General features: G+C 52.9%; 42 protein-coding genes (1 of these 42 cut by a window edge). 22 read left to right on the top strand and 20 right to left on the bottom strand.

Features of this window, described 5'->3' with window-relative positions:
- Positions 1-1,335 carry the 3' portion of an extracellular solute-binding protein gene (locus RSX24_RS19530; RefSeq protein WP_343261573.1) on the top strand. 354 nt of this gene lie to the left of the window's left edge, so the window shows 1,335 of its 1,689 coding nt (coding positions 355-1,689); its start codon lies beyond the left edge, outside the window; it ends in the stop codon at positions 1,333-1,335.
- A 12-nt stretch (positions 1,336-1,347) separates the two neighbouring features.
- The gene (locus RSX24_RS19525) at positions 1,348-2,871 is read left to right on the top strand and encodes a glycoside hydrolase family 43 protein (RefSeq protein WP_343261572.1); all 1,524 of its coding nucleotides are present in this window, start codon (positions 1,348-1,350) and stop codon (positions 2,869-2,871) included.
- Positions 2,872-2,975: 104 nt separating this feature from the next.
- Here RSX24_RS19525 and RSX24_RS19520 read toward each other — a convergent pair whose 3' ends face one another.
- Complete coding sequence (locus tag RSX24_RS19520; protein ID WP_343261571.1) at positions 2,976-3,896, bottom strand: S-layer homology domain-containing protein; 921 nt, start codon at positions 3,894-3,896, stop codon at positions 2,976-2,978.
- 382 nt (positions 3,897-4,278) lie between these two features.
- On the opposite strand from RSX24_RS19520, the gene RSX24_RS19515 reads away from it, so the two are divergent.
- The gene (locus RSX24_RS19515; protein WP_343261570.1) at positions 4,279-6,030 is read left to right on the top strand and encodes an ABC transporter ATP-binding protein; all 1,752 of its coding nucleotides are present in this window, start codon (positions 4,279-4,281) and stop codon (positions 6,028-6,030) included.
- On the top strand, positions 6,014-7,879 hold the full coding sequence (locus RSX24_RS19510; protein WP_438286857.1) for an ABC transporter ATP-binding protein: 1,866 nt from the start codon (positions 6,014-6,016) through the stop codon (positions 7,877-7,879). The genes RSX24_RS19515 and RSX24_RS19510 overlap by 17 nt, the downstream gene beginning before the upstream one ends.
- Positions 7,880-8,090: 211 nt before the next feature.
- Here RSX24_RS19510 and arfA read toward each other — a convergent pair whose 3' ends face one another.
- Positions 8,091-9,599 carry an arabinosylfuranosidase ArfA gene (gene arfA, locus RSX24_RS19505; RefSeq protein WP_290371442.1) on the bottom strand — a complete coding sequence of 503 codons (1,509 nt, stop codon included), beginning with the start codon at positions 9,597-9,599 and terminating at the stop codon, positions 8,091-8,093.
- A gap of 178 nt (positions 9,600-9,777) precedes the next feature.
- On the opposite strand from arfA, the gene RSX24_RS19500 reads away from it, so the two are divergent.
- Complete coding sequence (locus RSX24_RS19500) at positions 9,778-10,683, top strand: ArsR/SmtB family transcription factor (RefSeq protein ID WP_438286862.1); 906 nt, start codon at positions 9,778-9,780, stop codon at positions 10,681-10,683.
- 180 nt (positions 10,684-10,863) lie between these two features.
- Here RSX24_RS19500 and RSX24_RS19495 read toward each other — a convergent pair whose 3' ends face one another.
- The 5 genes from RSX24_RS19495 to RSX24_RS19475 all read right to left on the bottom strand — a co-directional run bounded on the left by RSX24_RS19495 (position 10,864) and on the right by RSX24_RS19475 (position 21,387).
- On the bottom strand, positions 10,864-11,667 hold the full coding sequence (locus RSX24_RS19495) for a C40 family peptidase (RefSeq protein ID WP_343261568.1): 804 nt from the start codon (positions 11,665-11,667) through the stop codon (positions 10,864-10,866).
- Between the two features lie 646 nt (positions 11,668-12,313).
- Positions 12,314-15,583: a glycoside hydrolase family 48 protein gene (locus tag RSX24_RS19490; protein WP_343261567.1), complete on the bottom strand. Its 3,270-nt coding sequence runs from the start codon at positions 15,581-15,583 to the stop codon at positions 12,314-12,316.
- A gap of 75 nt (positions 15,584-15,658) precedes the next feature.
- Positions 15,659-18,580 carry a glycoside hydrolase family 9 protein gene (locus RSX24_RS19485; protein ID WP_343261566.1) on the bottom strand — a complete coding sequence of 974 codons (2,922 nt, stop codon included), beginning with the start codon at positions 18,578-18,580 and terminating at the stop codon, positions 15,659-15,661.
- Between the two features lie 318 nt (positions 18,581-18,898).
- A complete protein-coding gene (locus RSX24_RS19480) occupies positions 18,899-20,635 on the bottom strand; it encodes a methyl-accepting chemotaxis protein (RefSeq protein WP_343261565.1) in 1,737 nt (578 codons plus the stop codon).
- 200 nt (positions 20,636-20,835) lie between these two features.
- The gene (locus RSX24_RS19475) at positions 20,836-21,387 is read right to left on the bottom strand and encodes an undecaprenyl-diphosphatase (protein WP_343261564.1); all 552 of its coding nucleotides are present in this window, start codon (positions 21,385-21,387) and stop codon (positions 20,836-20,838) included.
- 184 nt (positions 21,388-21,571) lie between these two features.
- Between RSX24_RS19475 and RSX24_RS19470 the strand changes: the two genes are divergently transcribed.
- Positions 21,572-22,591, top strand: a complete 1,020-nt coding sequence (locus tag RSX24_RS19470; protein ID WP_236420119.1) for an LCP family protein — start codon at positions 21,572-21,574, stop codon at positions 22,589-22,591.
- A 120-nt stretch (positions 22,592-22,711) separates the two neighbouring features.
- Complete coding sequence (locus RSX24_RS19465; RefSeq protein WP_343261563.1) at positions 22,712-23,950, top strand: acyltransferase; 1,239 nt, start codon at positions 22,712-22,714, stop codon at positions 23,948-23,950.
- Positions 23,951-24,054: 104 nt separating this feature from the next.
- Here the strand turns inward: RSX24_RS19465 and RSX24_RS19460 are convergent, their stop codons facing one another.
- Complete coding sequence (locus RSX24_RS19460; RefSeq protein WP_236420121.1) at positions 24,055-24,786, bottom strand: hypothetical protein; 732 nt, start codon at positions 24,784-24,786, stop codon at positions 24,055-24,057.
- A 292-nt stretch (positions 24,787-25,078) separates the two neighbouring features.
- On the opposite strand from RSX24_RS19460, the gene RSX24_RS19455 reads away from it, so the two are divergent.
- Together RSX24_RS19455 and RSX24_RS19450 are read left to right on the top strand one after the other, a co-directional pair.
- Positions 25,079-26,029 carry a hypothetical protein gene (locus tag RSX24_RS19455; protein WP_343261562.1) on the top strand — a complete coding sequence of 317 codons (951 nt, stop codon included), beginning with the start codon at positions 25,079-25,081 and terminating at the stop codon, positions 26,027-26,029.
- A gap of 35 nt (positions 26,030-26,064) precedes the next feature.
- A complete protein-coding gene (locus RSX24_RS19450) occupies positions 26,065-26,307 on the top strand; it encodes an NHLP leader peptide family RiPP precursor (RefSeq protein WP_236420123.1) in 243 nt (80 codons plus the stop codon).
- A 63-nt stretch (positions 26,308-26,370) separates the two neighbouring features.
- Here RSX24_RS19450 and RSX24_RS19445 read toward each other — a convergent pair whose 3' ends face one another.
- Both RSX24_RS19445 and RSX24_RS19440 read right to left on the bottom strand, forming a co-directional pair.
- On the bottom strand, positions 26,371-28,272 hold the full coding sequence (locus RSX24_RS19445; protein WP_343261561.1) for an ATP-binding protein: 1,902 nt from the start codon (positions 28,270-28,272) through the stop codon (positions 26,371-26,373).
- A gap of 159 nt (positions 28,273-28,431) precedes the next feature.
- A complete protein-coding gene (locus RSX24_RS19440) occupies positions 28,432-28,713 on the bottom strand; it encodes a hypothetical protein (RefSeq protein WP_236420125.1) in 282 nt (93 codons plus the stop codon).
- A gap of 230 nt (positions 28,714-28,943) precedes the next feature.
- On the opposite strand from RSX24_RS19440, the gene RSX24_RS19435 reads away from it, so the two are divergent.
- Positions 28,944-29,303: a hypothetical protein gene (locus RSX24_RS19435; protein WP_236420126.1), complete on the top strand. Its 360-nt coding sequence runs from the start codon at positions 28,944-28,946 to the stop codon at positions 29,301-29,303.
- A 125-nt stretch (positions 29,304-29,428) separates the two neighbouring features.
- On the opposite strand, the gene RSX24_RS19430 is transcribed toward RSX24_RS19435, so the two are convergent.
- Positions 29,429-30,652 carry an MFS transporter gene (locus RSX24_RS19430; RefSeq protein WP_236420127.1) on the bottom strand — a complete coding sequence of 408 codons (1,224 nt, stop codon included), beginning with the start codon at positions 30,650-30,652 and terminating at the stop codon, positions 29,429-29,431.
- A 257-nt stretch (positions 30,653-30,909) separates the two neighbouring features.
- Between RSX24_RS19430 and RSX24_RS19425 the strand changes: the two genes are divergently transcribed.
- The 3 genes from RSX24_RS19425 to RSX24_RS19415 all read left to right on the top strand — a co-directional run bounded on the left by RSX24_RS19425 (position 30,910) and on the right by RSX24_RS19415 (position 33,332).
- Positions 30,910-31,560 carry a peptidylprolyl isomerase gene (locus RSX24_RS19425; protein ID WP_343261560.1) on the top strand — a complete coding sequence of 217 codons (651 nt, stop codon included), beginning with the start codon at positions 30,910-30,912 and terminating at the stop codon, positions 31,558-31,560.
- A 521-nt stretch (positions 31,561-32,081) separates the two neighbouring features.
- Positions 32,082-32,339 carry a YqkE family protein gene (locus RSX24_RS19420; protein ID WP_236420129.1) on the top strand — a complete coding sequence of 86 codons (258 nt, stop codon included), beginning with the start codon at positions 32,082-32,084 and terminating at the stop codon, positions 32,337-32,339.
- Positions 32,340-32,540: 201 nt separating this feature from the next.
- A complete protein-coding gene (locus tag RSX24_RS19415; RefSeq protein WP_339276468.1) occupies positions 32,541-33,332 on the top strand; it encodes an SDR family oxidoreductase in 792 nt (263 codons plus the stop codon).
- Positions 33,333-33,445: 113 nt separating this feature from the next.
- Here the strand turns inward: RSX24_RS19415 and RSX24_RS19410 are convergent, their stop codons facing one another.
- Entirely contained in the window at positions 33,446-34,231 is a 786-nt protein-coding gene (locus RSX24_RS19410; protein ID WP_236420131.1) for a YwaF family protein, read from the bottom strand.
- A 312-nt stretch (positions 34,232-34,543) separates the two neighbouring features.
- Here RSX24_RS19410 and RSX24_RS19405 point away from each other — a divergent pair, with 312 nt between their 5' ends.
- A complete protein-coding gene (locus RSX24_RS19405) occupies positions 34,544-35,518 on the top strand; it encodes a ring-cleaving dioxygenase (protein ID WP_343261559.1) in 975 nt (324 codons plus the stop codon).
- Positions 35,519-35,713: 195 nt separating this feature from the next.
- Here RSX24_RS19405 and RSX24_RS19400 read toward each other — a convergent pair whose 3' ends face one another.
- Together RSX24_RS19400 and RSX24_RS19395 are read right to left on the bottom strand one after the other, a co-directional pair.
- Entirely contained in the window at positions 35,714-36,568 is an 855-nt protein-coding gene (locus RSX24_RS19400) for a hypothetical protein (protein ID WP_343261558.1), read from the bottom strand.
- A gap of 239 nt (positions 36,569-36,807) precedes the next feature.
- Positions 36,808-38,085 (bottom strand): methyl-accepting chemotaxis protein, encoded by a 1,278-nt coding sequence (locus RSX24_RS19395; RefSeq protein ID WP_339276465.1) that lies wholly within the window; start codon positions 38,083-38,085, stop codon positions 36,808-36,810.
- Between the two features lie 330 nt (positions 38,086-38,415).
- Here RSX24_RS19395 and RSX24_RS19390 point away from each other — a divergent pair, with 330 nt between their 5' ends.
- Entirely contained in the window at positions 38,416-39,831 is a 1,416-nt protein-coding gene (locus RSX24_RS19390; RefSeq protein ID WP_236420135.1) for an aspartate ammonia-lyase, read from the top strand.
- Between the two features lie 115 nt (positions 39,832-39,946).
- Here RSX24_RS19390 and rpoN read toward each other — a convergent pair whose 3' ends face one another.
- Entirely contained in the window at positions 39,947-41,248 is a 1,302-nt protein-coding gene (gene rpoN / locus RSX24_RS19385; RefSeq protein WP_343261557.1) for an RNA polymerase factor sigma-54, read from the bottom strand.
- Between the two features lie 339 nt (positions 41,249-41,587).
- Positions 41,588-43,135 carry an L-glutamate gamma-semialdehyde dehydrogenase gene (gene pruA / locus RSX24_RS19380; RefSeq protein ID WP_236420137.1) on the bottom strand — a complete coding sequence of 516 codons (1,548 nt, stop codon included), beginning with the start codon at positions 43,133-43,135 and terminating at the stop codon, positions 41,588-41,590.
- A 250-nt stretch (positions 43,136-43,385) separates the two neighbouring features.
- Between pruA and RSX24_RS19375 the strand changes: the two genes are divergently transcribed.
- The gene (locus tag RSX24_RS19375; protein WP_236420138.1) at positions 43,386-44,309 is read left to right on the top strand and encodes a proline dehydrogenase family protein; all 924 of its coding nucleotides are present in this window, start codon (positions 43,386-43,388) and stop codon (positions 44,307-44,309) included.
- Between the two features lie 405 nt (positions 44,310-44,714).
- A complete protein-coding gene (locus RSX24_RS19370; RefSeq protein WP_343261556.1) occupies positions 44,715-46,409 on the top strand; it encodes a sigma-54 interaction domain-containing protein in 1,695 nt (564 codons plus the stop codon).
- 21 nt (positions 46,410-46,430) lie between these two features.
- Here RSX24_RS19370 and RSX24_RS19365 read toward each other — a convergent pair whose 3' ends face one another.
- Positions 46,431-48,500, bottom strand: a complete 2,070-nt coding sequence (locus RSX24_RS19365) for an nSTAND1 domain-containing NTPase (RefSeq protein WP_343261555.1) — start codon at positions 48,498-48,500, stop codon at positions 46,431-46,433.
- A 368-nt stretch (positions 48,501-48,868) separates the two neighbouring features.
- Between RSX24_RS19365 and RSX24_RS19360 the strand changes: the two genes are divergently transcribed.
- Both RSX24_RS19360 and ald read left to right on the top strand, forming a co-directional pair.
- Positions 48,869-49,153: a hypothetical protein gene (locus tag RSX24_RS19360; RefSeq protein WP_343261554.1), complete on the top strand. Its 285-nt coding sequence runs from the start codon at positions 48,869-48,871 to the stop codon at positions 49,151-49,153.
- A gap of 534 nt (positions 49,154-49,687) precedes the next feature.
- Complete coding sequence (gene ald / locus RSX24_RS19355; protein ID WP_343261553.1) at positions 49,688-50,821, top strand: alanine dehydrogenase; 1,134 nt, start codon at positions 49,688-49,690, stop codon at positions 50,819-50,821.
- A 139-nt stretch (positions 50,822-50,960) separates the two neighbouring features.
- Here the strand turns inward: ald and RSX24_RS19350 are convergent, their stop codons facing one another.
- Complete coding sequence (locus RSX24_RS19350) at positions 50,961-51,878, bottom strand: PD-(D/E)XK nuclease family protein (RefSeq protein ID WP_343261552.1); 918 nt, start codon at positions 51,876-51,878, stop codon at positions 50,961-50,963.
- 347 nt (positions 51,879-52,225) lie between these two features.
- Here RSX24_RS19350 and RSX24_RS19345 point away from each other — a divergent pair, with 347 nt between their 5' ends.
- Positions 52,226-52,909 (top strand): protein kinase family protein, encoded by a 684-nt coding sequence (locus RSX24_RS19345; protein WP_343261551.1) that lies wholly within the window; start codon positions 52,226-52,228, stop codon positions 52,907-52,909.
- Between the two features lie 290 nt (positions 52,910-53,199).
- Here RSX24_RS19345 and RSX24_RS19340 read toward each other — a convergent pair whose 3' ends face one another.
- Complete coding sequence (locus RSX24_RS19340; RefSeq protein ID WP_236420145.1) at positions 53,200-54,102, bottom strand: helix-turn-helix transcriptional regulator; 903 nt, start codon at positions 54,100-54,102, stop codon at positions 53,200-53,202.
- Positions 54,103-54,230: 128 nt separating this feature from the next.
- On the opposite strand from RSX24_RS19340, the gene RSX24_RS19335 reads away from it, so the two are divergent.
- Positions 54,231-55,118: a sugar phosphate isomerase/epimerase family protein gene (locus RSX24_RS19335; protein ID WP_343261550.1), complete on the top strand. Its 888-nt coding sequence runs from the start codon at positions 54,231-54,233 to the stop codon at positions 55,116-55,118.
- A 39-nt stretch (positions 55,119-55,157) separates the two neighbouring features.
- The gene (locus tag RSX24_RS19330) at positions 55,158-56,213 is read left to right on the top strand and encodes a Gfo/Idh/MocA family protein (protein ID WP_343261549.1); all 1,056 of its coding nucleotides are present in this window, start codon (positions 55,158-55,160) and stop codon (positions 56,211-56,213) included.
- Positions 56,214-56,287: 74 nt separating this feature from the next.
- Here RSX24_RS19330 and RSX24_RS19325 read toward each other — a convergent pair whose 3' ends face one another.
- Positions 56,288-57,607 (bottom strand): glycoside hydrolase family 125 protein, encoded by a 1,320-nt coding sequence (locus tag RSX24_RS19325; protein WP_343261548.1) that lies wholly within the window; start codon positions 57,605-57,607, stop codon positions 56,288-56,290.
- Positions 57,608-57,671 lie beyond the last annotated feature (64 nt).

Here is a 57,671-nt window from a genome sequence, read left to right as displayed (position 1 = left end):
CTGGATCTGACCGATCTGATCGAAGAGCATGCCCCCAATCTCAAAAAGCTGTTCGGCGATCAGATCAAACGGCTTCGTTATAGCAACGACGATCCATCCATCTACGTCATTCCTACCTACTCTGCCATCGACGGCGTGAATTTCGTGGCTGGCGGCGGCTTCGAGCTGCAGCATCGCGCGGTCAAGGAAGCCGGTTACCCGGAGATCAGAACGTTGCAAGACTATGAAAACGTCATCCGCGACTATCTCGAAAAACATCCGACCGACGAAAACGGCAACAAAAACATCGGCCTGACGTTGAATGCGGACGACTGGCGCATCCAGATTTCGGTGACCAACCCGGCAGCCGAAACGACCGGCAAATCCGGGGACGGCGAATATTACATCGATCCGGAGACACATGAAGCTTCTTACCACTTCCGCACCGAAGGCGAGAAAGAATACTTCAAATGGCTGAACCATATGTACAACACCGGACTGCTCGACCCGGAATCCTTTGTGCAGAAAAATGACCAATACCAAGCGAAAATCGCTTCGGGTCGGGTCATCGGCCTGATCGATGTCGACTGGGGATACAGCGATGCCGAAAAGTCATTGAAAGCCGCTGGAATGAATGACCACACCTATGGCCACTACTCTGTCATGTTATCGGACAAATACAAGGACAACCGTTACCAATCGACCGGGTTCATGGCCGGCTGGGGCGTCGGAATCACCACGGCCAACGAAGATCCGGTTCGGGCCATCCAGTTTCTCGATTTCCTCGCTTCCGAGGAAGGACAGGTGCTGAATTATTGGGGCGTCGAAGGCAAGCAGTACGAAATGAAAGACGGCAAGCGCATTGTGCCTGACGACGTGCAGCAGCGTATCGTCAATGACAACATCCCGTTTACCCGGGAATCCGGCATTGGACTGTACACGAACCTCGGCGCTCATTATGGAGACGGCGTTCAAGATTCCACAGGCAATTATTTCACCAAAAATTTCCCGGAACAAATCGTGAACAACTACACCGATGCCGACAAAGAAACGCTCAAAGCCTACGGGGCAACCACCTGGATGGACCTGTTCCCGAACGAAAAAGACTTCCCGCCCAAAGCTTGGGGAGCCGCCTGGAATATCTCTGTGCCGCCCGACGATGAAATTAAGGTCATCGAAAACAAAGTGAAGGACATTACGTGGAAAGTCATTCCGCAGGCGGTCATGTCCAAACCCGAGCAATTCGATGCCATCTGGGACGATTACCAGCAGCAGTTGATCAACGCAGGCGTCGAAAAAATGGAACAGGGCTTCACCAAATACGTGCAGGATCGCGTAAAACTTTGGAATGAATAGGAGCAGCGCAAGATGAAATATACCAATCCGGTGATTCCCGGTTTTTATCCAGATCCCAGCGTCTGCCGGGTAGGCGAAGATTATTATTTGGTCACGAGCACGTTTGAATATTATCCGGGAGTGCCGATCTTCCACAGCCGGGATCTCGTGAACTGGCGGCAAATCGGACACTGCCTGACCACGCCGGAGCAATTGCCGCTGGACCGGGCCTGGACCTCGGGCGGCATCTATGCCCCGACGATCCGCCATCATGAAGGCTGGTTCTACATGACAACGACCAATGTCAGCGGCGGCGGCAACTTCTTTGTACGCAGCAGGCATGCGGAAGGGCCATGGTCCGATCCGATGTTTGTCGCACAAGACGGCATCGACCCGTCCCTCCTCTTCGACGATGACGGGCGGGTATATTTTCAGTCGGCATGCAATGGTGATGAGGGCGAAGGCATCTACCAGTGCGAAATCGACGCGGATACCGGCAACAAACGGACCGAAAGCCGTCTGATTTGGAAAGGAACCGGGGGCGCTGCTCCGGAGGCGCCCCATTTGTACAAAATCAACGGCATGTATTATCTGATGATCGCCGAAGGTGGAACGGAGTATGGCCACATGGAAACGATCGCGCGAAGCAATGATCCGTACGGCCCGTTCGAACCATGTCCCCACAACCCGATTTTGTCGAACCGCAGCATGAAGAGCAGCATCCATGCGACCGGGCACGCCGACCTGGTGCAGGCTCAGGACGGAAGCTGGTGGGCCGTCTGTCTCGGCATCCGTCCCCCGTCCTATCCGCTTCGCCATCACCTTGGTCGGGAAACGTTTCTGGCCCCGGTCACGTGGACGGAAGCAGGCTGGCCGATCATCGGCCATGACGGACGCATCGATCCCGAGATGGACGGGCCGCAGCTTGCCGAAGCAAAGTGGCCGCATCCGCCCGCGCGCGATCACTTCGATCAGCCGAAACTTGGCATGGACTGGTTATTCCTCCGGAATCCGGCCCCGGGAAGTTGGTCGCTAATGGAACAGCCGGGACACCTCGTCCTCCACGGTAACCCGTTATCCCTTGACGCCGGTGGAAGCCCAGCCTTCATCGGACGTCGCTTGAGCCATTTTTCGTGCCGCATCGAAGCGCATCTCGATTTCGAACCCCGGCAGCATGGAGAAGAAGCAGGCCTCTCGGTATTCATGAACCGGAATTATCATTACGATCTCGGCATCAGGCTGGTCGATGGACGCAAATCGGTCGTGCTTCGGCGGGTCGTAGGCTCCATGCGTACCGAATACGCGCTGGATTGCGGCCAAGGTCCCGTCGTCCTTCGGGTCCAGGCCGAGCCTGACGCTTTCGCCTTTTCCATCTGCACGAATGACCGTGAATGGATCGAGCTCGGCTCCGGCGAAACCCACCTGCTCTCCACAGAGGTAGCGGGCGGCTTCACCGGCGTCATCGTCGGAATGTACGCCACCAGCCCGGGCGGCCAAGGCACGCCTGCCCGGTTCGACTGGTTCGACTACGAACCGACCGTGAGCTCCCCGTCCTGATCTGTAAACAGATGTCCGGATCGCACGACATAACAAAACCCACCGTCCATATGAACTGGATGCGGTGGGTTCTTTTTTTATGGCTTTCAGGAATTACACGCTGCTTATTTGCCCGAAGGTTGTGCTTCGACAGTGTATCCGGACGGGATGTCCGTTTCGGCCGTGACGTTGGTAATGACCATCGGATACATTTTGTCCGGGTCAGGCTGAACGATCGAATACAGCACGATGGCACGTCCATCCTTTTCCAGTTTGACGTCATCAATTTTCAATCCGTAGCCCGGGTGCGGCATCTCGGCAGAAAGCTTCACTTTGGTCGTCTTGTCGTCCACTTTCGTCGTTGTTACCGTCGGCACGATGCCCGCCTGTCCCGCTCCCGGATCCACCGGTGCAGGCTCTATGGAGCCTCCGTTTCCAAACTGGTCGATAAATTCCAGTGCGTTAAAAATCATGCTTGCGGCCTCCATGCGGGTAAGCGGCTGATCCGGACGGAAGTTCCCGTCTTTGTCCAGTTGGATGATGTTCATGTTGAGCAGGTTCTGGACGGCGGATTTGGCATTCTCACCGATGCTGTCTTCATCATTCACGACGTTATATCTCATAATGACCGGATAATTCCCCGTTGTGGCAATCCCTTCTTGAAGAAGGATCACGAACTGTTCGCGCGTCATTTTGGCCTGCGGATTCACTTCTACGGGAATGGACAATCCATTCTGGGTCGCAGCTTGCACGGCATCCGCATACCAAGTGTCAGAACTGATTTTGCTTTGCGCAGAGGATGCGTACGCGTTTTTCAAACCAAATGCTTTGACGATCAACTGAATGCCCTGCGGTTCGGATAACGCCTGATTCGGCTTGAACAGATCCGCCGTCACCCCGTTTACGACGCCTTTGGATTTGAGCGTATCCACGATCGTTTTCTGTCCTTCATCCTGCAGGTCCGAGAATGCGAGCACGGATGCACCTCCCGCCGTCAATGATACGCAAAGAGCGAGTGTCGCCGCCAATCCTTTTTTATGTTTCATTTTGACACCTCCGATAGTAGTTTAAACCTGATTGCCAACCTTCACCCCTACAGACGGCCCCTTGCTTCAAAATGTTTCACCAAACCTGTACATTCCGGTTTACCTCTAATGCATCAGCTTGCTCCGCTTCATTGACATTGCTCCTCAATAGCGCAACAATAGTAGTTGTTAGCATGAAAGGACGTCAACGGACGTTACCTATCGACTGCATGTCGTGCAGTGAACTGATTTCGTCGATCGGCATACGGAAATCCGTTCATATACGGATAATCTTCGAATTCGTTCGCATAAAGTAAAAGGGCATGACACCTTGATTCGGGTGTCGGCCCTTTTCTACGCTCTGCATCGATATCTTTGAATTCAACAAAGGAGAACCATGCCTATGTCCAAACGAGAATTGCTGCGAAGCTACGTGATCAGCCAATGGCCCGTATATGCGGTTGCCGTGGTCCTGATTATCGCCTCCAATGTCGGGCAGGCTTCCCTGCCCCGCATTTTGGGCAGCTTCACGGACCAACTCATGCAGAACAGCCTGCGTATGGATACGGTGATGAGGTACAGCATCATCTTGCTGGCGGTGGCTATTTTGTACAACGTGTCGTTCGGAACCGGACAGTTCATGATCATGAAGCTGGGACGCCGGTTCGAATTCATGACCCGTGAACGCATTTTCGGCAAGTTTTCCGAACTAAGCGAGCACTATTTTTCCAAACAGGGCAACGGCAAACTGCTTAGCTACGTGATGAACGACGTCACCTCCGTTCGCGAGGCCATTTCCAACGGGGTGACCACCTTGACCAATGCAACCTTTCTGTTATTGTCCTGCATCATCATGATGCTGCTCAGCGGGATCCCGCTGTCCTTGATGATGATCAGCGTGCTGCCGCTGCTGGCTATTCCGTTTCTGGTCGTCCATTTTGGCCCGCGAATTCGTAAGCGCTCCCGTGACGTGCAGGAAGCTCTCGCCGACATGACCGAATCGGCCGAGGAACAATTCGGCGGCATCCGCGTGACCAAAACGTTTGCCGTGGAAGATCAGGCCCGCGCACGGTTCGGTATGGTGGTAGATGCCATTCGGAGCAAACAATTGCGCCTCGTGCGCATGTCCTCCTTGTTTCAAGCGCTTCTTCCGTTATTCGGATCGTTATCTCTCGTCGTTTCCCTGCTTGTAGGCGGGATCATGACGATGCAGCATACCATTACGCTCGGCAGTTTCGTTGCATTAACCTTGTATCTGCGCATGATTATCGGACCGCTGCAGCAAATTGGCAATGTCATCAACACGATGCAGCGTTCCGGGGCCTCTCTCGAAAGGGTAAACGACCTGTTGGCGGAAGAGCCCGACATTCAGGAAGCTGCGAATGCCAAGTCGCTTCGCTCGATCAGGGACATATCCATCAGCGGCCTGTCCTTCGCCTACCCCGGCAGCCCTGCCCCCGTCCTGCAGAACGTGGAATTGCACATTCGCGCCGGGCAGACGGTCGGTATCGTAGGCAAAACCGGTTCGGGCAAGAGCACGCTCGTCAAATTGCTGCTGCGCACGTACGAGCCTCCTGCCGGAACCATCCGCATCAATGGAACCGACATCCGCAAAATATCCCTGGAAAGCTTGCGCGCCTGTATTGCCTATGTGCCCCAGGACGGGTTCCTGTTCAGCACGACCATTCGCGACAACATCGCTTTTAGCGATCGAACATTGCCGATGGATACGGTAGAGCATAGCGCCAAGCAGGCCATGATTTACGAAAATATCATTCGGTTCCCGGATCGATTTGACACCAAGCTGGGCGAACGCGGGCTTACCCTGTCGGGCGGGCAGCGCCAGCGCACCAGCCTCGCCAGGGGATTGATCAAACAGGCTCAAGTGCTCATCCTCGACGATAGCATGAGCGCGGTCGATGCCGTCACCGAAAGCGGCATCGTGCGCGGCTTGCGCAAGCTGGGCAAGGACAGAACGACATTGATCGTGTCCCACCGAATCAGCGCGGTCCGTCATGCCGACCATATCATCGTGCTGGACGAGGGACGGATTGCCGAACAGGGAACCCATGCGGACCTTATGGCTGCAGAAGGGCTGTATGCGGCGACCTATCGTTTGCAAGAGGAGGGATTGTACCATGACCGAACGACATAGCGGGAAGCCTGACCCGATGACTGCCGAGCAGCATGCATCGTCTCCGGCGAAAGGCGATTCCAGAGCGTCTGACGCATCCGACGAGCGGACCTCCTTCAAATCGATGATGACCTATACCAAGCCGCACAGGCTCGCCTTTCTTGGCATTTTTGCCTGCTCGCTGCTGGGCATTCTGGCTGATCTGCTGCAGCCCTATTTGGTCAAGATCGCCATAGACGACCATTTGGCCATCGGGAACACAAGTACCGGTTTTCTTATGCAGCTTGCTGCGGTATACCTGGTTCTCGCCATAACCGGCTTTGTGTTCACCTACGTGCAAAACAATTTGCTGCAGCATGTCGGCCAAAGCATCGTTTCCCGCATTCGGAAAGACATTTTTCACCACATCACACGCATGTCGATGTCTTTCTTCGATCGGTATCACATCGGCAGTCTCGTCACCAACGTTTCTCGCGATACCGAGACGATCAGCAGTTTCTTCACCCAAGTTCTGCTCAGCCTGATCAGGGACGGCATGATGCTTGTGCTGATCCTCGTGTTCATGTTCCAACTGGACCCTGTGCTGGCGGGTTACTCCCTGGCCGTGCTGCCTGTCATTGCCGTTGTTGCGATCTTGTTCCGCAGCAATCTGCGTAAAGTGTATCAGAACGCCAGAACAAGGTTTGCGCGTCTGATCGCATTCACTGCCGAAAATCTCTCAGGCATGTTTCTGATTAAGGCTTTTCATCAGGAGAAAGAACAACAGCAGCGATTCGGGGAAAAAAATCTGCAGCACCTTCAAGCCAACATTCGCCAAGCACGCTCCCATGTCATTTTCAACCGCACATTCGACATTCTGGGCAATGCGGCACTGGTGCTGATGGTCTGGCTTGGCGGGCGGGCCGTATTGAACGAATCGCTGCAAGTCGGCGTGCTCTATGCCTTCATCAGTTACATTCGGCAGTTCTTTCAACCGATCAACCAAATCACGATGCAATGGAATACGTTCCAGTCGGCCACCGTTTCCATGGAGCGGATCGCAAACATTCTGGACACGAAACCGGAGGTCGCCGAACCCGAACCGGCCAAAGCTTTCAAGCTTGAACCAAAGCAAGTGATGGGACAGATCGATTTCAACGATGTTTCCTTCGGATACCAGCCTGGCCAGCCGATCATCTCAAACATGGACCTGCATCTCTATCCCGGGGAAATGGTCGGCATTGTGGGCACGACCGGAGCCGGCAAAAGCACCTTGATCTCCCTGCTGAATCGCTTTTATGATGTCCACGAGGGCAGCATTGACATTGACGGCTTCGATATTCGGCACATTCCGCAGGCCACGCTTCATCGGATCGTCGGCTTGATCCAGCAGGAACCCTTCCTGTTCTCCGGCTCCATTATCGAGAATGTGCGCATGTTTCGCGAAGACATTACGCGGGAGCAAGCCATCGAAGCTTGCCGGTTCGTCGGCGCCGATGCCATGATCCGCCGGCTTCCTGAAGGATACGATACCCTTCTCTCCGAACGCGGAAGCGGCCTGTCCGCCGGGGAACGTCAGCTGATCTCTTTCGCCCGGATCGTGGTATTCCAGCCTCGGGTGCTGATCCTGGATGAAGCTACGGCGAATTTGGATTCGCATACCGAACTGCTCGTACAGCAGGCGCTGGAATCCGTGTCCAAAGGGCGCACGACCATCGTCATCGCCCACCGCCTGTCCACGATCATGCATGCCGACCGGATCATCGTTATGGAGCATGGCAAAATTGCGGAGGAAGGCACCCATGCGGAACTGCTTGCGGCCAGAGGCGTATATGCCCAATTGGTCGCGCATGCACGGGAAGCGGGTAACGACGAGGCCGTTTCGAGTTAAACCCATGCAGACGGGCAGATGCCCAATTACACTGTTGAAAACGACAGGAAATGTAGCAAGCTCAACTGGAGAAATGTCCGGTTGGGCTCTTTACATTCCGGACCAACCGACAAAAAAGCGTTCAAATGGACACCACTCCACCTGAACGCTTTCGTTGATTATGAACCTAATAAACGTTTGATGATTTCCCCGCCCGCTAACATGCCATCTTTTATTGTACTTTCAGTCGGATCACGTTCCACGAAGCCTTGGACAGGCTTGCAGTAACCAGACTTCCCGATACCTGTGCTCCTCCGCGGTTATGCGGAGCTACGCGGTTCGGCTCTGCAGCCGTATTGACCGCTTTGAGATCATCGCTTTCCAGTACGATATGCTCCAGCAGGGTGCACTCGCCAAAGCTGCGAAGATCCACTTCCAGCGGCAGCGCTTCATCCAGATGACGGTTAACCGCAAATACCGTCACTTCGCCCTTTTCTTCGTTATGCACCGCGATGCCTTCCAGATAAGGAACGTCCGTAATTTCTTTGGTATCGTATTTCGGCGATTGAATCAGCGGCACCAGCGCGGTTCCGCGACCGAACACGGAAGCATGCATGAACGGATAGAAAATGGTCTGTCTCCACGCTGCGCCACCGTTGTCGGTCATGATCGGCGCGATGACGTTGACGAGCTGCGCGAGGCAAGCCATTTTGACGCGATCCGCATGCTTCAACAAGCTGATCAGCATGCAGCCCACAAGCAAAGCGTCTTCATGGTTGTATACGTCTTCCAGCTGCGGCGGAGCGATTTGCCATGGGTCCAGCTTTTTGTCGCTTTCGTTGGAATGGTACCATACGTTCCACTCGTCAAAGGACAGGAACATCGTCTTTTTGCTGCGCTTTTTCGCTTTGATGTAATCGCAAGTCGCTTTGACCGTATCAATGAAACGGTCCATTTCCAGCGAGCGGGCCAGGAACGTCGGCGTATCCTGCGCGGCATTGCCGTAGTACTGGTGCAGGGACAAATATTCCACGTGATCATATGTATGATCCAGGACGGTTGCTTCCCACTCCGGGAATGTCGGCATGCCGATCGCGGAGCTGCCGCAGGCAACCAGTTCAATCGTAGGATCGGTCCATTTCATGACCTTGGCCGCTTCCAGAGCTACTCGTCCGTACTCCACCGCAGTTTTGTGGCCGATCTGCCATGGACCATCCATTTCGTTGCCAAGGCACCATGTTTTAACGTTATGCGGCTCTTTGTAACCATGCTTGATACGAAGATCGCTGTAATAAGAGCCTCCCGGATGGTTGCTGTATTCCACGATGTTTCTGGCCGCATCCACACCGCGGGTTCCCAGGTTGACCGCCATCATCACATCGGTATTGGCCTGTTTCGCCCAATCCACGAATTCGTTGAACCCGAATTCATTCGTTTCGATCGTTCTCCAAGCCAATTCCAGCCTGCGTTTGCGTTCGGAGACCGGACCTACGGAATCCTCCCAATTGTAACCGGATACAAAATTGCCTCCCGGATAACGCACGATCGGAACTTGCAGTTCATTGACCAATTCCAGCACATCCTTGCGGAACCCCGCTTCGTTAGCCTCAGGATGGCCAGGCTCATATATACCACCATATACGGCACGACCCAGATGCTCAATGAAAGAACCGTATAAGCGCTTATCCACTTCTCCAATCGTGAAATCCTTGTCTACCGTCATTTTTGCTTTTTGCACCATAAAGTTCAACTCCTTAAATTAATAAAAAAATTAATTTAAAACCTATGGATCAATGTTCATATTTATATTAAAATCGATGTTAAGCTTAATTTCAACACTAAATTTTGAAAATGTTATCCTATTCTTTGAATTTATGTTTAAATTAATCCTAAACACATCTATTGGAGGGACCTTTGTGATCAGAGCAAATACCGATGCAGAATGGCTGCCCCTATATGAGGCACTGGCCAGCGAAGTCCGTCTGCAGATCATCCGGCTTGTTGCCGAAAGCCCCAAAAACGTCAAGGACATTGCAGCCGCGCTCGGTTTGAGCAGCGCCATCGTAACGATGCATGTGCGCAAACTGCAGGATGTAGGCATCATTCAGTCCAAAATGGTCCGCAAGGACGGCGGCACCCATAAAATGAACAGTCTTGCCGTTGACTGGATCGGCATCTCGATGCCGCAGGAAAGCGGGAGCTCAAGCAAGGTGCACGAGGTGGCGATTCCCATCGGGCATTATACGCAATTTGATGTATATCCCACTTGCGGCCTGGCCACCTCCAGCCATATTATCGGACAATACGACGATCCACGATATTTTCTCGATCCGGAACGCATGCATGCCCACATTCTATGGTTCGGGCGCGGATTCGTGGAATACAAAATCCCGAATTACATTTTGGCCGGGCAGCACATGGAAGCGATTGAACTCTCGCTGGAGATCGGGTCCGAAGCGCCTTCCGTCAACCCCAATTGGCCTTCCGACATTACGTTTACGTTGAATGGCATCAAGCTTGGGGACTGGACGAGCCCTGGTGACTCGGGAAACGGCCGCGGCGTATTTACGCCTGATTGGTGGAGCGAAAGCGTCAACCAATACGGCATGCTGAAAGTGCTGCGCATTACGGAGCAGGGAACGTTCATCGACGGCCAGCTGATGTCCGGCGTCACGTTATCCGATATCCCCATGGAACGCAATCAGTGGACGCTGCGCCTGTCGGTCGAAGAGGATGCACGGCATGTTGGCGGGCTCACCTTGTACGGGGAAGGATTCGGCAATTACAATCAGGATATTTTATTTCGGGTGTATTACCAAGAGTAGGTCTTTGAGTGCAAACTTGGGGGAGAGTGGGGGAGATATTCGATACGGGGTGGCGCAAAATCAAAAAAGCTGCACGCCATGCGGTGTTTTCCAATGTAAAAATCATTGATAAACACCGCAGTGACGCGCAGCTTCAATCCAAACAGCTGCTTTGTTAATATTTGTCTCGCTGCGTCTGATTTACAGCGCGCTTCCGCCAAACAGGAAACGATATTCCCAGTGCTTGCCGGAAATGTCGCTGACCGTTACGCCGCCGCCCTCGTTCGAATACGTATGCAGCACTTTGCCGTCTCCAAGATAGATGCCGGTATGCGTAATTCTGGCCGTCGATTTGTTCACGCCCGAATATGCGGAAGCCTTGGTTCCTTTATAGGACATAAAGTACATCAGGTCGCCGCGCTTCAGCTTGGTCCAATCGGTTTGAACCGCTCCTTTGGCTTTGACATAGTCGCCCTGTTTGCGGGAGTCTGCCGGCAGCGTGATGCCCAGCGCATCGATGAATGCCCGGCGGACGAAGCTGGAGCAGTCAAACGCGGCCGTACTGTTGCGGTCTGCCCCGTATTTGTAAGGCGTGCCCAAATATTTCATGCCTGCGGCGATCACTTTTTCCACGGCTTCGCTGCCGGTAACTGAACTGCTGCCCGCTACCGAAGAACTTGTGCTGCTGTTGCCGCCGCTGCTGACCGTTTGCGTATATTTGGATGAAGAAGATATGTATCCTGTCTGGTTGCTGGAATCCTGTACCTTGTACCAGTACGAACCGGACGTGCCCAAAATGGTTACCGTCTCGCCTTGAGGCAATTGACGTACGACGCCTGCAGACGTCGAAGGAGACGTGCGCATGTTCACTCCCTGGATGATCTTGGCTTTGGAATTTTCTATCGTAGCTGCCGATACCTGGGCCGTGAATGCTCCAGTCGTCAGACTTCCCATCAACATCGCTGCCGTTACGCTTGCCGTAATGATTTTGCTTTTCCAATTCATGATGTCGTTTTCCTCCTGAAGTTACAGAATTTTAACCTGGTCCGTAATCCTACCGGGCTTGCCCCATTGTAAAGGCGCTGTCCAGAACGATCATCAGTCCAAAGTCCTGTATTGCTTCAGGCTGATTTGAGCACTAAGAATCAGGGCTTGTCTCCATATTTTTGATTCGGATGCCTCGCCGGGCGTCTTATTCAAAAGGTTAAAATATTGTAAACATTTGAGCTGCGGCGATTTTGGATATGCAATGCACTCTTTTCATTCATGGATGAAGATGATGGTTCATATGACCCATATTTTAATTTCAAATCCCATAAGTGGTAAACATTACTACACGTAAATCGCAGCATTTTGGCGTGCTTTTCCCCATTCCTCCTTCATTCCGCAGCATCGTACGCCGATTGAATTTGACAATATACTTATATAAACCGCACTTAATCGTTCACACTAGGGCACTTCGAGTGCAGTACCATCTTCCGATGCAGCTTTCTTTCAGAAAGCTTTTAGCGCACGCTTTGCTTCTCCAGATTGGTTCTGCCTCTCCGTTAACGTGTGTTTGTTTTTTTGCGGTTTATATAGTCGCAAAAAAGGCCGGAGTTTCTCTCCGGCCCATTTCCTTTATTTCATTATTTTCCCATGAGGCAGTCCATTACGGTTCAACGCCCCAGGCCTTTACGCCGTCGATATGCGCCGTTACTTTGTTCCAGGCGGCGAAGTCCGTCATTGCCCCGTCGTACGAGTAATCGTTGGTCTGATCGAAGCTCGCCCAATTCGTTTTGGAGAACCGTCCCTGGATCACGCCGGTCTCCGCGCCCGGTGCCAGACTGCCCGCTCCCGGCTTGAAGCCGATCTCCAGCACGGTATCCGCATTGCCCTTCGCCGGGTTCAGCGCGATGAAGGCAGCCTCCACGTTGCTGCTGCCGATCTGGGCATAGTCGCACCAGAAGCTCATGTCCACGTTGCCGTCCTTCGTAAAATAGTATCGAACCTTCACTTGGCTGAGGTCGATCGCCTCGGTGCCGGTGTTCTTCAAATTGAACTGCGGCGTAATGGCATTGCCGCTCGCTCCCGTTCCGCCATTGCGGTACTGCACCTCCAGCGTTCCCGTCCCAGCCGGAGACGCTGTCGGTGTCAGCGTCACTTCGTTCGACAGCGTCTGGCCGCTGCCGTTGCTCGCTGCGATCCGGTACGTGTACGTCGTCCCGTTCACGGCGGCGGCATCCGTATAGGTCAATGCCGTCAGCCCTGCCGCCACCTCTTCAAATGCCCCGCTCCCCGTTCGCCGCTGCACCGCATAGCTGTCCGCGCCGTCCGAAGCGGCCCAGGCCAGTACCGCCTGCGCATCGCCTGCCGTCCCTACGAGCGTGAACGCGCCGGGCAAGGCGCTGCCTGCCTGCGGCACAGCCGATGCCTGCGCCGACGCAGCGGATTCGCCTGCCGCATTTACGGCGGTTACGACGTAGTAATACGTCTTGCCGTTCGTCAGCCCGGTGTCCGTATAGGTCGTTCCGTTCACATTGGCAGCCACTGCCGTGTACGGGCCCCCATCTGCCTCGGCACGTTTGACGGTGTAAGAATTCGCTCCCGAAACGGAGTTCCAGTTCAGAACAACCTGTTCACTGCCGCCGGCGGCCGTCAAACCGTTTGGCGCAGCAGGGACTTCGGTTTCCGGGCCGCTGCCGTCGCCAAGAAGACGTTCGAATTCGCCATAAGCTGTCGCCATGTCCACTTGGGACCAGAAACGGTGATACGTAAAGGTTGGCGCACCGTTTTCCCATTGTTTCGTTTCCGGATTGTAGGACGCCTTGTACAGGTTATCCAGGTATGCCCAAGCCGGGTCCTGCTTGATTTTTGGACGCAAATCGGAATAACCGATATAGACGCCATTTCCTCCCTTTGCAGGATCGGAAGGAATGCTGCCCGTGCCCGGAAGCGCGTTGCCCTGTCCATATGATCCCGTCCAGTTGGCCGGAAGGTAGATCTCTTTGGCGAAGAAGCGGAAGTAATCTTTGCGCACCTCTTCGGAAACGATCCCTACCCCGTCGTTGTAGTCCCACGCCGTGTCCAGCAATTGCTCCGCCAAATCCTTCGCTTCTTGGCCTTGGGCGTTAAATGCGCCATGCTCGGCCTTGGTCGCCGCCGCGAAGAAGGTCAACGTTTTGATGTAACTGCCCAGTACCCCAACATCCTGCGACGGGTCTTTGGTCGTTACGCGGAAATTTGGATTGTTCGTGTAAGAAGAGAAACCGGTCCATGAATCCGGCTGCCCGTTCCATTCCTGGCTGCCTGGAATCCAGAACTCTCCCGTCGCTGGCGTGGTTGCTACCTGCACGTTCGTGCCGCCAAGAATGCGCTGTCCTGAAGCATCCAAATAGTATCCCTGGGAATCCGTCACCGGACGTTCATTGACGAAAACATAATCCTTCGACCAGTCAATCCACTTGGAAATGACCTTTTTCGCCATCTGGAAATTTTCCGAGCTCAGGTCGCCGTTCTGCGCAAGAATGTAGTACAGCTCCGCTACGCGCTCCATCGACCAAGCCTGCATGCCAAACCACGTATTGGAATCCGGATCGCGGTATACCGGCGCTTCCTGGTATGCCATATCGTAGAACGTGCTCGTTCCGGACGGATAAGCTTTATAGGCACCTCCGTAGCTGTTGGTAGCGCCGCCGCCGATCGCCCCCTCATGGGATTGCAGCCAAGTGTAGAATTCAAGCTGGCGCTTCAGCGTAGCGTTCCAATCCGCTTTGGCCGTGTTCGATTTTGGGATTAACCCGCCAGCAGGATCGGATAATGCATAAGATGCGACCGGATTTTGGTACCCCTGGTGCGTATGGCTGGAACCGATGCGCCAAGCCCAATTGCCGCCCTGCCCCAAACCGCCGCCCCAAGCGGTGTACCAGCCCATAAGGTACATGTTGGAGTCTTTGCCCGTACCTGCGGCCGGACTGCCGTTTTTGGCGCTTCCAACTTTTTGGAAATATTTATCATGCAGTCCGTAACGCAGGTAATCGCCCATCTTTTTGGCTTTATCGAGATAAGCCTGGTTGTCGTAACCCATTTCCTTCGCCCAATACAGTACTTGAACCGCGCGGGCATCCGCATCGGTGGCATTGGTATAACGCCATTGCGCTGCCGGTGCCTGGTTCTCCTTTGTGAACAGGCTCATGAAACCCTCACCCGCTTTGCCGAACGATTTGTCGTCTTGAGACGGGTGCGGAACGGCTTCCCAGACGGACTCCTGTTCCCCGCGTTGGAACGTATTGACGTACGCTGCCGTATGAGAAGGGTTCAGCAGGTTGCCGAAGCCGTACCAGTTATCGACGTCAAGCAGCCAGTGCATCAGGTAGGTCTGGTTGTTGCCATAGGAGGATTTCAGCTCTGCGTCCAGCGGGTCCCTTCCGGCCTGGTATTGCCCGTTTAATTCTGACGGATATTGGTCCGGAAAAGGTTTCTCCGCAGCATATGTCGCCGGGCTGTTCGGATTATAGTGGCTCATCGTAGGCTGCTCTTCTTTGCCATCGCCCTCATTGACGGGAATGATGTATTTTTCCATGTTGTCCCACGCGGCCTCGAGCTTGGACCAGTCACCCGTGAAATGCCCATACATCGTTTCGAGCCACAACCAATAGCTGTACGCTTCGGAAGTCGTCATGTGCCCATAATCCGGCGCTTCGCTGATCAGGGTTTCCACAGAGTGATAAGGAATTCCCTCCGGAGAGAAATATCCGTTGGCGGGATCTTTCAACTGTCCGTACAGCTCCATGAAGCGCGCTTCATTGATTCCTTCCGCTTGCAAAGACTGCTCTTCGGCAAAAACCGTTTGCGGGCCTGCCCAAAGTCCCGTATACCCGGTGAGCATGACCGTTCCGGCCAGCATGGCCGCCAGGCTTTTTTTCGCAGCTGATTTCAACATGATACATACCTCCCTGTAATCTTGGAAATAGAATGGAATCGATGTTGTTTTCCCTGCTGACTGCAATCTGTTGTTTCATGGTTCAATGCCCCAGGCCTTTATGCCGTCGATATGCGCCGTTACTTTGTTCCAGGCGGCGAAGTCCGTCATTGCCCCGTCGTACGAGTAATCGTTGGTCTGATCGAAGCTCGCCCAATTCGTTTTGGAGAACCGTCCCTGGATCACGCCGGTCTCCGCGCCCGGTGCCAGACTGCCCGCTCCCGGCTTGAAGCCGATCTCCAGCACGGTATCCGCATTGCCCTTCGCCGGGTTCAGCGCGATGAAGGCAGCCTCCACGTTGCTGCTGCCGATCTGGGCATAGTCGCACCAGAAGCTCATGTCCACGTTGCCGTCCTTCGTAAAATAGTATCGAACCTTCACTTGGCTGAGGTCGATCGCCTCGGTGCCGGTGTTCTTCAAATTGAACTGCGGCGTAATGGCATTGCCGCTCGCTCCCGTTCCGCCATTGCGGTACTGCACCTCCAGCGTTCCCGTCCCAGCCGGAGACGCTGTCGGTGTCAGCGTCACTTCGTTCGACAGCGTCTGGCCGCTGCCGTTGCTCGCTGCGATCCGGTACGTGTACGTCGTCCCGTTCACGGCGGCGGCATCCGTATAGGTCAATGCCGTCAGCCCTGCCGCCACCTCTTCAAATGCCCCGCTCCCCGTTCGCCGCTGCACCGCATAGCTGTCCGCGCCGTCCGAAGCGGCCCAGGCCAGTACCGCCTGCGCATCGCCTGCCGTCCCTACGAGCGTGAACGCGCCGGGCAAGGCGCTGCCTGCCTGCGGCACAGCCGATGCCTGCGCCGACGCAGCGGATTCGCCTGCCGCATTTACGGCGGTTACGACGTAGTAATACGTCTTGCCGTTCGTCAGCCCGGTGTCCGTATAGGTCGTTCCGTTCACATTGGCAGCCACTGCCGTGTACGGGCCCCCATCTGCCTCGGCACGTTTGACGGTGTAAAAGCTCGCTCCTGCGGAAGCCGTCCAGCTCAAGGTGATCTGGCCCTGGCCTGCAGCAGCCTGCAACGAAGCTGGCGCAGACGGGACCGTTACGGGCAAGACGCCCGGTTCCTGGCCGTAAACGAGCCGTCCGGCATCGTATACCGGCAAATGCGCGCTCTTTTGCGGAGTCCCGGCTGCCAATCCCGAATGGGACGGATCGTTGGCCGCGCTCCATGCACCTTGCGGTCCGCTGATGCGAAACTGCACTTCTTTCCGATAATGCCCCTCGCCGCCGGGGTAAAGCTTGGTCCCGCTATAATCCGCCGTTACGGCATAGATTCGGCGAGCCTCATCAACGACGATGGGCTGTGATACGGCTGCTCCCTCGCTGTAGGCCGTCGTCACGCGAACGTCGGCGACCGTATACCCTGCGTCGTATACCTCACTCAGATCGAGATAATAACGGAAGGACAGCCGGTCTCCCATTTTGGCAGGCCATGCGGAGCGATTGTTCAATAATGCCCGAATCTCCGTATAATCGGGGCCCTCGGCCTTAATGGATGCCTCGACGAAATATTCATCCGTCTTTTCTTCGGGTTCCGGAAAATTCGCCAACGGTTCATCGCCTTGCCCGAACAACAGGTTCATTTTGGCAAGCGCTCCCGTAAACGCTGCATTATAATCGATCGCCACCTCGTTGCTTACATAATCCGAAATGGAGTCCGTGTAACCGTCGGATGCATCAGGCCCGCCCACCATCGCGCCGTATAAGGTATGGCGATGGGATGCCGGAATGTTTTCGCTGTTCGCCCATGAACCATGGGCTGTGCGATGATGCGGATGCTGCGGCGGATTCTGCCCGTATCCGACGACGTAACTGCCTTGACGCGGATTGTCGCCGAGGATGTAATTGATCTGCGAGACGGCAAAATCCCGATACCTCGCTTTCTTCGCCGGATCATTCACCCAGTCGGAATATACGAACGAAATGAAAGCCGCATTCGCCGCATATCGAAGCGATCCCCACTGGTCCAGCCAGGCCAGGCCGCCAGGCGTGTATCTCACCCTTTGCCCATTCGTTCCGACCGTCCAATAATCCAGGTTACGCTCCGCGGATTGGATGAACCTTGCCGCTTCGGGCATGTTCAGCCCAGACGTGATGCGCGCCAGCAAAATTTGGGCACCATAGTTTTTGTTGTCCCAACCATGCGTCCATGTAAATGGCCAGTTGTATGCCCCTCCGGTCGAGGGCCATGCATCGGTTGCGGCTATCGCCTTGGACAAGTAAGCGTTATCATTTGTTGCCAGATAAAGCCATGTCGCTCCCCATGCCAGTTCATCTTCGTAGCCTGACCAGGAATTGTAGAACGTTCGCGCATCCGTAATGCAGTCGGAATATTTGCCCCGATACGTGTCGGCAAAATGATAGAGCTCCTTTGCGTGCTGCAGCAATCTGGAGGCATACGACGGATCATCCGCCGCAAAAACGATCGAAGATGCCGCAAGTGCCGCCGCCGTTTCTCCCGCAAGGTCGCTGCCCGGACAAGAGGCATCGATTTTAAATGCCGGGCGATCCATCGGCATGACTTCGGCCGGTCCCCACCAGGCATGGTCCGTTTGACCCGCTCCGACTTGTCCCCATAATTCGTTCGGTTTTGTGTGCGCTTTCATAAAATAATCCGTCGCCCAGCGGATGTTATCCTTGATTTCCTCGAGTTGACCGGCCTGTTCGTATCCTTCGCGGTATTCTACCACAGACCAGGCAAGCATCGTGGCAGAGTATGCCATCGGCAAACCGAATTTCACGTGGTCTCCGGCATCGTACCAACCTCCGGTCAGATCCACGCCGACGTCGGCCCCGTCCCTCAAGCCCGAATCGCCGCGCCATTCTACCCTGTTCGACTCCGGCAAAGTTCCGGAACGCTGGGTTTCATAGAAATAAATCGCCTTCTGCAGCGCTTCTGCATAGTTGTGGCCATTTGCGGCCGCATCCGCTCTGTCCGTCAACCCATGCATGAATGTACCTCCTGTCAACAGTCCTGCCGATAACGCCAACATAACGAGACGTTTACGCCAGCTTGACTTCATCTCCAACCATTCAACTCCTCCGTCTTTCGTATTGTTCGATTGCCCCATGTCGAGGTTTGTTTAAACCGCTCCTTTCCATGGCGTGACTCCAAGTTTTTCCACCATTAATTTCCATTATAGTCTTTTGCACCGGATGCAATATAAGCTTTGGTGACTTCCGGAATAACATTGTTGTGACCTGGATCAGGCATGCAAAAAAACCTTATCCCGCGCCGCTAAACAAGGGCTCGGGATAAGGCACCGGAACTATACTTTGAATTTGTTGATCTGTTCTTGCAGTTCTTCGGCCATCTTCGACAGGGAAGCTGCCGAAGATGCGATTTCTTCCATCGAGGCCAACTGCTCTTCCGTGGCTGCAGATACATTGTGCACTCCGCCGGAAGCTTCCTCCGCGATGGCCGACACCTGTTCCACATATTTGACGACTTCGTCGGTGCTCGCTGCCATCTGCTCTGCACCTGCCGACACTTCCTGAATTTCGCCGGCAACTTTGCTGACGGCATTCGAAATCTGTTCAAATGCATCCCCGGCCGCCGTCACGACTTCGATGCCGCTTTCCGTTTCGTTGCTGTTTACTTTCACCGCTTCTACGGCTTGCTCGGTATCGGACTGAATCAGGTGTACCAGCTCCGTGATGCGCTGCGCCGACAGCGAAGACTCTTCGGCCAGCTTGCGCACTTCGCCGGCAACGACCGCGAAACCGCGTCCATGGTCTCCCGCCCGGGCTGCCTCAATGGCCGCATTCAGAGCAAGCAGATTCGTCTGGCGTGCAATGTTGTTGATGACTTCGGTAATCGTGCCGATCTCGGCCGAACGTTCTCCAAGGCCTGTCACCAGTTTGGATAACGAAGCAATCGAAGTGCGCACGGAAGCCATCTGCGTTACGGCCTCCTTGATGATCATGTTGCCCTCGGCAGACATGTTGGCCGCATCCACGGCCGATGTGGATACGCTCGTCGCCAACTGCGCGATTTGTTCCGAACCGATCGCCATCTCGCTCATGGCTTGGGACGAACGTTTGACGAGGTTCACCTGCTCGGACGTACCTACGGCCAACTCTTCCACGGTTTCGGAAATCTGCTCGGATGCTTTCGTATTTTGCTCCGCGCTGGCGAGCAGTTCCTCCGAAGAGGCTGCTACCTGTTCCGAGGTCGTCGCCACCGATTCGATCATGACGCGCAAGTTCGCCGTCATCGTATTGAATGAGCCGGCGAGCGTGCCGAGCTCGTCCCTGTTTTTGAGGACGATCGTTTCGCCTGTAAGATCACCGCTCGCAATACGCGTGGCCGCTTCATTCATTTGTTTGATCGGTTTTGAAATGATAATCGAAATAAAGATAGCGATGAACATCGCCAGCGCAAACGAAACGATCGTCACGACCAAGATCACGTTAAACGCAAATTCCGCCGATTCAACCGAAGAACTGGTTGCTGCTTCGGACGCCATATTTCCCGCATCGATGAGTTTCATTATCATATCGTTCGCTGCATACCATAACGGATACGCTTCCGTATGCAATCGGCTTGCCTCATCGTAATTATTGGCCAATCCCAATTCAATGAATCCAGGCATTTTTTCAATATAAGCGTTGTAATTCGTAATGTACTGCTCGTACATCTTCAGCGCATCTGCATTTCCCGAAAGATACGTTTTCAACTGCTCATTTTCGCCCTTGATTTTGTCCAGCAGCTGATCGAGTGCTTCCTTCATTTTTTCCGTTTCGCTTGGATTTTGTTCCACAATGATCCCCAGTGCCAGCCTTTCGATATCCGACACATCCCCGTTCATTCCCCCAAGAAGAGTAACGACAGGCATCCACGTCTTGTCAATCTCATCCGCTTTCTTTGACATGTTGTGAATCTGGGTCAGGGCATACACGCTTACAAATGCCAGTAAACCTACCACGATTAAAAATCCAGCTAACAATTTCATGCGAATCGTTAATTTAAATCTGTTCTGTGCCGTTCCCCCGGCATCCTTCATGGCTCCCACTCCTTAACTGATACATACCTATAGTATATCGACAAAAATCGGCAACGATTATAGAGAAGCCATTCGATATTTTTTCAAATTTCATATAACTTCCGCAAAACTCAAAAAAACTTGAGGTTACTGGCCTGGCCAGCATCCATCAAGCTTTTGCTTTTACCCTATTCGATGATCGCCGCTCCGCCTCTTCAAAACTAGCGAAAAACTTTGCGATGCCATTTGATGAAAAAATCAGGGACCGACTTCGTATAATTGCGCGTCACGATCAATGCCACGCTGACCAGGCTCCCCAATAGGAAACCGCCCAAAATGTCGCCAGGATAATGAACGCCTGCATATACGCGGGACACGCCCGTTAGCACAGCGAGCAGCAGCATCCACCATCCAAATCGCCGCCCGATAAAAAAGGAAGCTGCCGCAAGCGCAAATACAAAGGATGCATGTTTGCTGGGAAACGACGGATCGGGCACATGCGGAATAAGCTGATTCACATGGCCTTCGACGAATGGCCTTGGATGGTCCACGATCGGCGAAATCCCCCACTTTGCAAGACATAAAGATAGAATGGATGCCACACACGCATAGAAAACGATGCGCTGTTTGGCAGGGTTGCCCATAAACCAGACGATGACAAGCAGGGCGATCATGACCCATGCTGCATATTCAGCCGACGTCATCATGAACCAGTCCAATAGCGGTACATGATCGGCAAATTGGTTAATCCAGTCGAAGACAGATTGATTCACGGTATTATTTCACACTCCATTTACAACAAACTCGATTATTTTTTACACTTTATCGATTCACCAACGAAATGTCAAATTTATGCCCGTAATACCTAACATTCGAAATCAAAGGGGACATTCCTCTTACTTTTTGTTAAAATAGTTGGGGTTACATATCAGTTCAACGATAGAAAGGTGAAATTTCATGCTGAAGAAATGGTTATGGGGGACCGCTCTGACCCTGGCTCTTGCCGTAACGGGAATCATCATTTACTACGGATATTCGATCGCTCATTTTGCCAATAGCATATCGACGGCCTCGCACACCCCAACGGCTTCTACGGAGACAGGCAGCTCAGAGAATGCGCCAGAAACCGCTATACCGAAATGGGAAGGCAAAGAGCGCGTGAACATCCTGCTGCTTGGGGGCGATTCCCGCGGAGATGATGCAGGCCGATCGGACTCGGTCATGGTCGCTTCCATTGATCCGGTCACCAAAACCGCCCATCTGTTCTCCGTGCTGCGCGACACCTATGTCGACATTCCGGGGCATGGCAAAAGCCGGCTGAACGCCGCGTTTTCCTATGGCGGAGCCGAATTGACCAAACAAACCGTAAGCCATCTGCTGGGCATCCCGATCCAGCACTACGTCTACACCGATTTCACCGGTTTCATCGCGCTCGTGGATGCGGTCGGCGGCATTGATATCGACGTGGAAAAGGACATGCACTACACCAGCAAAGCCGACAAGCATATGTACGATATCGATCTGAAGAAAGGACTTCAGCATATGGACGGAAAAACGGCTTTGCAATACGTGCGTTTCAGGCATGACGCCACATCGGACTTTACCCGTACCGAGCGGCAGCGGATCTTTATGACCGAGCTGGCCAAAAAGCTGCAAAGCACCTCTTCGCTATTCAAAGTGCCGGAAATTCTGGAAGCGGTGGCTCCGTACATCGAGACGGATCTCAGCCCGACCCAGATGCTGAAGCTGGCTGCGCTCGGATTTGACATTAATGTCAACGAGATTGATAAACAGCAGATCCCTCCGTATAAGCTGCTGACCAACGAAATGGCGGGCTCCGCTCAGGTTCTTGGCGTGGATGTCAACAAGCTGCAAGCCTACATTCAGGATTTGTTCGATCAAGATGCGCAGCAGCAGACGCAAACAGAGACTGATTCTGAAAGCGAACTTGAAATAGAAACCAAAACCACAAATTGAAACACAACCCTGACGGACGGCGATAAGCCGTCTTTTTTTGCCTCTTTTCCCCATTTAATGCGGGCTTAATGTTGAGCAGGTACGCTTTAATGATGAAACGGCGACAAGGAGGGAGTATGGATGGGCAAAACACGTATCGAAGAATGGACGCAGCTGCGGGGATTCGCTTTTCTCGCGATCGTCATGCAACATAACATTGCCGAGTACATCTACCGCCCGGACATTGAACAGCCGGATTCCGTCATGCTGGCCATGATCTATCATTTGACGCGTTTTGGCACGCCAACGTTTGTTTTTTTGTCAGGTGTGCTGCTGTTCTATCATCATCGTCATGCCAAACCGGATTACGGCCGCTTTATTCGCAAACGTTTCGGGGACATTTTCGTTCCGTTCATCGTCTGGACGGGAATTTACTGGATTGCGGTTCGCATCTTTACGCCTCAATTTTGGCAGGCAGATTCGCTGGATGTCACAAGTTTGCTGCGTGAACTGGTTATTCCTCAAACGGGATACCACCTCTGGTTTATCATCATGATTTTTCAATTCTATTTGCTGTTCCCTCTCTTTCTCAAGGGTACGGACCTGATCGAACAGCGAATCTCCACTGCCCGAAGACTAAGCCGGGGGAAGTGGGTTGCTCTTCTCGTTCTGGCAGCCGCGGCATGTTATGCCCTGCTGATGAAATGGTCCTATTATGATATGGCCGGGTGGACAGCCGCATGGTCGCGGCCTTGGTCGTTTTTGCTGGAATATCGATCTTATTCCTGGATGATGTACTGGTTTTATTTTGTGCTGGGCGCCGTATGTGCCTGGTCGGTCGATGATTGGCGTCACTGGACCGTACGCGCCCTCCCTTATACGATCTGTGTATTCATTGGTATGTATGTGTGGCTTGGTTACGACGTGCTTCGAGGTTCTGGCGAAACGATGAACCTGAACATCTCGACCTACCTGAAACCGACGACCTTTGTCATCATTATGGCCCAGATGCTGATGCTGTATGGCTTTCTCGTCCTGTTGCGCGGCCAGAACACGCGGTTTCAGCGCCTGCTGGCCTGGATCGACCGTTATTCATTCGGCGGTTATCTCGTTCATGCACTTGTTATTTACGGCATTGCGTACGTCACCCGGCCGCTGCAGTTGGCTGGATGGCATTTGCCGATGACGCTGTTATCCTTTGCCTTGACGGCGGTGGCAGCACTTGGCATCAGCCGCGGCTTATCGCGTTTGCCCGGAGCGCGCTATTTGACCGGCTTGAACAAGGGGAATCCCACCAATTCCAAGCGAAACCGTTCCAATCGTGAGGCAACTCGCGGCACGCCGCGATCCGATCGCCCGGTTGCCAAACCTTATCTTTGAAGCAACGCGCATTGGCATAAAAAAAAGGGCTGCCCCGTCGCATTCATGAAGCGCTGGGCAGCCTGATTACATATAGGCGTAAGTGTTCCTTCACACCTTATTATTTATTTTGCTTCCGCTCCAGCGGGATGCCCTGGAGCGCGGTCATGGGGTGCAGGGCGCGCCCATCCCTTGCGGTGCACCAATCGCTGAAGATCATCCGTTAACTGCTCCTTCAGCTTGTCGATCAGTTGGGTCTCACTTATCCCGTGAGCTTTGGCCACTTCGGCCAACGATTTGCCACTCTGCAGCTGCTTCTGCAGCTCTTCGGGCGTAATGCCGATAAATTCGGCGATGACCTTGTGGTTAATGGGTGGCTTTTTGCCTGCAATACCGGCAAACTCACGCCGCAAGTCCTTCAGTGGCGTGCGAATGACTTTCAGCAGCTTCTGATCCATGGACTGTTTGGCTGCCGCCGCCTGTTCTTTCGTCAGGCAGCCTTCGTTCGCGGCTTTGTCCAGTCTCTGAGACAGTGTCGGCTTCAATTTCTCGAGCAATTGGCTTTCGCTCCAGCCTTTGCGTTCCTTCGCGATCTGAGCCAGCGTTTTGCCCTGCTCCATTTGCTCCTTCAGCTCCCTGAGTCCCACGCCGAGCAGGTCCGCTGTTTCGCCAATCATGAACAGACCGTGGCTGGCCTGCATGCATGGAGCCTTCTCACCCGTAAACGAGGATGCAGGGGCTACATGCTCGCTGCCCCCTTGAACGGCTGGCGCGTTGGCCGAAACCAGATTTCCAGCCGCAAAGAACAGCGCAGCCGCCATGAAGCCAGCCAGCCATTTTTTTTCATTTATTTTCATGTCCATCCTACCTTTCGTGTACACATGGATTCGTAACAAAGTGTCATGCAAAGCCTCTCTCTCTATTTTGGTCCCATTATCCTTTTTTTTATTCCAACATTTTGCATGTTTCGATCCAAAATAGGCTTGAGAGTCCTCAATTACTGCCATAACGCCTTAAATGTCACCATATTTTTCACAATTCATCACAAAAAAACCTATTTTTTTCAAATATTTTCCGCTATACTGGGATTAACTCCAAGATCTAGTCAAATAGTCCTTGAATTCACTCAAGCAGGAAGGACGTAATCCAATGATGCGGAGAGAATGGTTTGATCCGTTTAGATCCGATGTGGAGGTGGTATTCGCTGCCGCCGGGCAGCTGGTGCAAAACTATCCCGGACCGATATCCCATTATGCCGGGGAACAGCTCAAATTGGCCAATCCCTTAATGCGGGATAGCGGGCACAGCTATATTGGTTACATCATCCCTCTGTGGATGCAACACGCCGGCCCCGGCAGACTTCCCGCAGAGACCGCACACAAGTTAAGCACAGCCTGTCTGATTCATATGTTGTATTTTCTGATCCAGGATGAAATTATGGATCAGCGTCCCGAAGATATCACACTCAAGCTGGCGCTCGGAAATCTGTACTACGTCGATGCGCTGGGCATATACCGTGAATTGTTCGGCAACACGCCCCTATTCTGGAGTTATTACAGACAATATGTCATGGAATGGTCGACCGGCGTCACGGAAGAAACGATGTCGGACCCCTTTGGCATCAATCCGCTTCGGAATGCGCAAAAGGCCGCACCTTTACTGCTCGGAGCCGCAGGTTCTCTTCTGCTGCTGGAACAAGAGGAACGGATTCCTTCCTTATGCGCCGACCTTGACATTGCGCTGATGACGCTTCAGATGACCGACGATTTTACGGATTTCAATGAAGATGCCGAGCATGGGAATTACAACAGCTTCCTTTCGCACGTATCTTCGGCCATGAAGCTGGATTACCCGGCATATCCCGTAAGTGAGCAGGTTATTCGCAACACGTACAATTCCCGGTTTATGAAGTCCTATGCAGACATTGCCTGGCATCATTACACTCTTACATCGTCTAACGATTGGATTCCGCAACTCCGGTCGTTCAACCTTTTTTTATGCTCTGCCTTGGATCAAGCGATTGAAGAGGTGGAGGCCCACAAAAAATCGTTAATGCAAGGCGGCTTTTCGTATCTGATTCATGCCGGTCAACAATCATGATCCAAACAATCCAAAATGGGAAGGGAATGTTCACAATGATGGTATCAGAAAAAACAATGCGTGAGGATATTATTGAAAAAGCGTGGATGGACGAGCAGTTCAGACAGCAGTTGCATGCCAATCCAAAGCAAGCTTTGCGCGAGGCATTCGGCATTGAGATTCCGGACAACGTGAAAATCCGTACGGTGGAAGAACAACAAAACGATTATGTGCTCGTTATTCCTCCAAATCCCTCCAAAGTCAATTATGATGTAAATTGCGGACCTTGGAGAGATTAATATTCCCATTCTGATCATCCAGGGGTAGCGGACAAAAAAAGGTTGTACCCTCTGCCGGGCTCGTCAACTGACGAACTCGGCAAACGATACAACCGCTTCTGTCCCTACCCCTTTAGTGCTTGTAAACGAGATTTGTCCGTTCATAGCCTCTACAATACGGAACGTCACCATCATGCCAAGGCCTGTCCCCTTAATTTTGTTCGAAAAATAGGGTTCACCCAGACGATGCAATGCTTCTTCGTCCATTCCTTCCCCGTTATCCCTGACATGGACCTTGATGATGCCGTCCTGCGCATACGCCCAGATGTCAATTTGACCCTGTCCTTGAAGAGCCTCGATGCTATTTTTGATGATGTTGATAAAGGCTTGCTTGAACTTTGAGGAATTGCCCCGAATCCAGAGGTTTGGCGGAATATCCGTCGTAATTTTCCCGCCCTCCAGATTCGCCATGGGTACAAGAATGCCTTCGATATGATCGAATTCTTCAGCGATGTTGAGCGAGGCAATCTGATCGAATTCCGGCTTCGCAAACGTCAAGAAATCGGTAATGATATCCGAGGCACGATCCAACTCTTCCAGGGCGATTCTCACGTATCCTTTATTTATATGGTCTTCCTGTTCTGTCATCAGCTGCAGGAAACCTCTCGTTACCTGTAGCGGATTGCGGACTTCGTGTGCCACGGAAGCCGCCAGTTCGCTGATGATTTCCATTTTCTCCGAACGCTGCAATTCGTTGTTGAACAGTTCCAGTTCCTTGGAGTATTCAATCACCTTCGTATGTTTTTCGGCAAACCGGCTGCCCAGAATGGCAATAAGCGATACGATAAACGCCGCCATGGACCATTTCCACCATGTGAGGTGATATGCTCCGCCGCGTTGGTAAAACCATAACAGTTCCGCAACGCTCACCAAAGCAAACGTACCGAAACCTGCCGCGAGCATGATGGCTTCCCTGTTCTTTTGCATCGCTTTGGAGACCGTGCCGATCATCAGCAAAGTGAGCAAAACGACGAGCACGATTCCGTTCCCCTTTTGCACCAGAATCACGTAGAGCAAGTTCACCTGCCCCTCGGAAGCAAAATAAACGCTCAATGCCAGGATGGCAATGATGGAGTACACCAGTTGGAACTTTCTCAATTTGGTAAATACGCCGTACGGCCCTCTCCCGATAATCTGTTCGAAGAAATAACATAATGCAGGCATGCCTGACAGCATGGCCGTATCAAACAAAACGGAATAGAGGTTGCCTTGGTTTTGATAGAACGTGTATAGAAATGGCGAATACGTAATAATCATGATTCCGATGGATCCCATGACAACGCATAGCGAAATCCACAGGCCTTTATGAAACTTCCCAAAAAAGAACGTACAGCTCACCATCGTAATTGCCGTAAACAGGAACGTTGCTCCGAGAATGACATCGAGCAGCCCGCTGTGAATGTACTTCTCCTGCAAAACGGTATATCGCCCAATTTCCACAGTGCCTTGAATGCCCAAACGACCATTGCTGTTCTCGGACCATATGTAGAGCCGATCACCCGAATTGCTTTGATTGAGGGGAAGTAAAACGGCATTATTGTCATAATTATAATGATAGTTTTCATACACTTTACGGTCTTGCAAATACATGACGATATGCTGGCCCTTAATGTTCTCGAAACGTATAGCCGGGCTATCCTCATTCAATTCCGGGATCGTAAGACGAGTCCATAAGGATTGGGTGGGCTGCCCCGAAGATTCGTAATCCATTCGGCCTGAACCTCTTCTCTCCCACACGTCATCCAGACCGCTGATTTCGCTAATAAACCCTTGGTCATTCACATTTCCCCATTTAATCTCCCACATCGTAACGGGGATAGAACGGTTATTCTCTTGAACAGCCGCCGCGCTCGTACCAAGTGGCCAGACCATGAAAAATAACAATCCGATCCATAGGACGATGATTGCTTTGGGCACATTTTTCATTCACAGCACCTCAAAGTTCTAATTTTCTATCTCCCCTTCTTTGCTTCATGTTATCATTCGCCATATGTGAAGATGTCACCTTCTAAAGTCGGTAGAAAAAATCACATTTTAGTATAAATATATATTTTTTCCATTTTGGAGATGATCTCTCCAATTCGGTTATCCATTTAAATCCTCATACTGGTTTTCAATCATTTCGCGCTCCATCTTTTCATGGCGCTGGCGAAATTCCAGCCACTGCTCCGTTTCTTCATCTTCGTAGATGGTCCATATGTCGGAGAAAAGAAAATCGCGGACCTGCACGACTTGTCCTGCCCAGATGCCGCCGACCCAGAACAGCCCGTCCGGACGCCGGATCACGGTTCGCGAGAACCCTGGCGTTGACGCCTTTTGCCCGATCCTGATCCGACCAATCATATTGCCTAGCGTAAACCAATCCAAACCAAGCCCTCCTTTTTACTACGTTTAATGATATCACAGACAAAAGACAAAAATCTGCAAAATCGTCCTTATACAACCATTAATGCCGTTTATGGCTGGCCGCCGTTGGATATTCAAGCGCGGTATTTCATTCACGCTTCCCCGGAAATAATAACTTGGCGGGATTGCATCCCTGCGCTTGAGGGTAATACAAAACAAGAACGCCAATTTGCCGCAAGGAGTTGATGAAGATGCCAGATCAACCGACCGGGAATAACGAAAGCGACCGTGTCTACGACCGTTACCAACGTTATCGCGACTTTCCCCCTGAAATTGAAATGCCATCCGGAGAAATGGAAGCTTTGGATGAAGGTACCGGACAACGCATCCAAATGGAAGATGATCCGTCCCGCAAAGTTTCCAGAGTTCAGAGATTGAACGACCAGCATGAAGAGCAGCTTGAGTCACGCACCGCAGAGCCTGTCCTGGAATCCGTTCCCGACGCGGATACACTATTTCCGAACAGTCCGGTAGACCCCGCCGCACCTGATCCGGATGCACCCCATGGCACGGATCTCATCAATGGTGCAGGCGGAGCTTCGCCTTCGTAACGCATCGGAATCCCGCTGTAATTGGAGAATACCGTTTGCCGTATAAACGCCCAAAAAAACTGACACATCCAGTGGTTGTGTCAGTTTTTTCATTCGTTCAAACAAACCGTTTCCGATTCGCCGAATTACGTTGAAACCTTATCTGATGAAGACTTGTCGGCACCAGGCAGCCTTCGCTCCAGTCCGGACCATCTGGCGGCAATCGCCGTCAGCAGCAGCGCAGCTCCATTGATGACGAAGATCCAGCGGATGGGCAGCCATCCGCCGAGCATGCCGCCGATGAGCGGCCCGGCCATCGTCCCGATCTGGGAAGCAGACTGGTTCAGGCTGAAGGCTCTGCCGCGGAACCCTGGCTCGGTTACCTGTACGATCATGGCATTGATCGCCGGGAATACGGCTGCGAAGAACAAACCGTACACGAACCGCAATATGCCGAACCCTACGTAACCCGTCGTGAAAAACTGCAGCAGATTCCCGACGGCTCCCCCTACAAGTCCGATGATCAGCACTTTGCCATAACCGATGCGGGAACCGATCTTCCCCCATTTCGGGGCCATGATCACGGTTGCAATTCCCACGGCCGAGAAAATGATGCCTGAGCTGAGCGAAGCCCGGTCCGGCTGTACGCCCATTTCCATGACGTACACGGTCAGCAGCGGTTCCAGAATCATGACCGAGAACGTGCATATGCCCATCATGCCGAGCACCGTTATGAACACGCGATTGGCTCTCGCTTCGCGAATGTCATCCATGACATGGGAACGCGCCTTGTTCCGGTTGAAATTCTGTTCTTTGACCCAAAAGGTAGCAATCAGGGCCGAAATAAGGACCACGATCGCCGAAAACAAAAACGCGCTTCGATTGCCGTAATAGTGGCTGACCACACCGCCGATGAGCGGCCCGATGATGCCGCCCGTCGCTCCGGAGGTCGACATGATGCCGAGCGCATACCCCGTTTTTTCTTCTGGCGTATTGGTGCCTACCAGAGCTATCGCTGCCGGGACGAAACCGGCCAGCAGCCCTTGAAACGTGCGAACGACGATCAGCGAATACGGGTCCTGAATGAAATAATTGATCAAATACAAGACCGCAAGGCTGTATCCCGACCGGATCAGCATCGGCTTGCGACCGTACTTGTCGGCGAGTGACCCCCAGAAGGGCGACACCAGCGCACTGGCCAGAAACGTGATGCCAAAGGCAAGCCCTGACCAGAACTCCAGATGATTCCGAACGCCCAGATCATGACTTAGAAACAAGGGCAGAAACGGAATGGAGATGGAATAGGCCGTGCTGCAAAAAAACACCCCTATCCACAAAATAACCAGATTGCGCTTCCACGAGAAGTTCATATCCCTGCACGTCCTTTCCTTTGCCGACGCCGGGACTGCCGCATATGCTGGAGCGAACGGTACAGACCCGTACGTCCCTGCCTGAGGAAGCATTTCCCTTATTTTACACCCATCCTCCCATGAAGGCCATTCTTTATAGTCTGCGTCTATGCCATCGATTGCCTTTTCGGCGGCAAAAAAGGTATGATAGTTTGTGGATGACGACAGGCCTTACTGTCAGAACCCCGACGATGCACATTGCAGGGAGGAACGTCTTCATGTTTGGTCGATTGAAAAAAACGACGGCAACTTCGCTGATGCTGGCGTTGTTGCTTATCATCATTAGCGGCTGCGGGCGCGCATCCAGCGGCGCAGCCGAAACGCCCGAACCGGTCGAGCCGGAGGGCCCGAACCCGGTGGCAACCATCGAGATGCAGGATGGACAAAAAATCGTCATCGAGCTGTACCCGGGCATCGCGCCGAATACGGTGAACAACTTCATCTCGCTGGCGAACAAAGGCTTTTACGACGGAACGATCTTCCATCGCGTCATTCCGGGCTTTATGATTCAGGGCGGAGATCCGAACGGAAATGGTACCGGGGGGCCGGGATATACCATTAAAGGCGAATTTACGTCCAACGGCCATAAAAACAATCTGAAGCACACGCGCGGCGTCATTTCCATGGCGCGAAGCGGGAATGATCTGGATTCGGCAGGCTCTCAGTTTTTCATTATGGAATCAGATGCCGACTATTTGGACAACGCTTATGCCACGTTCGGCAAAGTAACGGAAGGCATGGAGGTCGTGGATGCCATCGCTGCTCAAGAACGAGGCAAGAAGGACAAGCCCCTTCAGGATCAAGTCATGAAAAAGGTGACCGTCGACACCCATGGGCTCGAATATCCTGAACCGGTCAAAATGCCTTAATTGAACGTATAAAGCTCTGCCCTTCGCCGATGTGCGGAAGGCAGAGCTTTATCGTTTTGTCCCTTTTTCGTTGTTAGCGTTTACATTTATCAAAACCAAAACCCTCGCTTTACGTTTTTTCGTGCATGTAATGAAATCCATAACCCGTAACCCGTAATGCTGGCTCTCCTGTGCTTCGAAATGGTTCTGCAGCATCCTACAACATATGGCTGAGCATAAGCACCCAACCGATAATCGCCATCCACAGCGGGATGCTGAAGGCACACCCCCATGCAAGCCCTTTCAATAAACTGCGGTTCATTTCCACGACCAACGACTCCTTTCACCAGGGAATAGTCGAAGTATCGGTAATAATATATGAGTTTATACCCTTTTTCATTCGCTCTGAAGCTTCCACTTTCCTGCTTTTTGGCCTGCTCCATGGAACGGATTTTGCGAACCTGATATACTATAATGACTACCCTACAACAGGGTGTCTGCATGCCATACTGATGTATGTTTTTGAAAGGAGATCGATTCCCATGGCCAAATCCAAAAAACACTCCCCTGCCCCAAAGGCAGCCCAAGATAAACCGGCAACGCTGAAAGACCTTCTGAGCAGCGACGTGCTGGCAAAGCTCAAAGCACAGGCCGATGAGGCCAAGGCGGCGGAAACGGAACGCAAAGAACGGGAACGCCAGGAAGCGGAAGCAGTACGCAAAGCGGAACAGAAACGGCTGGAGAACGACTTCGAGTACCTGCTGAACAACAGCTCCTTGGATTGGAAAAAACATAAATAGACGCCATGGCGAAGGCCGATGGCTCTTATGCTACAAACAAGGCAGCGTCCCGGGACGCTGTCTTTTTGAGATGGATCGTTTTGTGATGATCGTTTTGTGATGGTTCGTTTTAATGTTTCTTTTGACGCTCATTTTTTTGCTTCATGCCTCTCTCGCCGGGTAAATAGGGATAAACCGTCATTTCAGGGAGGAGAATGAACGATGACAGAACGTCTAAAGGATAAAGTCGCGATCGTCACGGGAGGCGGTTCGGGCATTGGCCAGGCCACGGCCATCAAATTCGGGGAACAAGGCGCTCAAGTATTCATGCTGGACAGGACCCCGGAGAACGCGGAGGAAACAAAAAGGAGCATTGAAGAAATCGGCGGCATAGCCCATGTGCTGGAGTGCGACGTGTCCAAGCCCGACCAAGTCCGCCAAGCGATCGACCAAGCTGCCCGAATGGCGGGCCGCATCGACGTCGTGTTTGCCAATGCCGGCATTAACGGCACGATGGCCCCCATCGAAACGATGGAGATGGACGATTGGGACCAGACGATGGACATCAACATGCGCGGTACGTTCGCCACGGTGAAATATGCCATCCCCCACATGAAGGAGCGTGGCGGCAGCATCATCATTACGAGCTCGATCAACGGCAACCGCGTATTTTCGGGCATCGGATTCTCGGCATATGCTTCCAGCAAGGCGGGGCAAACGGCTTTCACCAAAATGGCCGCCCTGGAGCTTGCGCGTTATGGCATTCGCGTGAACGCCGTCTGTCCCGGCGCGATTGACACCAACATTGATGACAATACCTATCCTTCGGATGACCTGAAAGAAGTGCAGATTCCCGTCCAGTTTCCGGAAGGCCACGAGCATCCGCTGAAAGGCAAGCCCGGAACCTCGGAGCAGGTAGCCAACGTTGTGCTTTTCCTGGCTTCCGATGAAGCGTCCCATGTCACCGGCACGCGCATATACGTGGACGGGGCGGAGTCGCTGCTCCGGGGGTAAGCCTCCTATCGCTTCAATTGCATACCGGCATTTTAGTGTGCGGCTTCTTGCCGTTATCCCATCTTTCGTTCATCCCGTCGCAGTCGCCTTCCGGCGTACGGCGGGATTTTTCTTTAACGTGTTTCGGAAAGCCGGGCTCCCCTTTTTTCTGCCGGATTTGCGTTTCTTATACGATGGATCTTGTCCGGTATGGCAAACAGCAGCACATGCATGAGCGCAAACAAGGCAGCGGCCAATCCTTCCTCCCACAAGATATACAGCGGATAAGGACCGAACACATCCAGGATTGAAGCCGTATCGGGCTTATGGCGCAGGAACATGTAATTGGCACCAAGCATCACATCAACAATATACACGGCCAAGGCAGCCAGATTTACAAAACAGATCGAACCTATGACTGACTTCCAGCCTGGACGCATCTCCTCCACCCAAGTCATGTAAAGCAAAGCAAGAATAATAAGGCCATGGGCAGTGAAAAATTGAATAAAGCGAAAATGCGGGAACGCATAACCAAGGTTGGGCGTCACGATCGCCATCATGGCTCCGGCGATCCCGGCGTACAACAATGCGGAATGCAGCCATTTGCTTCGTGTCAGCAGCAGGACGGCGGACAGCAGCAAGGTCAAACTGCACAGCTCAAGCGGAAGGGACGTTTGCGGGCTCCATACCCCGCCATAGCCATACCATGACTGAAGCATGATTTCCATAGACAACAACATGCCTGCCATGCAGATTCGGAGGACCTTCCTTTTTTTTTCGGACCATGCCCTCAATCTGGATTTCAACACATATAACAACCCGATCGCAGCAGCAATGCCGAACACTGCCCACAAGTGTGGCCAGGAAAACATGATGAACGGTGCCTCATCAAATGGATCAAGCCACTTCGGATCAGCCATTATGATTACGCCCCTTTCTATTGGCCTATATAACGCCAGATCAGTTCTGCCTTTCCGTTAACGTCTGTATGGTTTTTTGCAGTTTATATAATGGGCTTTTTTTACATTCAACCATTGTGGCATCGTTGATGCAATATGTCTATGACATTCGTACAATCGGGTGTTGCGCTTTAATTATCTTTATGTTAAGATAAATTCAGAACAAACAAACTTTAAGTAAGTTACTATAATATAAACACAATTTGAATGTAAACAAATCAGATCTTTTTCAATCTCCAATGTTAAAATACCGATCCCAAGGAGGATTCCATCATGCAAATCAAAGGACTGCACCATGTATCCGCATTAACCGCAAAAGCAGCAGCCAACTATCGCTTCTATACCGAGGTTCTTGGACTGAGATTGATCAAAAAAACCGTCAATCAGGACGATGTAACGATGTACCACCTGTTTTACGGCGATGAAATCGGAAATCCCGGCACGGAGTTAACCTTTTTCGAAATGCCGATGGCCGGGCAAACCCGCGAAGGAGTAAACAGCATCTCGGCCACCTCCCTCCGCGTCCCAAACGATAAGGCACTGGAATACTGGTTGCAGCGTTTTGACGAATACGACGTGAATCACGGCAACATCACGGAGCGCGCCGGCCGATTGACGCTTGCTTTCACCGATTTCGAAAACCAGCGTTTGATCCTCGTCTCGGACGAAAACAATACGGGCGTTGCCGGAGGCAAACCATGGGATCGCAGCCCGGTGCCTGCGGAATACGGCATCGTTGGCCTGGGGCCGGTACAACTTACCGTGGAAGACGCTTCACTTACGGCAGGCGTGCTCACCGATCTGCTGGGCTTCCGTCTGAAAGGTTCCTTCCCTGCTTTTGTGGCAGGACAACCGGATGTGCTTGTGTTTGAATCCGGGGAAGGCGGCAGCGGCTCCGAAGTTCATGTGGAGGAACGCAGCGACCTGCCGATCGAACGTCCCGGCCGCGGCAGCGTGCACCACGTTGCCTTCCGCGTAGACAATGAAGAAGAGCTGAAACAATGGGTGGAACGGGTGCGCCAATCCCAATTCTCCAACTCCGGGTTCGTTGACCGGCATTATTTCCGCTCCTTGTATTTCCGTGAACCGAACGGCATCCTGTTCGAACTCGCTACGGACGGTCCCGGATTCGGTACCGACGAATCGTTCGAGTTTCTCGGGGAATCGTTGGCTCTGCCTCCATTCCTTGAGGACCGGAGAGCCTCCATCGAAGCTCATCTTAAACCGCTCGATACCGTCATTCGATAAAATCACGGCTCTCAAGCTCTGACCGCTGCCATTCCACAGCCCTGGGGATGTCCCGGGAATGTGGGATGCCAGCGGTGTTTCTTCTTCATAAAGCCGCTCGCTTGCGGCAATTCTGGACAGCACAAATAGAGGCTGTTGTCCTTCTTTTTTTTCAGCCTCTTATTTCTGTTTTCTTTGTCATTCACCTGGCAAACATCAATCAAACGATTGCGTGTACTCCTCTTCATACGTGTCTGAATTGAAATCCAGTCCGGTTGCCTTCCACTGCCCGTCCATGAACTCATAACGAAAACGCAGTTCCCCGCCGTACATGCCAAAGGAATATGCTCCCGAAGCGGATACGGTCAATCGATCTTGATCGATGCTGTAGTACACGACACTGCCAAATTCAAGTTCTTGATTGTAATCCACGCCTTCCGTTTCTTCCTCCAAACGGGTGGACGCGGCAGATTTCCCGTCGATATCAACATTGATATCCACTTTCCCCGGAGTAATGTTGACTCGGGAAGCAACATGCTGCTGCACGACCTCTTCCAATGGCTGCATGTTCATTTCTGTCAGCGTATCCGGATCGACAATATAAGCTTTTCCCAAATAAACGCCTGTCCCGTGGCCTGCCGTGAGCAGCACCAAAATTTCTTTCCGTCCGTCTCCATTCAGATCCAGCTCATGGACTTCCGGTTTGTACGATCCTCCCTCTGCTTTCCAGGCCGGAAAATGCTGTTCCTTTCCATTGACTTCTAATGTAATGCCGTTATAGATATATCCAGAACCTTCAACCTGCATAGGGTATAATCGAATGTTTTCATTCTCGGGTGCAATCGAAACATTGTCCGTGTCTTGGAGAATTTCATTGGAGTGGAGTAAAGCTTCTTCGTCATTGTCACTGTCATTATCTATATTGGATGCCGCGACCGCTTCGGCCTGGCTTGATGGGTTATCTATGGGAAGCTGCTCAGCCTGTTCGTTCGTAGAGTGAGCAGTCGATACTGCACTAATTATGGCTACCGCCAAAACGATCATCAGCAGGATACCTGTCCAAGTTTTCAATATGCTGGGCTCCTTCATATTTTTCATTGAATACTACCTTATTATATAGTCATTTATAGCCCACACGTTGCGAATTTGTTAATGTTTCATAAAAAAAACTTTACATATATTCATTTTCACGAAAGAATGTTCGTGTTTTAGCATGACAAGCAAAATATTGGCTAAAAATAGGGGGAATCACCGTCAAAGACGTCTCTTTGAACAGGTACGAATCAAGAAAAAAAGCACCCCGGATCAGCTCAAGGCTGCATCCGGAATGCTTTCGTTTTGTCCAGCAAACGATCGGTCAATTGTCTCAGTTCTTCGGCCGATGAAGAAATCTCCTGCATGATCGCCGTTTCTTCATGTGCCGCATCCATGATTCGTTTCGCTTCATCCGAGAATGAACTTGCTTTCCCCTGGATTTGCTTCACATGGCCATGGGTTTGCTCTACCCTGGAGGTCTGTTCCGCAATCTGGGAGCCGATCTTGTTGGCCCCTTGCATGAACACTTCCACCGCGCCCGTAAGTACGTGCAGCGTCTCGTCCACCGTCACGGTACGCTGCGATTCGCTTACGACCAGCCCGTGCTGGACGTGAATCAACTGCGCGGTATCCCGAATTCGCTGCTGCACGCGGCTGATCAATTCGTTGATCCGGTGTACGGACTGCTTGCTCTCATCTGCCAGCTTGCGAATTTGCTGGGCAACGACCGCAAAGCCTGAACCTTCCTCGCCCGCGCGCGCAGCCTCGATGGAAGCATTAAGGGCAAGCAGCCCGGTTTCTTCCGCAATGTTCTTAACGGATTGAGTAATAACTTCAATATCGGACGCTTCCTTTTCAAGCAGCAGCATGATTTCTCTGGAACGGTCATGGGAAGCAGTCAGTTCCTCCATGCCGTTCATCAACGATGAAAACGTCTCTTTCGTTTGAACCACCGAACGTTCCATCTGCCCCGACAGATCGGTCATGCTCACGGATTGGCCGTGCATGTCCTGAAAATCCGTCAGCATTTCATCGGCCATCGCGAGCGATTGACGGGAAGTTACCTTCTGCTGCTCGACGCCAACGGCGATATGGTCAACGGCATCGGACATCATCTCGATCTGGGCAGCCGCTTGGGTGATCGCTTCGCTGAGCGACTGGGCGTTTTGCGAAGTCGTGCGGGTGCTTTCCGCAATATCGTTGACGATATCCCTCAGATTGCTGACCATGCCCCCGAACGCATCGTACAGAATCGTGATTTCATCCTGTGTCTGCCGCTTCGGGATCGTGACGGTCAAATCGCCCGAAGAGACTTGTTTGGCAGCGGTGGCCAAATGTTTGATCGGACGGGTCAACCAGCGGGAAGCGCCCCAACCCAGTATTCCGTTCCAGCATACCCCCAGGATCAGCACGATCGATATATATAACCAATCAGGAATATTAAATGCAAACCAATCCTTCAGAAAGAATATAAAAAAAGCGCTAGTTCCGTACGTAATAACCGAGATCAGTACTAAACCTGCGACCGTTTTTGCGCCTAAAGTCCACTTCATCCTCGCACCTCTTAGTCCTTTTTTCCTAGATTACCAGTTAATAACCAGAAAACATGTAACATATATCACTGACAACGTTGAAATCACCCTCCCCGACGCCTTTTTCGAACAAAATAATGATTGCGCTATCATCCGCGGCATTCAAGGCACTCCGAGCCCGTCCAAAGCTGATGTCGCACATCTCGAATGATTATTTATAATTTTAATTATTTATCGGCAAAATGCGTAAAATGTTTTAGATTGGCAACCTTTTTGCTTAAATGATATACTGAGTGCGCTTCGGCAATGCCGAGGTCCACCAATTATTGGATGCCACTGGAGGCGAACAAAATGTCCACTAGAACCGAAAAAGATTTTATCGGTGAAAAAGAAATTCCTGCTTATGCCTATTACGGTATTCAGACGGTACGGGCGGTCGAGAACTTCCCGATTACCGGAGTCGCGGTGCACAGGGAACTGGTCATCGCCCTGGCCGCCGTCAAAAAGGCTGCTGCGGTAACGAATATGGAACTCAAGATGCTGCCGCGCAAAATCGGCGACGTCATCGTCATGGCTGCCGAAGAAATGATGAAAGGCCATCATCTGGATCATTTTATTGTTGACTCCATTCAGGGCGGTGCAGGCACTTCCATGAATATGAATATGAACGAAATTTTGGCCAACCGCGGACTCGAGCTGCTGCTGCAGAGCAAAGGAGACTATTTCCACTGCAACCCGAACAACCACGTGAACATGTCCCAATCCACGAACGACGTCATTCCGACGGCCTTGCGCATCGCGGCCTATCAGCTGTCCGAAACGCTGCTTGCCACGATGAAACGCCTTCAGGATGCCTTCTTCAAGAAGGAGAAGGAGTTCAATGATGTCGTCAAAGTCGGACGTACCCATCTGCAGGATGCGGTTCCGATCCGTCTGGGGCAAGAATTCGGCGCGTATGCACGAGTGCTCGGGCGAGACATGGAACGCTTGGAATATGCGAACCAACGCTTGTTAACCATCAACCTTGGCGCAACCGCGGTTGGAACGGGGCTTAATGCCAAACCTGAATATATCGCCAAAGTGACGGAGCATTTATCCGAAGCGACCGGGCTGAAACTGAAAACGGCCGACGATCTCGTCGACGCCACTCAAAATACGGATGCCTACATGGAGCTGTCCGCAGCCCTCAAAGTCTGTGCGGTCAACCTGTCCAAAATCTGCAACGACATTCGCATGATGGCCTCCGGTCCGCGTGCCGGGTTCAACGAGCTTCGCCTGCCTCCACGCCAGCCGGGCTCGTCCATCATGCCGGGCAAAGTCAATCCCGTGATGGCCGAGGTGATCAACCAGGTGGCATTCCAGGTGATGGGAAACGATCACACGATCTGCATGGCATGCGAAGCCGGACAATTCGAGCTGAACGTTATGGGTCCCGTGATCGCCTTCAACCTGCTGCAATCGCTGAAAATTATGAATAACGGCATCGACGTATTCACGCGATATGCCGTGGAAGAGATGGAAGCGAACCGCGAACGCTGTGCGCAAATTATGAAGCAAAGCTTCAGCGTCATTACTGCTCTCAATCCGCATCTCGGTTATGACGTGGCGGCTTCAATCGTGAAAGAAGCGCTGAAAACAGGCGCAACCCTGCAAGAAATCATCCTGGAGCGCGGACTGTTGACGCCGGAAGAGCTCGAAGAGATTTTGCATCCGGAGCAAATGACCACGCCAGGAATCGCTGGAGAACGTTTCCTGCGCAACATGTAGTAGGTTTCTACTGACGTGGATGTATTCAATCCGATGTAAACAAAGAACAGCCCCTGCGCCGTCAACCCGGTTCGCAGGGGCTATTTGTTTCGGAAACGGGATAAGAGCGCGCCTATTATCGGCGTTTGCGCTCACGCGAAGGCAGAATCCGGAGCTCCTCCCTATACTTCGCCACCGTTCTGCGCGAGACGACGATGCCTTCCCCGGCAAGCAGCTCCGCCAATCGGCTGTCCGAGTGCGGGCGATCGGCCTGCTCCATGCGAATCAATTCTTTTAACCGCCATTTGGCCGCCGCAGCAGATGTTCGATCCCCATCATCTGTTCCGATGGCCGCGGCAAAAAAGGCCTTCCATTCAAACATGCCATGCGGCGTCCGGATATATTTCCCTTGAACGGCACGGCTCACCGTTGATTCATGCATGCCGATCTTCTCCGCAATCATCGCCAAGTTGAGCGGCTTCAGACCGGACGGCCCTTGATGCAAAAAAAGCTCCTGCTCTTCCATCACCGCAGCGAGAACACGCATCAACGTTTTGCGCCGAAGCTGCACACTGCGAATGATCGCCCGCGCCTCTGCGGCCCGTTCCGCCCAAATCTCGCCCGTACCTCCTTGCCTGACCCAGCGAGAACACGCTTCATTCATCGACATGCGGAGGTTTCCGGCCGAGTGGAATTCCAAACGGACTTCGCCATCACGCAGCTCCGCAACAGCATCCGGAATAACGTAATGGGGAGGTGCAGTGCAGCCGATGGAACGACAAGGCTTGGGATCAAGCCGCGTAATGTAATCATAGGCGGACTTGGCTTCGCTTGCAGTCATCGCGAGTCGTGCCCCTGCTTTTCCCGGATGGAAAGGAACCAGCTCTGACAAACCCGCTTCCACCATCCGCTCGGCATGCCGATCAACGATCGAGGCGCGCCTGATCTGAAGCAGCAAGCATTCTTGCAGACTGCGGGCCCCCACGCCTGCCGGGTCCAGCGATTGAAGAACCTCGAGCCCTTCAGCCGCCTCATCCACGGATATGCCGAGCGCCGATGCTGCTTCCGTCAGGTCCAACGAGAGATAACCGTCGTCGTTCACGCAGCCAGCCAGGTATTCCGCTGTGGCCGTTAGCGCGGGCGGGAGGTCCAGCAAACGCACTTGGGCGGCCAGGAAATGCTCCAACGTGGGTTCAGCCCCACGCGCCTGAAGCAACGGTTCATAGCCATCGTGCTTCCTGCGATCCATGCTCCGCGGAAGTCGGGCCAGCGGCGCAGAGTGTCCTTCGACTTCAAGGAGCGGATTCGCATCCGCTGCATCCAGCAAATAACGGACCAAATCCTGATTGGACAACGTCAGCAAATGAAAGGACCGTTTCATCTCAGGCGTAATGGCCAGCCGAAAACGCTGTTCCTGTAACAACTTAACACCTAACATACGTTTTCCCCCTTAGCACCGCTCGGCAGCTTTGGCATCATGATCAGGCTGCATGTTCTGGAAATGGTAACATAAAAGCAATGTCGGCTCTATACAAGTTGAACCGATGATTTTTACACGGAGTCACTACGTGGTCAGAACCATCTTCCGATCACTGTTATCCCCAGATTTTTTTGATCCCCTTTTTTCAAAGGGAAAATCCGGTGATAAGCCTATGCTTCCGATGCAGCTTTCTTTCAGAAAGCTTTTAGACCGCTTCGCTTCTCCAGATTCTTTCTGCCCTCTCCGTTATCGTGTAAATGTCTAGTTCAACCTATATAGTTCGAATCGCAGTTCCTTTTAATATTTTTCCGACACCAGCTTCGCTTGCGTGAAAAGCAGCAAATAATCTCTGCCGCCTGCTTTTGAATCCGTCCCTGACATATTGAATCCCCCGAACGGATGGGTGCCTACCAATGCGCCCGTGCATTTCCGGTTGAAATACAGATTGCCTGCGAAAAACTCGCGCCGCGCCAGCTCCAGATGTTCACGATTACGCGAGATAACCGCACCTGTCAGGCCATAATCGGTATTGTTCGCTATTTGCAGCGCCTCTTCAAATGTGTTTGCCTTAATAAAGGCGAGCACGGGTCCAAAAATTTCCTCCTGGGCAATTCGGGCGAGCGGATCAACATCGGCAAAAATGGTTGGCTCGATAAAATAACCTTGGACATCCCCTGTTTCCCCGCCGAGCATCAATCGTCCTTCTTGTTTGCCCACTTCGATATATTCCTTGATTTTGGCATAGGCCTTGTCGTCAATGACCGGACCCACATGGCTTCCTGCTTCAACCGGACTGCCCATCGAAAGCTTCTTCGTCCGCTCAATCACTTTGCGCAGCACTTCATCATATACATCTTTATGAACGATGGCACGGGAACACGCGGAACATTTCTGGCCGGAGAACCCGAACGCCGATGCGGTAATGGATTCCGCAGCCAGCTCCAGATCGCTTTCGCCGTCCACGATGATGGAATCCTTGCCTCCCATTTCGGCAATCACCCGTTTGATCCATTTCTGTCCCGGCGCCGTGCGGGCTGCGCGTTCATTGATTCGCAAACCGACATCTTTGGAGCCCGTAAAGCTGATGAAACGCGTTAACGCATGATCGACCAAATAATCCCCCACTTCGCTGCCCGGCCCCGGCAAATAATTCACGACGCCATCCGGCACGCCCGCTTCAGCCAGCAGTTCCATGAATTTGGCCGCAATTACCGGCGTAGTGCTGGCCGGTTTCAAAACGACGGTATTGCCGGAAACGAACGCGGCCGACGTCATGCCAGCCATGATGGCGAGCGGGAAATTCCACGGCGGAATGACGACGCCTACGCCTAGCGGGATATACGACAGCTCATTGTCTTCGCCTGCAATGCGGGTTAAGGGCTGGGGTTCGCTGAGGCGCTGCATTTCCCTGGCGTAAAATTCCATGAAATCGATGGCCTCGGCCGTGTCCGCATCTGCTTCAGGCCATGTTTTGCCCGCTTCATATACCATCCAGGCGGAAAACTCATGCTTGCGGCGGCGCATGATCGCCGCTGCCTTATATAAATACCGTGCGCGTTCGTTCGGATCGGTATGCTTCCAGCGGTTAAACGTCTCGGCAGCCGTCTGGACAGCCCGCTCCGCCAGTTCCCGGTCTGCCTGATAAACGGTGCCAACGACCTGATGCTTGGCGGCCGGGTTCACGGAGTTCAACCTACGGGGACTCGTTATTTTTTGCCCGCCAATGATAAGGGGATAGTCTTTTCCGAGTTCGGATTCCACCTTGCGCAGCGCTTGTTCGAATGCTTCCTTATTGGCCGGGATGCTAAATGGCGTGAACGGTTCGTTAACAAAAGGAATGTTCATGAATGATTCCTCCTTCAAATGTTGGGTTCGCAGGCCCAGATTGGTTCTGCCTCTCCGTTAACGTGTGTTTTGATTATTTGCGGCTTATATATCCTGGATTGCCATGCGTTTTGCTTATCACCCAATATATGTAGCAAGTTCCGTGCCAACTCCAATCGGGGGAAGGATTATTTTTGAGATTGCAGCATTTGGCATGATTCTTGCTTCGTATCAGAAGCATAAGCAGTATGATCATAAGGAGGAAGCCCCCATGAGTATGGGAACGGAAATGTACCGCAAAACATTGCTGACCGTCGCAGGCAATAAAACTGTCGAGCGTCTGTCCGTCAAATACGGCAAAAGGCTGGCAAGCAAATTTATCGCAGGCAGCACGCTGGATGAAGCTCTCGAAGAAATTCGCATCCTGAACAACAAAGGCATTATGGCCACATTGGACCATCTGGGGGAGGGCATTACCCGTTTGAGCGAGGCAGCCTTGTACCGGGACGAATACATTCGGCTCGTGGAGGGCATCACGCGCTATCGCGTCAACTCCAACGTGTCTTTGAAGCCAACCCAGATGGGCCTTGCGCTTGATCCTGAAGAGGGATATCGGAATATCCGTGCGGTGGCCGCCGAGGCCAAGCTGCATGATCTTTTCGTGCGGATCGATATGGAGGACAGCCCGTTTACCCAGGCTACCTTGGACATCGTTCGCCGTCTTCACGCAGAAGGGCTCGATAACACGGGGACCGTGCTGCAAGCCTATTTGCACAGGAGCGAGCAGGATACGCGGGACATGATCCGTGAAGGCATCAAGCTCCGCCTCGTTAAGGGGGCATACAAAGAGCCTGCCGCAGTAGCTTATCAGAACGCCTCCGAAGTCATGGAACAGTTCAAATCCATGATTCGCCAGCATCTCGACCAAGGCGTCTACACGGCGGTTGCCTCTCACGATGATCAACTTATTTCATGGACCAAACAGTACGCCAAAGACCGCGCCATCTCTCCCGATGCATTCGAGTTTCAAATGTTATACGGACTGCGCATGAACGAACAGGAGCGGCTCGCTCGGGAAGGGTATCGCGTTCGCTGCTACGTTCCCTACGGAACCATGTGGTATCCGTATTACACGCGGCGTCTGGCCGAGAAACCGGCAAATCTCTGGATGGTCGTTAAAAACATGTTCAGATAGACGAAGACTTTGAAAGAAAAACCATGTGGTCCACTTTTGGGGGCCGCATGGTTTTTTTCGATTGGGACCGCACGCAACGCCAGCTTGACGCAATGTCAAAAAAAATAAGCATCCCAGCATGGAAATGTCCAAAATTCAGGACACCTCAACCTTATATTCGATGATACGAATCACACCAAAATGTAATGTTTCTTGACTTGAACCTCAATGAAACCGTTTGCCATTCCAATCCACTCGTGAGTGTCTTCCTTTAACCCCTACGCTCCATGTCAAAAAATATATACACCAGTTGGTTTAAGCGATATAATATGTGCAACGATTATTTCTCAACCATCATGCGCATTGCAATTTGGCCAGTGCAACAGTAACGTGTCTAATCGTGATGCTTCGACTGAGGTGAAACCGATGAAACATTTGCTTCCTGACCTCATGTCCCTTTTGCGGACAGACCTGAGAAAGTGGGATCGGGATCCTTCCCTTCCCCTGCCTGCAATCCCTTCTTCTGCAAATTGGGCCGAGGTTATTGCCTGTTTCAATGAGAGTCCTTACTTGTTGATTCAAGACGAAGGCCCGCCGCAGGGATATATTGCCGCAGCGGATGTTTTGCAGCACATGCTGCAGGCTCATCGCCTCCTGGAGGCTTATTTGGAAACCACGTTGGAAACCGCAGGTTCAGCGCTGACCCTGATCGATGAAGAAGCGAAGGTGGCCTATTGGACGTCCGGTGCCGAGCACGTTTTTTCCATCCGCAAAGAAGACATCGTCGGGCAGCCGGCTGCAGACTTCTTCCCGCCTGAGCGGCTTCAATCGCTCAAAACGTTGTATACCGGCGAAACGGTCTACCGCAAACAGCATCAGCCCCGGCCCGATCTGTTTGCCCTCATCAACGCGCGTCCAGTGGTGCTCGATGGATGCATCGTGGGCGCGGTTGCGGCCGAAGTAGACATCACCACCGAAATTCGCCTGCACCAGGAATTGTTACATATGTCATCCAAAGTCCGGCATTTGGAGAAGACGGTCGCCCGTCTGCGCCCCGATTCCGATCCGTTTGCGGGAATCAAGGGCAGCAGTCCGGGACTGAAGCAGTGTCTGGAAACGATTCGCAAAATCAGTACAACCTCGGCTACCGTGCTTATTCTCGGAGAGAGCGGAACAGGCAAGGAGTTGTTCGCCAAAGCCATTCATGACCTGCGCGAACCGCAGACTGCACCTTTTATTGCCATTAACTGCGGTGCCATACCCGCTTCCTTATTTGAGAGCGAGTTGTTTGGATACGAGAAAGGGGCATTTTCCGGTGCTGACCCCAAAGGTAAAAAGGGGAAAATTGAACTTGCCGACGGAGGCACGCTCTTTTTGGACGAAATCGGCGAAATGCCCTTGGAGCTTCAGGTAAAGCTGCTGCGCGTGCTGCAAGAGAAAAGTTACTTTCCCGTTGGCGGAACGCGCATGAAGCAGGCCAATTCCCGGATTATCGCCGCTACCAATCAAAACCTGTTAGGCATGATTGCGAACAACCAGTTTCGGGAAGATCTCTACTATCGTCTGAATGTCATCAATCTCGTCATCCCTCCGCTGCGCATGCGCAAGGAAGACATATACGAATTGACGCGGACATTCCTTCAAGAGTTTTCCCTGCTATACAACCGCCATATCGAATCGCTCCCTTCGGAAGTGTTCAAGATGCTCTTCAGCTATGACTGGCCCGGAAACGTCAGGGAACTCCGAAACGTGATCGAACGCATTGCCATCCTGACGACGGACGGGGAGGTCAGGCCTGAATATTTGCCGGAATCCCTCACCGCTTCCATGGATCCGAAACCATCCACAACGGAAGGGAGCATGCCGCTTCGATCCATGCCAGCACGGTCCTCTCTCCACTCGGCCGGGGCCGGGGACGTGCCCGATACAAACCAAGCCGGAAACGAAGGTCTGCTCTTCGAAGTCTCCCCCCTGGCTTATAAAAAGCAGATGGATGCATACGAATCGGATCTTCTGCTCCAATGCCTGGAAACGGTTGGAGGCAACAAACGTATGCTGGCGAAGCGGCTCGGCATTTCCAGGGCAACGCTCTATAACCGCATGAAGAGGCTCGGTCTGTGACCGGCCTCTTCAGATTGTCTTCTATATCATTCGCGCCAATCGGATCAACGCATTGCGCAAGTGGCGATAAAAGGTGGCCCTGCTCATGGAGCAAGCCTCAGCCGCGGCAGTCGGATTGCCGGCATGCGTCCAATAGTGGGCATGCAGCAACCGTTGGTCCTGAGCGCTAATCCCCGGCTTTCGTCCCTCCAGCATGTCCAGAATATGCAATTGCAGCTGCACGCCATCCTTCATGTCTTTCATTTGCGCAGCATATTCCTGCAAATCTGCCGGGGAATGCAAGTTGGACAACATTTTACGCATATCCGCCTCGGACCAGGCCTGTCGTTTCTCGCCCGCAGCGTCCTGATGAAACTTCCCGTTCTCCGTTTCCGGATTCAGCAGTGACATCACCCAATCTCCGAATCGGCCATTGCGAAAATCCAGGTACATGACATCCGCAGGCTGGTCATACAAATCACAAACGCGGCTTCGGGTTTTTCTCATTTGAAAGCCGATGCTCTGCAAAAACAGTTTAAGATACGGATTGGTCGCCACCAGCATAACCCTGGTCCCATCGCCAAGCAGGGACAGCCGGTCCAGGCACATATATCCGACGAGTTCTTCCCGCGTGTATCCCCTTACATCGTTTTTTGCCGTGACCATAACGGCATAATGCGTATCCGTCTGGTCCGGGTCGCAATCCAGCTCTTCGGGGGTGAAGCACTCCTGCATCTCGGCAGGAAAATATTTCATCAGCAGCTTGCTGCTCTCCCGATGCACAAGCACGGTAATAAACATGGAGATCGGGTCACCCGACCTGTCTCGCATGAGCACAATTCCTTCCGGATAACGTTCGGCCAACTCGTCCAAAAACGGTCCGTAAGGAGGCGCCTGCCAAGGCTCCACGCTATACTCGGTCCAATGCTGCATCAAACGTTGAAGCGCAGGCAAATCCTCGGTCCGCATCACTTCCATCGGCGTAAACAAGGCATCCGCCGACACGTCTGCGTATTGGCGATGCTGCAGCATCGATTCCTGGCATAACAGCAGCATCTTTCTTGCGATTTGCCGCTGATCATGCGATCTCGCCTTTTCATGCAGCGGCCTTAACAGATTGGCGATCCGTACACGCATCTGCTGCAGGCGCCGGGGTTCACGCTGCCTGAAGTCCCGAAGCAGATGAATTCTTGCCATGTCATGCAAAGCCAAACCGTTCGGGCCGGAACGAATAAAAGACATGCGCCGCAGGGCGTGATATTCCTCGGTAGTCACCTCGGATTGCAGCACGGCGGACAACACTTCCTGATTTGCGGTTTCCAGAAGCGTCAGCACCTCGATCATCGGGTGCAGCCGCGGCGACGTCAGCTCCAGCAGCAGCCTGGCGCTGATCGCGTGCGACATTTCCGTCCACTCGGATAACGGCACATCCCGGCTTTGGTCCGCTGCCTCAACCGCCAAGGCAAGCCCCAGCGGATGGCCGTCCGTCATGCGCGCTATCTTGCCTTCAACGCTTCGGTTCGGCAATCCGGCCCCTGCAATATATGCCGTAATTTCCTCATCCGTAAAATGCTGCAAGGGCATCCGCACAAAAAGCTGCTGCAAGCGGGGGTGCGATTTCCATGTCAGCACAGGCTCTGGGCGCGAAGCGAGCACGATCAACACGCCGCTGGTCGGCAGCTTGGAGACAAACACTTCCATGAACCAATGCTCCAGCAAAGCCAGCTCTTCATAATTGTCCACGGCAATCACCAGCCTATTCCGAGCCGAGGCTTGAGTCAGAACATGCAGCGGACCGAACTCGCTTTCGCTCCCCATCATCTCCAGTCCGATCGTTGAAGAGAGGTATTCCAAAAAGATCGAAGGCGTCGGACCGCAGGACCTGCCGTCCATCCAGATGGCCGTTGCTCCCCGGTCACGGGATATCTCCAGCATTTCCGACAGCAGCGAGGATTTCCCGATCCCCCCCATACCCGTCACCGAAAAAATGGTAAGGGGTGCTCCCGGATCGCCAAACCAGCGATTCAACAACTTCAATTCCTTCGCTCGTCCAACAAAACGTTTGTCATGATCAAAGTGGCTGTCAAACCGTCTCTCGTTACTGTTTTCCATCCGTAGCCTCCGTACTGAGTCCTGATACTTTTACAATCATTTCATCTAAAATTGAGACTATATTGAGACGCACAACGACACTGCAAATGATAAAATTTCGATAAAAGCCAATTTATAGAAAATAACATCAGACATCAACGGGAAAGCGCTTTTTCACCAGCCGTTTCCGTTCTTTCATGTAAATAAACGCCGATCGAAGGTTCCGGGAGACCGAACGCTTATAGCCGAAGTTCGTGTCTGTACCAGTCGAGACCAACTCCCTCATTCGTCGCTGCATGCTGCACGGAGTTGAAACTATTGAGCCGCAGCCATATGATCACGCTTCCTTTCAAGCCCATTAGCCCGATATTCCAGAAAGGCGGATTTATGTGAGAAAACAACTCGACATCTGTAATCTGAGCGGACAACTCGGAATCAGCAGTGATTCCCTTCATGAATGGCTTCGCCAACATACCGCAGCATCCGAATCAATGAAACACCCCGTCCCTGCCGAGCGCGAAGCTGCCCCATACCGTTTGGTTGCCCCCGATTCGTTAACGCTGGCCCCTTTCGCAAATCAGCCGAAACTATTCCGGGGCCGCCGTCCGCAATTCCGCTCCGCCATACCGAAACCGGATTTTGACCAGATTCGCCGAGTCAGCAGAAATTATTAAACCATTACGCGATTTCCGTACGGTCCATGCATGTGCCTTCACCTAACAGACGGTTTGAAAGGCAAACATGTTGGACCGATCCATCCTCTCCATCCCATGTCAAAGGAATGCATGCAGCCTCCATTCGCAACCTTCCATCCAGGTTTACATCGATTCTGTTTCGGCTTCTCCGCCCGATTGTACGCGTTGTGCCCGGGAAAAAAGCATTGGTTCAACTCATAGCGATTATTATATAGACCCATACGGTTTTTGAACACATGATGTTTCATTTTTTTGCCAAAAAAGAGTATCTACGTGCAAAAGAATGTCTTCGATGCGGATCAGGCCTTTCGATCATCGTTCCATGGCAATTACCTCTGTAATGTCATTTTTTCACATTTATTCACTGAGGACAAGTATCCTCAACGATGTTTTCGGCAAATGTTGAATCCTGCCTGCTAAACATTAGACATAAAGCAAGGTGACAAACGGCCATTCTATTCATACACTTAAACGTGTAAGCGAACAACCTTATCATGGACGAGGTGCATGGCTATGAGAATCGGAATTCCCAAAGAAATCAAAAACAATGAAAACCGCGTTGCCATTACCCCTGCCGGGGCCGCTGATTTCGTCCGGGCCGGCCATCAGGTGGTCATTGAACAAGGTGCGGGACTCGGCAGCGGCTTTACCGACGGCGAGTATCAGGCCGCAGGCGCGGTCGTGACGGCACAGGCCAAGACGGTATGGGCGGAAGCCGACATGATTCTTAAGGTGAAGGAGCCGCTGGCCAGCGAGTACGAATACTTCCGTCCCGGACTGATTCTCTTCACCTACCTGCACTTGGCTGCAGAGCCCGAACTGGCCGCTGCGCTGGTGCAGAGCCGAGTGACGGCCTTGGCCTACGAGACGCTTGAAGTCAACGGATCGCTCCCGCTGCTCACGCCGATGAGCGAGGTCGCCGGGCGCATGGCAGCCCAGATCGGTGCCCAACTGCTGGAGAAGCCCAAAGGCGGCAAAGGCATTTTGCTCTCCGGCGTGCCCGGCGTGAGCCGCGGCAAGGTTACGATCATCGGCGGAGGCACGGTGGGCACCAATGCGGCCAAAATCGCCATCGGGCTGGGAGCGGACGTCGCCATCCTCGATCTGAATCTGAATCGGCTGCGCCAGCTGGACGATATTTTTGGCAACCAGATTCAGACGCTGGTATCCAGTCCGTCCAACATTGCGGCCGCCGTGGCCGGAGCCGACCTGCTCATCTGCGCGGTGCTGATTCCGGGCGCCAAAGCGCCCAAGCTGGTCACCGAGCAGATGGTCACCGCCATGGCACCCGGTTCGGTGATCGTGGACGTGGCGATTGATCAGGGCGGGATCGTCGAGACGATCGACCACATCACCACTCACGACCATCCGACCTATGTGAAACATGGCGTCGTGCATTACGCGGTGGCGAACATGCCTGGCGCCGTTCCGCGTACTTCCACGGTGGCGCTGACCAACGCCACCATGCCCTATGCGCTGCAGCTGGCAAACCAGGGTGCAGCCGCCGCGATTCGCGGCAGTTCGTCCATTCGCAGCGCGGTGAACGCGCTGAATGGACATATCACGTACGAGGCGGTTGCCCGCGATCTCGGGCACGCCTATGTACCGCCCGGACAGGCGCTGCAAGACGGCGCCGACGTCCAGTAATCTTGCCGCTTGCCGTTCCACATGGCAGTTCGCTGCCGGCTGTGGAACGCATGAAGCGCCAGTCCGGACCGTGGGTGGTCCGGGCTGGCGCTTCGGTTTCTTTCGCATGCATCATGGTATGTGGAATGGCCGTTTGAATTCACATCACGCGTTCGCTGCATACCTCGCGGAAATTGCAATCCCGGCAAGCCCGGCGCGAAGGCATCGGGGTGAAGAACGAAATGTCTTTGGGCCTGTTGTAATACTCGTCCGCCACGCAGGACTTCATCTCCTCGATATACCGTCCGACTTTTTCCTCCGCCCTCGCCAAATCCTCTTGCGTAGCTGCATATTGCTTGTGCGTTCCGTTCAGCAGATACTCCACCCGCAGCTCGATCTGCTCCAGCGGCACCCGATAGTGCTCTCTTACATATGCGGCATACAGCAGGAGCTGGTCCGAGAAATCTTCTTCCTTGCCCGTTTTCCAATCCACGATCACGATGTTGCCGTTGCCTCTCCGATACAACAAGTCCATCTTGACGTACACCCGCGTATCGTGCAGCATCATCGTATCCCATTTCTCGATCTCCAGAATTTGCGTGCTTGCGCGCGCCAGGTCTTCCCAGGTCAACGTATCGTACAGACTGTTCACACAGGCGGTTATGCGGTCTTTGATCGTTCCGATCCGCTCCTGCAGCGTGTCGTCCCCGTAGTACATTTCGGACAGCATAACCCGGTTTTTGGGATCCTGCCTCCACTGCTCCGCGTCCAACGACTGTACGTACGCCTCATTCAGCAGCTTGCGCATCGTCTGTTCCAGAAAAGGCACGCGCGGCCTTTCTCGTCCTTCATCCCTGCTGCGCACGGCCGATTCGCACATCCGGTGCACCAGGTCACCAAAGACGAGATACAGATTGCTGAGCTGTTTCAAACGATAAAGGCGGACCGTCATATCATCGGCTTGATCGGTCTTCCAGCCATTGTGGGCACCATAATAATGATAATAATATTTGCGCAGGCACTCATCGAACATATTGGCCCGCGACTGCGAATAAGACCACTGCGGATATTGTGCCATGATTTATTCTACCTTTCTTCGATTATACTTTTGTGCATTCGATGCTTATGGATCGGGACAACATCTATAAACGTCAAAAAAACATTCACACGTTAACGGAGAGGCAGAACCAATCTCTGAAGTGTGATTTGTGATTGCAGTTTATGTAAAACTGCTGCTGCACCAAGTATAAGGGACCAGGCAAAAACGCCGCAAGCTAGCTGGTCATCCGTCTAAAGCGTCCCCGGTTCGAATCGGAACCGTTTCGGATTTCATTCGTATCGTTAATATACGTTCATCACCACTGAAATTGCGCAGTGAACCGCATGAGATAGATTGCAGGCAATATCCCAAAGGAGGCACCACCCATGAATCAACCCGATTGGTTCCAGGCAGAAAAAGCGTTGCAGCAGATCCGGGTCATCGGAAGCGACCGGAACGAACTCGTCGACATTATCGGGCGCGCCCAAGGCGTCCGTTGCATCGGCACAGGCACGGATGCAGCCGTATTTGCCTATGACGGGTTGCCGCAATACGCCTTCAAAGTGTACTCGGATCATGCTCTGGACAAGCTCGATCATGAAAAAAAAGTCTATGAGCGGCTTCGCGGCCTGCCCTATTTTCCTATCTATTACGGCAGCGGCCCCAACATGATCGTAATCAGCCATGAAGCCGGACCAACGCTGCTGGAGTGCCTGGAGCAAGGCATCCCTGTACCCGAGCAGGTCATGCTCGACGTGGACGCCGCACGTGCAGCGGTCCGAGAACGGGGGCTAAACCCCCGCGACATCCATTTGAAAAACGTACTGCTCCAAAACGGACGAGCCAAGGTGCTCGATGTCTCGGAATATATCCAGGACGGCAATGACAACCGCTGGGAGCATCTCGTCTGGGCCTATTACAACGTGTATCCACGCATTGAGGGCACCCCGATCTCCCCGCGCATGCTGCAGACGATTAAATGGGCCTACAACCAACTGGATCAGGCCAATATCAAATTGGAGGACTTGTCGAAGAAGGCCAATCGCCTGTTTTCGCGATTTCTGAAATGATAGCATCCGCAGCCAAAACATTCCCCCACCTCCATGTCGGGGGATGTTTTATGTTATGGTTCGGCACTAGCCCTAACAAACATGAGACACGTTATAGGGCATGTATTGGAGCATTTGAAATGGTAACGAACCTGAGGCACGTTATCTGTGGTTGGAAAGCGCGGTTTGTGGCATTTTGCTCCAAATAGCGTGGCTGAAGTTCGTTACATTTTGAAGCGTGGCGATTCGGGCAGAATAAGGTGTCTACGGTTCGTTAGAGGAGCCGGCAGATGGCAAACGGACGGCCAGAGTCAGCTTCCATTCTCCGCTGCCTGACGTCCCCGCGATGGCGGCACACCTTTGTATTTCTTATATAGCTTCGTAAAATAATTGGCATTGTCGCAGCCGACCTGTGCGGCGATCTCCGTGACCGTCAGACTGCTCTCTTTCAGAAGCCGCTCCGCGAGCATCATGCGGCACCCGTTAACGTATTCAACGAACGTTCGCCCGGTCAGCTTTTTGAACATTTTGCAAAAATGATACGTATTCAGGCCGACCTGGCCGGCGGCTTCGGCCACGGATACTCTCTCTGCGGGATCGGCCTCGATCTTCTCGATCAGCTGCTTGAAACGTTCCCTGTTCGGAAAATAAGAACCGCCCCCTTTGCTCGGGAGCTGCTGCGGCAAAAACATGCGAGCCAGCATCGTGAACAGCGCGTACAGCTTGGATTTGACCATCAGCTGGTAAGCGGGCGGCTGTTCTGTCATCTCTTCGATCGCTTCGTGAATCAGACTGTAGATGCGCGCGCATTCTTCATCCTGTTCGGCGGGTTTGACCGGAAAACGCAGCCTTCCCTCCAGATATGGCGCGACATATCCGATATGCACCGGGTCATGGATGAAGTCCTGAAACAAGGCGGCGTTGACGACCACCGAATCGTAGTCCACGTCGCCGTCATTCATCGCGTAGCCGACATGCAGCGTTCCTGCAGGAATAGCGAGAACTTCTCCGGCCCGCGCCGTGTACGGCCTGCTGTCGATATGGAATTGCGCTTCCCCCCTGCGCATCACGATGAATTCAAAATGCTCGTGCCAATGCAAATACAGGATGCATTCCCCTGCCTTCTTGTCAGCGCATCGATTCTGGAAAAGCTGAAACGGGTGGGATTTGTGATCCATCCGCGTTTTTTCGTGAAGCGCTTTCAACTCAGTCACCGATGTTCCCCTTTCCCCCACAAAATCGGACTAATAATGCACAAGATCGTTTAGAGCCATTCGGCAAATGCACCGCTATAATGAGTGTGTCACGAAGACTATAAGCCAATATTGGAGTGAATTCAACCATGAATAAAGCATTGCGCATAGGCACGCTTGTCGGCGGCGCGGACGCCGTAAGAGTCATTCCGCAAATTTTGCCGCACGGCTTCGAATCGTTCAACCTGACCTTCTGGCAGACGACAGGAACCGTGGACCTGACCGAGACGGCCAAACGCGTTCGCGAACTGGTCGACGAACATGACGTCGTCATTTCGGCGCTCAGCGTGTTCGGCAATCCGCTTACGGGAGAAGGAGACAATGCCGACACCTTGGCGAGCTGGGAGCGGGCCATCGACCATGCCCATCTGTTCGGGGCAGCCATCGTCTCCGGCTTCACCGGCCGCCTGACCGGACGTCCGATCGACGAATCCATTCCCAAGTTCAAGCAAGTCTTCGGCGAATTGGCGAAACGCGCTGCCGACCGGGGCGTGCGGATCGCCTTCGAAAACTGCGACATGGGCGGAACCTGGCAGAGCGGGGACTGGAATATCGCCCATAATCCAACCGCTTGGGAAATGATGTTCGATGCCGTTCCCGACGAGCATGTCGGGCTGGAATGGGAGCCTTGCCACCAAATGGTCAGCCTGATCGACCCGATTCCGCAACTGCGCAAATGGGCCCATAAAGTGTTTCATGTGCACGGCAAGGATGCAACCATTGCTTGGGATGTCGTGAAGGAACATGGCGTTCATGGACCGCATGAATTCGTCTGGCACCGCACACCAGGCTTCGGGGATACCAACTGGTCGGATATCATCACGATTTTGCGCCAGCACGGTTACGAGGGAACCATCGATATTGAAGGCTGGCATGATCCGGTTTACAAGGGCGAGCTGGAGATGACCGGGCAGGTGCACGCGCTGAACTACTTGAAGCACTGTCGCGGGGGAAGCTTTATACCAAACCCCGTGTGACGTCGACTCGAAACCATCATGAACAAAGGAGATGATCGCATGAACGAACGTTACCGGGTCATCGTGGCGGGATGTGGGGCCATGTCGGGCACCTGGGTCGACTATGCCATGCAAAGGCCGGATACGGCCATCGTCGGACTGGTGGACCTTCAGCCGCAGCAGGCGGCTGCGCTTGCAGGGCGGCACGGGCTGGACTGCCCCACGTTTACCGATATCAACGAAGCCATTGCAGCTACGGGAGCCAATATCGTCTTCGACGTGACGATACCGTCGAGCCACTATAACATTGCCAAGACTGCCTTGCGACAAGGCTGCCACGTGTTCGGCGAGAAACCGTTGGCCGAAACCATCTCCGAATGCCGGGATATCGTGCGCCTCTCCGGCGAAACGGGACAACTGCAAGCCGTCATGCAGAATCGGCGCTTCGATCCGCGCATACGGGCGTATCGCAGCCTGATCGCGGACGGCACGATCGGCAAGGTTGGTTATGCCGGGGCCGACTTCTTTCTCGGGCCGCATTTTGGCGGCTTCCGTGAAATCATGGACAGCCCGCTGCTGCTGGACATGGCCATTCACACCTTCGATCAGGCCCGGTTCATTCTCGGCGCCGATCCGGTGTCGGTCTACTGCCATGAATTCAACCCTCCCGGTTCGTGGTATAAGGGCCATGCCATGGCCTTATGCATTTTTGAAATGTCCGACGGCTCGGTGTTCAATTACCGCGGTTCATGGTGTGCCGAAGGCGCGCCCACATCGTGGGAAGCATCCTGGCGGGTTATCGGGGAAAAAGGGTCGGCCATCTGGAACGGACACGACGAGATTTACGCAGAATCTGTTGTAACGGAACGTTTGGACGAGAACGGGAAACTGACCTTTTTCCAGCCTGCCGAACGAATTGAAGGCGTGATTCCTGCCATGGACAAAACCGGACACCACGGCTGTCTGGAAGATATGTTCGACGCGCTCGAAACCGGACGTTTGCCGGAAACGCATTGCAGCGACAACCAGTACAGCATGGCCATGGTGCTCGGCTCTCTGGAAAGCGCACGCATCGGGCAAAAGGTATGGATTGCTGACCTGCTCGGCAGCGTATAGGCATAGATTTTCAATACAATAAAGAACAGGCCCTTTCAGCGGATTCACCGCGATGTGGGCCTGTTTTATCGCAGCTATAAAATCCCCTTATCCATTGCCTTGCGCACAAGCTGGGCAAACAGGCTGTTCGACCAGGCAAACCACGGTCTCGTAAACGTGGACGGATCATCCGCAGCAAAACCTTCATGCATGTACCCGGTTCCTGCGTCGGTGCTTTCCAGCACTCCGATCATCTCCAGCATTTCTTCGTCAGTCTCTGCCGTAAGCCCCTGCATGGACAGTGCCATGTGCCAGATATAACCCTCGGGGGTATGCGGGCTGCCGATGCCTTTGGCTGCTTTCCCTTCGAAATAAAACGGATTGTCCTTGCTGAGGATGAACCGCCGCGTATTCCGATAAACGGGATCGTCCGCCGGCACGTATCCGAAATACGGAATGGACATCAATCCGGGCGTGCCCGCATCATCCATCAGGCAATAGTTGCCGTAGCCGTCGGTCTCATAAGCATAGATTTTGCCATATACCGGATGGTTGTAGGTGCCGTACAGCGCGATGCCATGCCGGATCTCCTCCTCCAAGGATGCCATCCTCCCCACAAGCCGTTCATCCCGGAATACCCATCTTGCGATTTCTCCCATCTGTTTCAACGTTACGGCGGCAAACATGTTGGCCGGAATATTGTAGTGAAAATCGCACGCATCGTCGCTTGCGCGAAAACCCGACCAGATCATTCCGGTATAATTGACCGGCATGCCGAGCCCTTCATTGCGCAGTGTATCATGCGCAGGACAATTGCGCCGCATGAAACGATAGGGCGACCGTTCCGCATGCCGCTGCTCGGTTTGCCACAGCTTTACCGTCATTTCCATCACCCGTTTGAAGCGTTCGTCGAAGATGTCCGTCAATTCCGTTTCCCGCCAATACGCATATGCGAGCCGCATCGAAAAACAGAGGGAATCCAGCTCAAACTTCCGCTCCCATACCCATGGGGACATTTCAGTCTCATCGTTGGCATCCCAGTGCCAGCCGTTTGCCGTTTCGTTGAACGCGTTGGCATACGGATCGATCTCGGCATAAAACATATGCCGTTTGACCAAGCCGCCAATGATGCGCTGCAGCTGGGCATCCTTTTTGGCAAACGGGACGTAGTGCATCACCTGCTCCACCGAGTCGCGCAGCCACATCGCGGGAATGTCCCCCGTAATGACAAACGTTGTGCCGTCGTCCAGCAGCTTCGTCGTCGTTTCCAGCGTGTTCGGAAAACAGTTGCGGAATTGCTGGAGCAATCGCGGCCTGTCCCGCAACCGCTCTTCCGCTTGAGTCAAAACATCTTGTACGGCATGCGGCAGCTCCAGCCGCGGCATGGCAATCTGCGGTAATCTGAACTGTTCCATCGATATCGTCTCCCTTGGGATGAATTAGGTTGGATTTTTAGGTGGAGCGGATGTATATTGTTAT

Origin of the sequence: Paenibacillus hubeiensis (assembly GCF_032334105.1) — a bacterium.
In the GTDB taxonomy this organism is placed as follows: Bacteria; Bacillota; Bacilli; order Paenibacillales; family Paenibacillaceae; genus Paenibacillus; species Paenibacillus hubeiensis.
The sequence above is the reverse complement of the archived record's forward strand: the minus strand, read 5'-3'. Positions and strand labels throughout refer to the sequence as shown.

Coding starts and splice junctions, on each gene's coding strand:
- RSX24_RS19415 (WP_339276468.1), top strand. CDS start 32,541: ATGACAGAACGTCTAAAGGATAAAGTCGCGATCGTCACGGGAGGCGGT.
- RSX24_RS19425 (WP_343261560.1), top strand. CDS start 30,910: ATGTTTGGTCGATTGAAAAAAACGACGGCAACTTCGCTGATGCTGGCG.
- RSX24_RS19460 (WP_236420121.1), bottom strand. CDS start 24,786: ATGAAAATAAATGAAAAAAAATGGCTGGCTGGCTTCATGGCGGCTGCG.
- RSX24_RS19495 (WP_343261568.1), bottom strand. CDS start 11,667: ATGAATTGGAAAAGCAAAATCATTACGGCAAGCGTAACGGCAGCGATG.
- RSX24_RS19350 (WP_343261552.1), bottom strand. CDS start 51,878: ATGGCACAATATCCGCAGTGGTCTTATTCGCAGTCGCGGGCCAATATG.
- RSX24_RS19405 (WP_343261559.1), top strand. CDS start 34,544: ATGCAAATCAAAGGACTGCACCATGTATCCGCATTAACCGCAAAAGCA.
- ald (WP_343261553.1), top strand. CDS start 49,688: ATGAGAATCGGAATTCCCAAAGAAATCAAAAACAATGAAAACCGCGTT.
- RSX24_RS19325 (WP_343261548.1), bottom strand. CDS start 57,607: ATGGAACAGTTCAGATTACCGCAGATTGCCATGCCGCGGCTGGAGCTG.
- RSX24_RS19455 (WP_343261562.1), top strand. CDS start 25,079: ATGATGCGGAGAGAATGGTTTGATCCGTTTAGATCCGATGTGGAGGTG.
- RSX24_RS19370 (WP_343261556.1), top strand. CDS start 44,715: ATGAAACATTTGCTTCCTGACCTCATGTCCCTTTTGCGGACAGACCTG.
- RSX24_RS19420 (WP_236420129.1), top strand. CDS start 32,082: ATGGCCAAATCCAAAAAACACTCCCCTGCCCCAAAGGCAGCCCAAGAT.
- RSX24_RS19365 (WP_343261555.1), bottom strand. CDS start 48,500: ATGGAAAACAGTAACGAGAGACGGTTTGACAGCCACTTTGATCATGAC.
- RSX24_RS19510 (WP_438286857.1), top strand. CDS start 6,014: ATGACCGAACGACATAGCGGGAAGCCTGACCCGATGACTGCCGAGCAG.
- RSX24_RS19490 (WP_343261567.1), bottom strand. CDS start 15,583: ATGTTGAAATCAGCTGCGAAAAAAAGCCTGGCGGCCATGCTGGCCGGA.
- RSX24_RS19445 (WP_343261561.1), bottom strand. CDS start 28,272: ATGAAAAATGTGCCCAAAGCAATCATCGTCCTATGGATCGGATTGTTA.
- pruA (WP_236420137.1), bottom strand. CDS start 43,135: ATGAACATTCCTTTTGTTAACGAACCGTTCACGCCATTTAGCATCCCG.
- rpoN (WP_343261557.1), bottom strand. CDS start 41,248: ATGTTAGGTGTTAAGTTGTTACAGGAACAGCGTTTTCGGCTGGCCATT.
- RSX24_RS19480 (WP_343261565.1), bottom strand. CDS start 20,635: ATGAAGGATGCCGGGGGAACGGCACAGAACAGATTTAAATTAACGATT.
- RSX24_RS19395 (WP_339276465.1), bottom strand. CDS start 38,085: ATGAAGTGGACTTTAGGCGCAAAAACGGTCGCAGGTTTAGTACTGATC.
- RSX24_RS19335 (WP_343261550.1), top strand. CDS start 54,231: ATGAATAAAGCATTGCGCATAGGCACGCTTGTCGGCGGCGCGGACGCC.
- RSX24_RS19435 (WP_236420126.1), top strand. CDS start 28,944: ATGCCAGATCAACCGACCGGGAATAACGAAAGCGACCGTGTCTACGAC.
- RSX24_RS19470 (WP_236420119.1), top strand. CDS start 21,572: ATGCTGAAGAAATGGTTATGGGGGACCGCTCTGACCCTGGCTCTTGCC.
- RSX24_RS19375 (WP_236420138.1), top strand. CDS start 43,386: ATGAGTATGGGAACGGAAATGTACCGCAAAACATTGCTGACCGTCGCA.
- RSX24_RS19450 (WP_236420123.1), top strand. CDS start 26,065: ATGATGGTATCAGAAAAAACAATGCGTGAGGATATTATTGAAAAAGCG.
- RSX24_RS19430 (WP_236420127.1), bottom strand. CDS start 30,652: ATGAACTTCTCGTGGAAGCGCAATCTGGTTATTTTGTGGATAGGGGTG.
- RSX24_RS19515 (WP_343261570.1), top strand. CDS start 4,279: ATGTCCAAACGAGAATTGCTGCGAAGCTACGTGATCAGCCAATGGCCC.
- RSX24_RS19390 (WP_236420135.1), top strand. CDS start 38,416: ATGTCCACTAGAACCGAAAAAGATTTTATCGGTGAAAAAGAAATTCCT.
- RSX24_RS19485 (WP_343261566.1), bottom strand. CDS start 18,580: ATGCATGGGTTGACGGACAGAGCGGATGCGGCCGCAAATGGCCACAAC.
- RSX24_RS19520 (WP_343261571.1), bottom strand. CDS start 3,896: ATGAAACATAAAAAAGGATTGGCGGCGACACTCGCTCTTTGCGTATCA.
- arfA (WP_290371442.1), bottom strand. CDS start 9,599: ATGGTGCAAAAAGCAAAAATGACGGTAGACAAGGATTTCACGATTGGA.
- RSX24_RS19465 (WP_343261563.1), top strand. CDS start 22,712: ATGGGCAAAACACGTATCGAAGAATGGACGCAGCTGCGGGGATTCGCT.
- RSX24_RS19410 (WP_236420131.1), bottom strand. CDS start 34,231: ATGGCTGATCCGAAGTGGCTTGATCCATTTGATGAGGCACCGTTCATC.
- RSX24_RS19525 (WP_343261572.1), top strand. CDS start 1,348: ATGAAATATACCAATCCGGTGATTCCCGGTTTTTATCCAGATCCCAGC.
- RSX24_RS19345 (WP_343261551.1), top strand. CDS start 52,226: ATGAATCAACCCGATTGGTTCCAGGCAGAAAAAGCGTTGCAGCAGATC.
- RSX24_RS19330 (WP_343261549.1), top strand. CDS start 55,158: ATGAACGAACGTTACCGGGTCATCGTGGCGGGATGTGGGGCCATGTCG.